The organism is Streptomyces ruber, assembly GCF_014648075.1.
GTDB lineage: Bacteria > Actinomycetota > Actinomycetes > Streptomycetales > Streptomycetaceae > Streptomyces > Streptomyces ruber.
This window is the reverse complement of sequence record NZ_BMQK01000009.1, coordinates 114151-171547: the sequence shown is the minus strand read 5'-3', so window position 1 is coordinate 171547 and position 57397 is coordinate 114151. Positions and strand designations below refer to the sequence as shown.

Here is a 57397-nt window from a genome sequence, read left to right as displayed (position 1 = left end):
CGACCTGTCGGCGCCGGGCGGCCGTACGACCCTGTTGCGGCTCGCCGGGACGGCCGACGTGATCGTCGAGAACTTCCGGCCCGGCACCCTGGAGAAATGGGGTCTGGGCTGGCCGGAGCTGTCCGCCGCCAACCCCCGTCTGGTCCTCGCCCGGATCACCGGCTTCGGCCAGTACGGCCCGCACGCGCACCGCCCCGGCTTCGGCACCCTCGCCGAGGCCCTGAGCGGCTTCGCCGCGATCACCGGGGAGCCGGACGGCCCGCCGGTCCTCCCGCCGTTCGGCCTCGCCGACGCGATCGCGGGCCTGACCACGGCGTACGCGGTGATGACGGCCCTCGCCGCCCGGGACCGCACGGGGCGGGGCCAGGTGATCGACACGGCGCTGATCGAGCCGATCCTCACCGCGCTGGGCCCGCAGCCCCTCTGGTACGACCAGCTGGAGTACGTCCAGCCGCGCACCGGCAACCGCTCCCCGAACATCGCGCCCCGCAACACCTACCGCACCGCGGACGGCTCCTGGGTGGCGGTCTCCACCTCCGCCCAGTCCGTCGCGGAACGGGTGATGCGGCTGGTGGGACGGCCCGAACTGATCGCCGAGCCCTGGTTCGCGACGGGCACGGGCCGCGCCCGCAACGCGGACGTGCTCGACGAGGCGGTGGGCGCGTGGATCGCCCGCCGCACCCGTGAGGAGGTGGTCGACGCGTTCGAGAAGGCCGAGGCCGCGGTGGCGCCCGTGCAGGACGTACGGGACGTGATGGCGGACCCGCAGTACCGGGCGCTCGACACGATCACCACCGTCGACGATCCCGAACTCGGCCCCCTGCGCATGCAGAACGTGCTCTTCCGGCTGTCCGCCACGCCCGGCGCGATCCGCTGGGCGGGCCGGCCGCACGGCGCGGACACGGACGCGGTGCTGGCCGAGCTGGGCCTGACGGAGGCGGAGATCGCGGACCTGCGCGCGGAGGGCGCCCTGTGACCTTCTTGACCTGGCTGTACGTCCCCGGGGACCGCCCGGAGGTGGTGGCCAAGGCCCTCGCCTGTGGTGCCGATGTGGTCATCGTGGACCTGGAGGACGCCGTGGCCCCGCACCGCAAGGAGTACGCCCGCGCGGCCACGGCGGAGCTCCTCGCCGAACCGCCCCCGGTCCCGGTCCACGTCCGGATGAACGCCCCGCGCACCCCGCTCGCGGACGCGGACCTCGCGGCGCTGGCCCCCCTGCCCGGCCTGTCGGCCCTGCGGCTGCCCAAGGTGACGTCCGCCGCGGAGGTCGTGGCCGTTGCGGAGCGGTCCGCGCCCGTTCACCTGTACGCGCTCCTGGAGACGGCCCTCGGTGTCGAGCGGGCCCACGCGATCGCCACCTCCCATCCGGCGCTGAGGGGCATCGCGCTCGGTGAGGCGGATCTCCGCGCGGACCTGGGCGTACGGGCCGACGCGGGCCTCGACTGGCCCCGTTCCCGTGTCGTCGTGGCCTCCCGCGCGGCGTCCCTGCCGCCGCCGGTCCAGTCGGTGCACCCCGACACCAGGGACCTGGACGGCCTGGCCCGTTCCTGCGTCCACGGCCGTGACCTGGGGTTCCTGGGCCGCGCCGCCCTCCATCCCCGGCAGCTTCCGGTGATCGAGGAGGCGTACCTGCCGACCGCTCGGGAGATCGACCGGGCGGAGGAGGTGGTGCGGGCCGCCGCCGTCGAACCGGGCGCCCAGGCCCTGGCGGACGGCCGGTTCGTCGACACGGCGGTGGTGGCCGCGGCCCACCGCACCCTGTCACTGGCCCGCCGCGGCAGGTGAACCGTACGCGCAAGGGCGCCGTGCACGAGGCACGGCGCCCTTTGGTGTCCCTGCGGACCGCCCGTCGGCTCAGCTCTTCTCGGCCGACTCGGACCTCGCTTCTCCGGGCTTCACGGGCTCCACTGGCTCCACGGGCTTTGCGTCGGCCGCCTTCTTCTCCGGGTTCGCCGGAGCCCCGTCCTTCCCGGCCTCGTCGTCGGCGGCGCCGTCGCCGGAGGCACCGGCGGCAGCCGGTTCGACGACCTCCTCGCGGCCGGGCCGCTTCCGTGCCGACAGCACGATGTAGAGCACGGCGAGCAGGAAGACGAAGATCGCCGTCCAGTTGTTCAGGCGGAGGCCGAGGATGTGGTGGGCGTCGTCGACGCGCATGTACTCGATCCAGAAGCGGCCCGCGCAGTAGGCCGCGACGTACAGGGCGAACGCCCGGCCGTGGCCCAGCCGGAAGCGGCGGTCCGCCCAGATGACGAGCAGCGCGACGCCGATGCACCACAGGGACTCGTACAGGAACGTCGGGTGGTACGTGCCCGGCACCCGGCCGCCCGTGGAGGAGGTGATCTCCACCGCCCACGGCAGATCGGTGGGCCGTCCGTACAGCTCCTGGTTGAACCAGTTGCCCCAGCGCCCGATCGCCTGGGCAAGGGCGATGCCGGGGGCGACGGCGTCGGCGTACGCGGGGAGCGGGATGCCGCGGCGGCGGGCGCCGATCCACGCGCCGACCGCCCCGAGCGCGATGGCGCCCCAGATGCCGAGGCCGCCCTCCCAGACCTTGAAGGCGTCCACCCAGTCACGGCCCTCGCTGAAGTACAGCTCGTAGTCCGTGACGACGTGGTACAGCCGGCCGCCGACGAGGCCGAACGGCACGGCCCAGACCGCGATGTCGGCCACCGTGCCGGACTGCCCGCCGCGGGCGATCCAGCGCTTGTTGCCGAGCCAGACGGCCACGAAGACGCCGATGATGATGCAGAACGCGTAGCCGCGCAGCGGAACGGGGCCCAGATTCAGCACACCGCTCGACGGGCTCGGGATGGAGGCAAGCTCAACAAGGTCCATGGCAAGGACGACGCTACCGTGCCGGGCGGGCACGGCGGCAATCCCCCCGGCTACGGCTCCATAACGCCACGTCCGGTGTCCCGCGGCCCGGGCGGCACACGGGTCTCAGGCCTTGTTCGCCGCCTCCACCATCCGCTTCAGCTTCGCCGGGCTCATCGACCGGTCCGCGGAGATGTTCGTCCCGCCGAGGAGGACCGTCGGGGTGCCGGGGAAGTCGCCCTTCTCGAAGGCCGCGTTCGACTTCGCGACCCAGCCCTCGCGCGCGCCGCTGCGGACGCAACGGCGGAAGGACTCGGTGTCCAGTCCGTCGACCCGGCCCGCCAGCTCGACGAGCCTGCTGGTCCTGGCGAAGGCGTCGTCCGCCTCCCTGGGCTGGTTGCGGTAGAGCACGTCGTGGTAGTCCCGGAACCTGCCCGCGTCCTGGGCGCACGCGGCGGCGCCCGCCGCCTTGCGGGAGCCGCTGCCGCCCATGTTGCCGTCGATGAGCGTCACCAGGCGGTACTCGACCTTGAGTTTCCCGGAGTCCGTCAGCTCGTGGATCGTCGGGCGGTAGACGTCCTCGAAGGACTTGCACGCCGGGCAGCGGAAGTCCTCCCACACCGTGAGGGTGGCCTTGGCGCCGTCCTCGCCGACGGGGATCGCGAGTCCGTCCGCGCCGCCGGTCCGGGCGGGGGCAGCGACCGGCCCGGACGCCGCGCCGCCGTCCTTGCCGGCGTTCGCCGCGATCACGCCGACCGCCGCGGTCAGCCCCAGGACGCCGAGCGCCGTCGCACCCACGATCAGGGCGCGCCGGCGCTTCTCCGCGGCCTGCTGCTTCGCTCGCTCCGCCGCCAGCCGCTCCCGGGCGGTGCGCTTCCTCTCAGGGTTCTTCTCGCTCACGTCCGGCAGAACGAACCGGGGAGGCGCAGCGCGCCTCCCCGGTGCCAGGTCCACCCGTTCGAGTGAGCGGGTGACCGGTGTCAGACCGTCCCGCGGACGCCCTTCGCGAGCTCGCCCGCCAGCGCCCGTACGGCCGCGAGGCCCGCCGCCTCGTCCGGCGCGTCCAGCATCCGCTTCACGAACGCCGAACCGACGATCACGCCGTCGGCGAACCCGGCGACCTCGGCGGCCTGGGCGGCGTTCGAGACGCCGAGGCCGACGCAGACGGGCAGGTCGGTGGTGGCGCGGGTGCGCCGCACCAGCTCCTTGGCCTGTCCGCCCACCGACTCGCGGGTGCCGGTGACGCCCATCAGGGAGGCCGCGTACACGAAGCCGGAGCCCGCCGCGGTGATCTCGGCGAGCCGGGCGTCCCTGCTGCTGGGCGCGACGACGAAGACGGTGGCGAGGCCCTGCTTGTCGGCGTGCTCCCGCCACAGCGCCGACTCCTGCACGGGCAGGTCGGGCAGGATGCAGCCCGCGCCGCCCGCCTCGGCCAGCTCGGCGGTGAAGCGCTCGACGCCGTAGCGGTCGATGGGGTTCCAGTACGTCATGACGAGGACGGGCTTGCCGGTGGCCTCGTGGGCCTCGCGGACCGTGCGCATCACGTCCGCGATCCTGACGCCGCCGCGCAGGGCGATGTCGTCGGCGGTCTGGATGACGGGCCCGTCGAGCACGGGGTCGCTGTGCGGCAGGCCGACCTCGACGACGTCGGCGCCGCCGTCGAAGACGGCCTTGATCGCGTCGATGCCGCCGTCGACGGTCGGGAACCCGGCGGGCAGGTAGGCGATGAGGGCGGACCGTCCCTCGGCCTTCGCGGCGGCCAGGGTGTCGTTCAACAGCTGCACGTTGCCGCTCACTTGGCGTCCCCCTCGATCTCCGCGGCCTCTCCGGCCTCGTCCGCCGCGACGGCGGCGTCGGTGTCGTACAGCCCGAAGTAGCGGGCCGCCGTGTCCATGTCCTTGTCGCCGCGCCCGGACAGGTTGACGACGATCAGGCCGTCCGGGCCCAGCTCCTTGCCGACCTCCAGGGCACCGGCGAGGGCGTGGGCGCTCTCGATGGCCGGGATGATGCCCTCGGTGCGCGACAGCAGGCGCAGTGCCTGCATCGCGGCGTCGTCGGTGACCGCGCGGTACTCGGCGCGGCCGCTGTCCTTGAGGTGGGCGTGCTCGGGGCCGATGCCCGGGTAGTCCAGGCCGGCCGAGATGGAGTACGGCTCGGTGATCTGCCCCTCGTCGTCCTGGAGGACGTACGACCGCGAGCCGTGCAGGATGCCGGGCTCGCCCGCGGTGAGGGTGGCCGCGTGCTCGCCGGTCTCCACGCCGTGCCCGGCGGGTTCGCAGCCGATGAGGCGTACGGAGGTGTCGGGGACGAACGCGTGGAAGAGACCGATCGCGTTGGAGCCGCCGCCCACGCAGGCGACGGCGGCGTCGGGCAGCCGTCCGGCGCGCTCCAGGAGCTGGCGGCGGGCCTCGACGCCGATGACGCGGTGGAAGTCGCGGACCATGGCGGGGAAGGGGTGCGGTCCGGCGACGGTGCCGAAGAGGTAGTGGGTGCGGTCCACGTTGGCGACCCAGTCGCGGAACGCCTCGTTGATGGCGTCCTTCAGGGTGCGGCTGCCGGACTTCACGGCGATGACCTCGGCGCCGAGCATGCGCATGCGCGCCACGTTGAGGGCCTGGCGCTGGGTGTCGATCTCGCCCATGTAGATGGTGCAGTCGAGGCCGAAGAGCGCGCAGGCGGTGGCGGTCGCGACGCCGTGCTGGCCGGCGCCGGTCTCCGCGATGACGCGGGTCTTGCCCATGCGCTTGGTGAGCAGGGCCTGGCCCAGCACGTTGTTGATCTTGTGGGATCCGGTGTGGTTGAGGTCCTCGCGCTTGAGGAACACCCGGGCGCCCCCGGCGTGCCCGGCGAACCGCGGCACCTCGGTGAGCGCGCTGGGCCGCCCGGTGTAGTTCACGAGCAGGTCGTCGAGCTCGCGGGCGAACTCCGGGTCGGCCTTGGCCTTGTCGTACTCCGCGGCGACCTCGTCCACGGCGGCGACGAGGGCCTCCGGGATGAACTTGCCGCCGTAGGCGCCGAAGTAGCCCTCGGCGCTGGGCACCCGGCCATCGGGGTCGGGAATGAAGAACTCGCTTGACATGCGGTTACCTCACAGGGGCGTGGGCCCCGGTCGAACGTCGGACAGGGACCGTCGGACGGTGTGCGTCGGACAGTAAGCACTGTGGTCACACGCGCGGGGTGGGCGACGGCGCCGCCGGGGCACGGAGCCCACGGGCACACGATCGCGGTCGGCGTACGGCGCCGCTTCGGCGAGGTGGCGCCGACGCCGGACCTGACCCGCTGGGCCGGGCCCCTGCCGGGCGGCGGCCCCGCCGGGTCGGCACCCACGCCGGGCCGTGGCCCGCCGGGACGGTACCCACGCCGGAACGCCGGTCTCCGTGGCCGCGGCAAGCATTCGGGCCCGCGGCCGGCCCCCGGACCCGCCATTGTCGTTCCGGCCGCCGGTTCGGTCGCGCCGCAACGGTGAGGAGCGCCGGCGGCCCGGACCGGCCGTGCGGAACGACCGGCACCGGTCCACCGCCCGGCGGTGCGGCCGTGCGGCCGCTCCGTCGGCTCAGCCCACCCGCGGAGTGATCGCGCGCGCGAGCCCGGGCCATCGCATCCCGTTCACCTGGCCCGGCTCGTCGCCGATGACGTAGCGCACGCGGCGTCCGTGCACGCGCCGCGCGGGCGCCCGGCAGCCGCGCGGACGGCAGCCGCGGGCGAGACGGGCGTACGGGTCCGCCGCGACGGTCCGCGCGCAGCCGGCGGCGCCGGAGGAGCGGCTGCTCACCCGGCGCCTGAGGCGGACGCGGCGGACCGTCATCGCGGGGTCAGTCCCTGCCCTGCCGCAGCGCGGGATGCTCCCCCGCGGCGACCAGGTCCGACACGGCCGTCCTCGGGTCGCGGCCGGTGACCAGGGACTCGCCGACGAGCACCGCGTCGGCGCCCGCGTTGGCGTACGCGATCAGGTCGTGCGGGCCGCGGACGCCGGACTCGGCGACCTTGACGAGGTGCGCGGGGATCTCGGGGGCGATCCGCTCGAACGTGGAGCGGTCGACCTCCAGGGTCTTCAGGTTGCGCGCGTTGACGCCGATGACCTTGGCGCCCGCGTCCACCGCCCGCTCGACCTCCTCCTCGTCGTGCACCTCGACGAGCGGGGTGAGCCCGATGGACTCGGCGCGCTCGATCAGCGACTCCAGCGCCGGCTGCTCCAGCGCCGCGACGATCAGCAGGGCGAGGTCGGCGCCGTGCGCCCGGGCCTCCCACAGCTGGTAGGAGGTGACGATGAAGTCCTTGCGCAGGACGGGGATGTCGACCCGGGCGCGGACGGCCTCCAGGTCGGCGAGGGAGCCGCCGAAGCGGCGCTGTTCGGTGAGGACGGAGATCACGGCGGCGCCGCCGGCCTCGTAGTCCGCCGCCAGTCCCGCCGGGTCGGCGATCGCGGCCAGCGCGCCCTTGGACGGGCTGGAGCGCTTGACCTCGCAGATCACCTTGACGCCGTCGCCGCGGAGCGCCGCGGCCCCGTCCTTGGCCGCCGGGGCCTTCGCCGCGCGCTCCTTGAGCTCGTCGAGGCCGACGCGCGCCTGCCGCTCGGCGAGGTCCGCGCGGACTCCGTCGATGATCTCGTCGAGCACACTCACGCGAGCGGCCCCCTTCCTGACGGTGGGCGTTTTTGACGGTGGTCACTGCGATGGTATCCGGAGGAGGGCGTAGGCCTCGCATCCGGTTGACGCCGGTCCCACTACCTGGACGTCCGTCATTCGATCAAGGATGGAGCCAGCCACCGAACGGCAGGTTCCGGACAACGGTGAAGACCGTCACCAGCGTACCCAGCGACCACAGCGTCACGGGCGCGAGCTCGACGCGCAGCGGCCGGCCGCGGACCCGGTGGGTCACCCAGACGGTCCACACCACGGCGAAGCCGAGGAAGGCGAGCACGGCCACCGCGTTGGCCGTCAGGGCGGTGGCGAGGTCGCCGTGCGCGAAGGCGTGGGCGGCGCGCAGTCCGCCGCAGCCCGGGCAGTACAGGCCGGTGAGGTTCAGCAGCGGGCAGACCGGGTAGTGGCCGGGTTCGTTCGGGTCCACGGCCGCGACGTACGCGAACGCCCCGGTCACGGCCGCGAGCACGCCCCCGGGCACGGCCAGCCTCCTGAGCCGGGCCCCGGCGCCGCCCGCTGTCGCCGTCCCCCGGCTGTCGTCGTTCACACCACGCATTGTGCCCGGCGCGGGGCGCAGGCGCGCGCGAGGGGCGGCCCGGCACCGCTGCCGGGACCCGCCCCTCGTGCGCGGCCGTACGGGGCCCCGTCCTCGCGAGGCCGCCGTACGGGTGTCAGCTCTTGGCGCCCGCCGGCTCGCCGTCGCCCGCCATCTTGTGCACCGGGTGGGCCTCCTTGGACTGTCCGAGGCCCATCAGGCGCATGATCCCGCCGACGACACCGCCGAGGAGGACGACGGCCATGCTGGCCCAGAAGCCCACCGGGTGGGCCGCCACCATGAAGGTGCCGGCGGCGCAGAAACCGATGAAGGCGATGATGACACCGGTCCAGGCGGCCGGGGTGTGACCGTGGCTGCTGCCGTGGCTGCTGCCCGCCATGACTTGCTCCTCGTGGGTGTGTGGTGCGATGCGTGTGAGTCGTACGCTCGCCGTCCATTGTCCCGTACGCGCGCGTGGGAGGCGCGGTCGGGGTCGTCCCCGCGGCCTACGTGCCCGTCGGGTCCTCGCCGCGGTCCAGTGCCTTCCACAGCTCCTCGGGTCGCTCGGGGTCCACCGCCCGGGCCTTGCGCGGGCGGGGCGTCCCGTCGCGCTCGTAGCGGCCGGACATCGCGGGCCACAGCCTGCCGTATCTCAGCGCGAGCAGCCCGGCCAGCAGGAGCAGTGCGCCGCCGGCGGCCGCCACGTACGGCCAGGCGGTGTGGCTGAGCGCGTGGACGGTGGCGGAGGCGTCGCCGGACGCCTGTGCGGCCTTCTCGTCGAGCGCGGCCCGGTCGGAGGCGCCGAGCAGCGCGGCGGCGATCGTCCCGGCGCCGGAGAGCGCGAGCAGCGCCGCCACCAGGACCCGTCCGGCTCTGCGGACGGCGAAGACGGCGACGAGCGCGGCCAGGCCGACTATGGCGAGGGCGGCGGGCACGCCGGTGACGTCGCTGCCCTGGGCCGTGAGCGGGAAGTCGCCGCCCGCGACCGTCGCGGTCGCCGCCGACCAGCGCTGCCGGGAGGCGAGCAGCGCGACGGCGGCGCCGAGCGCGCCGGCCAGCAGCGCGACGGCGAGGCTGCGCCGGCCGGGGCGGGGGGACGCGGTCTGGGAACGGGGGTGAGGTGCTGCGGTCACGTCTCCACTATCGCCTGAACCCCGGACGTTTCGTCACCCGGGGTTCACCGGCGGCTCGCCCCCGGTCCGTCCCCGATGGTCAGCCGCCCTGCGCGAGCCGGTTCGCGCTGTGGACCGCGCGGAGCACCGCCGCCGCCTTGTTGCGGCACTCGGTGTCCTCGGCCACGGGGTCGGAGTCGGCGACGACGCCCGCGCCCGCCTGCACGTACGCGGTGCCGTCGCGCAGCAGGGCGGTACGGATGGCGATGGCGGTGTCGGAGTCGCCCGCGAAGTCCAGGTAGCCGACGCAGCCGCCGTACAGGCCGCGGCGGGACGGCTCCAGCTCGTCGATGATCTGCATGGCGCGGGGCTTCGGCGCGCCGGAGAGCGTGCCGGCCGGGAAGCAGGCGGTCAGCACGTCGAAGGCGGTACGGCCCGCGCCGACCCGGCCGGTCACGGTGGACACGATGTGCATCACGTGCGAGTACCGCTCGATGGACATGAAGTCGACGACCTCGACGGAGCCGGGTTCGCAGACCCGTCCGAGGTCGTTGCGGCCGAGGTCGACGAGCATGAGGTGCTCGGCGCGCTCCTTGGGGTCGGCGAGCAGCTCGTCGGCGAGGGCCTGGTCCTCCTGCGGGGTCGCGCCGCGCGGCCGGGTGCCCGCGATGGGGTGCACCATCGCCCGTCCGTCCTCGACCTTGACCAGGGCCTCGGGGGACGAGCCGACGACGTCGAAGCCGTCGAAGCGGAGGAGGTACATGTACGGGGACGGGTTGGTGGCCCGCAGCACCCGGTAGACGTCGAGCGCGCTCGCGGTGCAGGGCGTCTCGAAGCGCTGGGAGGGCACGACCTGGAAGGCCTCGCCCGCGCGGATGCGCTCCTTGACGTCCTCGACGGCGGCCCGGAAGTCGGGGCCGCCCCAGCGGGCGGTGTACTCCGGCAGCTCGGAGGGCGGGAGGACGGCGGGGGGCTGGGCGACGGGGCGGGAGAGGTCGGTCTCCATGGCGTCGAGGCGGGCGACCGCGTCCGCGTACGCCTCGTCGACGCCGGTGTCGAGGTCGTTGTGGTTGATGGCGTTGGCGATGAGCAGCACCGTGCCGTCCCAGTGGTCCAGGACGGCGAGGTCGCTGGTGAGCAGCATGGTCAGCTCGGGGAGCCGCAGCTCGTCGTGGTCGCCGGGGCCGATGTTCTCCAGGCGGCGCACGATGTCGTAGCCGAGGTAGCCGACCATGCCGCCGGTGAAGGGCGGCAGGCCGGGGGCGAGGTCGCGGGGGGTGTGCAGGGCCTCGACGGTGGCGCGCAGCGCGGTGAGCGGGTCGCCGCCGGTGGGGACGCCGACGGGCGGGGTGCCGAGCCAGTGGGCCTGTCCGTCGCGCTCGGTGAGGGTGGCGGCGCTGCGGACGCCGACGAAGGAGTAGCGGGACCACGACCGGCCGTTCTCCGCGGACTCCAGCAGGAAGGTGCCGGGGCGTTCGGCGGCGAGCTTGCGGTACAGCCCGACCGGTGTGTCGCCGTCGGCGAGGAGCTTGCGGACGACGGGAATGACCCGTCGGTCGCCGGCCAGCTTGCGGAACGTCTCAAGGTCCATGGCGGTCATGGCGGTCGACCCTACTGATCGCACGCGGGTGCGGCGGAGGCGGCGTCCTGTCCGGGGGTCTCCTGGCCGCCGGCGGTGAACAGCACGTCGGCGTCGAAGCAGGTGCGGGCGCCGGTGTGGCAGGCGGCGCCCACCTGGTCGACCTTGACCAGGACGGTGTCGGCGTCGCAGTCCAGGGCGACGGACTTCACCCACTGGAAGTGGCCGGAGGTGTCGCCCTTCACCCAGTACTCCCGGCGGCTGCGCGACCAGTACGTGCAGCGGCCGGTGGTGAGCGTGCGGTGCAGTGCCTCGTCGTCCATCCAGCCGAGCATGAGCACCTCACCGGTGTCGTACTGCTGGGCGATGGCGGGGAGCAGCCCGTCGGCGCTGCGCTTGAGACGCGCGGCGATCGCGGGGTCCAGGCCGCTGGGGGTGCGGGGCGGGGGCGTGCTGGTCATGGGTGCCATTGTGCCGCGCCGTGCGGGCCGCGCCGCGCGCCTGTCCACGGGCCGGACCGCGCGCCGCACCGGCTGCGCGCCGTGGGCGGTTTCGCGCCGACGCGCGTACTGCGCTGGGCCCGCCCGCCGCCCGGTCGTAGGCTGGCTCCATGTCGACCCATGCCAAGCGTGAACGACTTCTCCTCGCCGACCTGTTGGAGGCCGTGGGCCCCGACGCGCCGACCCTGTGCGAGGGCTGGCGCACGCGTGATCTCGCCGCGCACGTGGCGGTCCGCGAGCGCCGCCCGGACGCCGCCGGGGGCGCCTTCGTCAAGCCGCTCGCGTCACGGCTGGAGAAGGTGATGGCGGAGTTCACCGCCAAGCCGTACGAGGAGCTGGTCCAGCTCGTCCGCACCGGTCCGCCGCGCTTCTCGCCGTTCTCCCTGAAGCAGATCGACGAGGCCGCGAACGTCGTCGAGTTCTACGTCCACACCGAGGACGTGCGCCGGGCCCAGCCCGACTTCACGCGGCGTGAGCTGGACCCGGTGTTCCAGGACGCGCTGTGGTCCCGGCTGGAGCGCATGGCCCGCCTGATGGGCCGCAGCGCCCCGACGGGCCTGGTGCTGCGCCGCCCGGACGGCCGCACGGTGGTCGCCCACAAGGGCACCCCGGTGGTCACGGTGACCGGCGAGCCGTCGGAACTGCTGCTGTTCCTGTACGGCCGCCAGCAGGCCGCCGACGTGGCGCTGGACGGCGACAAGGACGCGATCGCGAAGATCCACGAGAGCAAGCAGCTGGGCATCTGACCGACGCCGCCCGCCGGCACCGGACCGGGCCCCGGCCAGCCGAGGGGGGCTGCCCCGGGGTCCGGCCGCCGCTCCGGTGACCACGGCCCCCGACAGCCGGCAGGTCAGCGCGGCAGCTGTACCCGGCGCAGGTCCCGGACGCACAGGGGCAGTACGCCGCCCAGGGCGCACACCGCGGCGCTGACGGCGAAGACGGGGGCCGGGCCCCAGAGGCCGATCGCGGTGGCCGTCAGGGGGAGGCCGAGCGGGGCCAGGCCGAGGCTGACGATGCCGGCGACGGAGCTGACGCGGCCCAGGTAGGCGGGTGCGGACTGGGTCTGCAGCAGGGCGCCGCACAGGGCGCCGCTTAGGCCGGTGAGCAGTCCGACGAGCGCGGCCACGCCCGCGGCGGCCACCACGCCCGGCGCGTACGGGAGCGCGGCGATGGCGGCCGAGCCCAAGAGGACGGCCACCGGCATCACGATCCCGGCGTGCGGCAGGCTCCCGCGCACGGTCAGCAGCAGGGCCGCCACGCCCGCGCCGACGCCGAGCCCCGCGAGCACCCAGCCCATGCCGGACGCGCCCCAGCCCCGCTCCTGGGCGAGCAGGGTCACCCCGACGTTCATCGGGCCGACGAAGCCCAGGTCGCCGAGGGCGATGGCGGCCACCAGCGGGGCGAGGACACGGTGGCGCCGGATGTAGGTCAGGCCGTCCTTGAGGTCGCGCCACGCGGTGCCCCCGGCGCTCTGACCGTCGCCGGTCCGTTCGTCCCCGGGCAGGTCGGCGATGCGTACCCGGACGAGCAGCGGCACGGACACCGCTATCAGCAGCCCGGCCAGCCCGAACGCGGTGGCCGGTCCGCCCAGCGCCACGCCGAGACCGCCCAGCGGCGCGCCGACGACACTGGCGAAGCGGATCGCGAGGCCGCGCATCCCCTGTACCCGGGCGAGCTGTCCGGGCCCGGTGACACGTGCAGGCAGGGCGCCCACGGCCGGCATGAAGACGGCGTCGACCGTGCCGAAGACCAGGGAGAGCACCACCAGCGGCCACAGCCCGGGCTCGGTCGCGAACAGCAGGGCGGCCACCACCAGCACGGTCACGCAGCGCACCACGTCGCTGCCGATGACGACCCTGCGGGGGCCGAAGCGGTCGGCCAGCACTCCCCCGCCCAGCATCAGCAGGGCGCGCGGCAGGGCGCTCAGCGCCGTCACGACCCCTGCCTGCGCGGGCGTACCGGACTGGACGGCGGCCCAGGACAACGCGAGGTAGTAGATGTTGTCGCCGAGCATGGACGCGGTGTACGCGCCGAGCCAGCGCAGGACGTTGGGATCGCGGTGCGCGGGGCGCTCGGGGAGGACGGGGAACCCGGAGAGGACGGGGCGCTCCGTCGTGGCGGTTGTCGCCTCATGATCGGTCACCGGGCCTACGTTACGAGTCCGTGGCGGGCGCTCCCAACCGGCGCCGTCGGCACCGAAAAGCCCCGGCCGCGCGGCAACGGCCGGTGACACATGCCAGACGGAGCGTCACCGCACGGGGTGCCCCGCCGCCCGCAGCGTCCGCTTGACCTCGCCGATCCGCAGGTCGCCGAAGTGGAAGACCGACGCGGCCAGGACCGCGTCGGCCCCCGCGGCGACGGCCGGCGGGAAGTCGGTCAGCCTGCCCGCGCCGCCGGAGGCGATGACCGGAACGCGCACGTGCTTGCGGACGGCCTCGATCATCTCGATGTCGTAGCCGTCCTTGGTGCCGTCGGCGTCCATCGAGTTGAGCAGGATCTCGCCCGCGCCGAGCTCGGCGGCCCGGTGCGCCCACTCCACCGCGTCGATCCCGGTGCCCTTGCGGCCGCCGTGGGTGGTGACCTCGAAGGAGCCGGTCTCCGTGCGGCGGGCGTCGACGGAGAGCACGAGCACCTGGCGGCCGAAGCGTTCGGCGATCTCGCGGATCAGGTCGGGGCGGGCGATGGCGGCGGTGTTCACGCCGACCTTGTCCGCGCCGGCCCGCAGCAGCCTGTCCACGTCCTCGGCGGTGCGGACGCCGCCGCCGACGGTCAGCGGGATGAAGACCTGCTCGGCGGTGCGGCGCACCACGTCGTACGTGGTCTCGCGGTTGCCGGAGGACGCGGTGATGTCCAGGAACGTCAGCTCGTCGGCGCCCTCGGCGTCGTACACCTTGGCCATCTCGACGGGGTCGCCCGCGTCGCGGAGGTTCTGGAAGTTGACGCCCTTGACGACCCGGCCGTTGTCCACGTCCAGGCAGGGGATGACTCGGACCGCCAGGGTCATGGGTCCACGGCTCCTTACGAATACGGCTCTGCGGCCTTACGGCTCGGCTATGACTTGTCGGCTACGGCTTGTCCGGGGCCCGGTAGGCCTCCAGTTCCACTTCGACCAGGATGCGGGAGTCGATGAAGTTCTCCACGACCAGCAGGGTGGCCACCGGGCGCACCGCGTCGAAGAGCTCCTTGTGGGCCCGGCCCGCCTCGTCCACGTCCCTGAGGTGGGTCAGGTACATCCTCGTCCGCACCACCGACCGGGCGTCGAGCCCGAACTCCGCGATCGCCTCCAGCGCGTTGGTGAAGGCCACCTTGGCCTGTTCGTACGGGTCGCCCTCCCCGTACAGCACGTCGCCCTGGAGGGACGTCGTGCCCGCCACCAGCACGCGGTCGCCCGCCGCGACGGCGCGTGCGAAACCGAAGGACTCTTCCCAGGCACTACCGCTCTGCACGCGCCGTACGGCTTCGGAGGTCATGACACCGCATCCCTCTTCACAGTCTCACGCTTTCACGAGGTGGCCTCGAGGGCCTCTTCCAGGGTGAACGCCTTCGCGTACAGGGCCTTCCCGACGATGGCGCCCTCGACACCGTCGGGCACCAGGGAGGCGATGGCCCGCAGGTCGTCCAGCGAGGACACGCCGCCCGAGGCCACGACCGGACGGTCCGTCGCCGCGCAGACGTTCTTCAGGAGCTCCAGGTTGGGGCCCTGGAGCGTGCCGTCCTTGGCGATGTCCGTGACGACGTAGCGGGCGCAGCCCTCCTTGTTCAGGCGCTCCAGCGTCTCGTACAGGTCGCCGCCGTCGCGGGTCCAGCCGCGGCCGCGCAGGGTGGTGCCGCGGACGTCGAGGCCGACGGCGATCCTGTCGCCGTGCTCGGCGATGACCTTGGCGACCCACTCGGGGGTCTCCAGGGCGGCGGTGCCCAGGTTGACGCGGGTGCAGCCGGTGGCGAGGGCGGCGGCGAGGGTGTCGTCGTCGCGGATGCCGCCGGACAGCTCCACCTTGATGTCCATGGCCCCGGCGACCTCGGCGATCAGCTTCCGGTTGTCGCCGGTGCCGAACGCGGCGTCCAGGTCGACCAGGTGCAGCCACTCGGCGCCCGACCGCTGCCAGGCGAGGGCGGCCTCCAGCGGGGAGCCGTAGGAGGTCTCCGTGCCGGACTCGCCGTGCACGAGGCGGACGGCCTGGCCGTCACGGACGTCGACGGCGGGGAGGAGTTCGAGCTTGGCCATGGTCTACAGGGTTCCGATCCAGTTGGTGAGCAGCTGCGCTCCGGCGTCGCCGGACTTCTCGGGGTGGAACTGGGTGGCCCACAGGGCGCCGTTCTCGACGGCCGCCACGAACGGCTTGCCGTGCGTCGACCAGGTGACCTTGGGGGCGGTCAGGGCCGGGTTGTGCGACTCCAGCGTCCAGTCGTGGACGGCGTAGGAGTGCACGAAGTAGAAGCGTGCGTCCGGGTCGAGGCCCGCGAACAGCTCCGAACCGGCCGGGACGTCGACCGTGTTCCAGCCCATGTGGGGGACGACGTCGGCCTGGAGCGGGCCGACCGTGCCGGGCCACTCGTCGAGGCCCTCGGCCTCCTCGCCGTGCTCGATGCCGCGTGCGAAGAGGATCTGCATGCCGACGCAGATGCCCATCACGGGGCGTCCGCCGGCCAGCCGGCGCCCGACGACCCAGTCGCCGCGCGCCTCCTTCAGACCGCGCATGCAGGCGGCGAAGGCGCCGACGCCGGGCACCAGCAGGCCGTCGGCGTTCATGGCCTTGTCGTAGTCACGGGTGATCTCGACGTCGGCGCCGGCGCGCACGAGGGCGCGCTCGGCCGACCGGACGTTGCCGAAGCCGTAGTCGAAGACGACGACCTTCTTGCGAGTGCCACCAGCAGGTGTCGGGGTGCTCAATTCCACACCTCCAGCCTCAGGATGCCCGCGACCAGACACATCGCCGCGCCGATCGACAGCAGCACTATCAGGCTTGTGGGCATCTTCTGCTTGACGAACGAGATGATCCCGCCGATCAGGAACAGACCGACGACGATCAGGAGGGTCGACAGTCCGTTCACAGTGCGCCCTTCGTGGAGGGCAGGATGCCGGCCGCGCGCGGGTCGCGCTCGCTGGCGTACCGGAGCGCCCGGGCCAGCGCCTTGAACTGGCACTCCACGATGTGGTGGGCGTTGCGCCCGTACGGCACGTGGACGTGCAGCGCGATCTGGGCCTGGGCGACGAAGGACTCCAGTATGTGCCGGGTCATCGTCACGTCGTACTCGCCGATCATCGGCGCCATGTTCTCGGGCTCGGTGTGCACGAGGTAGGGGCGGCCGGAGAGGTCGACGGTGACCTGGGCGAGGGACTCGTCCAGCGGGACCGTGCAGTTGCCGAAGCGGTAGATGCCGACCTTGTCGCCGAGGGCCTGCCTGAAAGCGGCGCCGAGGGCGAGGGCGGTGTCCTCGATGGTGTGGTGCGAGTCGATGTGCAGGTCGCCCTCGGTCTTGACCGTGAGGTCGAAGAGGCCGTGACGGCCGAGCTGGTCGAGCATGTGGTCGTAGAAGCCGACGCCGGTGGCGATGTCGGTCCTGCCGGTGCCGTCGAGGTCGATCTCGACGAGCACCGAGGTCTCCTTGGTGGTGCGCTCCACGCGCCCTACGCGGCTCATGCCTGTCGCTCCTTCTTGAGTTCACGTACCGCGTCGAGGAACGCGTCGTTCTCGGCGGGGGTTCCGGCGGTGACCCGCAGCCACCCCGGCACCCCGTTGTCCCGGACCAGGACGCCCCGGTCGAGGATCGCGCGCCACGCCCGGTGGGCGCCGTCCGCGCCGTCGAACCGCCCGAACTGCACGAAGTTCGCGTCCGACTCGGTCACCTCGTAGCCGAGTCCGCGCAGCTCCGCGACCAGCCGGTCCCGCTCCGTCTTGAGCTGCTCGACGTAGCCGAGCAGCGTGTCGGTGTGCTCCAGGGCGGCCAGCGCGGTCGCCTGGGTGACGGCGGAGAGGTGGTACGGCAGCCGGACGAGCTGGACGGCGTCCACGACGGCCGGGTGCGCGGCGAGGTAGCCGAGACGCAGGCCCGCCGCGCCGAACGCCTTGGACATGGTCCGGGAGATCACGAGGTGCGGGCGGCCCGGCAGCAGCGGCAGCAGTGAGTCGCCGTGGCTGAACTCGACGTACGCCTCGTCCACGACCACCATCGACGGCTTCGCCGCCTGCGCGGCCTCGTACAGGGCGAGGATCGTCGCGCGCGGGACCGCGTTGCCGGTGGGGTTGTTCGGGGTGGTGATGAAGACGACGTCGGGGCGGTGCTCGGCGATCGCCTTCTCGGCCGCCTCGAGGTCGATGGTGAAGTCCTCGCCCCGCGGTCCGCTGATCCAGCCCGTGCCCGTGCCGCGCGCGATGAGCCCGTGCATCGAGTACGAGGGCTCGAAACCGATCGCGGTGCGGCCGGGTCCGCCGAAGGTCTGCAGCAGCTGCTGGATGACCTCGTTGGAGCCGTTGGCCGCCCAGACGTTCTCGGTGGCGACCGGGTGGCCGGCCGTCCGCGTCAGGTACTCGGCCAGCTTCGTGCGCAGCTCGACCGCGTCCCGGTCGGGGTAGCGGTTGAGGTCGCGGGCCGCCTCGCGCACCCGCTCGGCGATCCGTTCGACGAGCGGTTCGGGAAGCGGGTAGGGGTTCTCGTTGGTGTTCAGGCGTACGGGGACGTCCAGCTGCGGCGCGCCGTAGGGGGACTTGCCGCGCAGCTCGTCCCGTACGGGGAGGTCGTCGATGCGTACGTTCTTCACATCGGTCACGTCAGTCACGTTCGTCACTTGCCTTCCGGCACCTTCCACCCGAACCGTGCCTTGATCGCCGCCCCGTGCGCGGGCAGGTCCTCCGCCTCCGCCAGCGTGACCACGTGGTGCGCGACGTCCGCCAGCGCGTCCTTCGTGTAGTCGACGATGTGGATGCCGCGCAGGAAGGACTGGACGGACAGGCCGGAGGAGTGGCAGGCGCAGCCGCCGGTGGGCAGGACGTGGTTGGAGCCCGCCGCGTAGTCGCCGAGCGAGACCGGCGCCCAGGGGCCGACGAAGACCGCGCCCGCGTTGACGACGCGCTCGGCGAGCGCCGCCGCGTCGGCGGTCTGGATCTCCAGGTGCTCGGCGCCGTAGGCGTTGACGACCTTCAGGCCCTCCTCGACGCCGTCGACGAGGACGATCGCGGACTGCCGGCCGGCGAGGGCCGGGCGGATCCGGTCCTCGATGTGCTTGGTGGCCGCGACCTGCGGCTCCAGCTCCTTGGCGACCGCGTCGGCCAGGGTGACCGAGTCGGTGACGAGGACGGCGGCGGCGAGCGGGTCGTGCTCGGCCTGGCTGATCAGGTCGGAGGCGACGTGCGCCGGGTCGGCGGTGTCGTCGGCGAGGACCGCGATCTCGGTCGGGCCGGCCTCGGCGTCGATGCCGATGACGCCGGTGAAGTACCGCTTGGCGGCGGCGACCCAGATGTTGCCGGGGCCGGTGACCATGTTGGCGGGCGGGCAGGACTCGGTGCCGTACGCGAACATCGCGACCGCGGTCGCGCCGCCGGCCGCGTACACCTCGTCGACGCCGAGCAGCGCGCAGGCCGCGAGGATCGTCGGGTGCGGGAGGCCGTCGAACTCGGCCTGCGCGGGTGAGGCGAGCGCGATGGAGCCGACACCGGCCTCCTGCGCGGGCACCACGTTCATGATCACGGAGGACGGGTAGACCGACCGGCCGCCGGGCGCGTACAGCCCGACGCGCTCGACCGGCACCCACTTCTCGGTGACCGTGCCGCCGGGGACGACCTGCGTGGTGTGCGTGGAGCGGCGCTGCTCGCGGTGGACGGCGCGGGCGCGGCGGATCGACTCCTCCAGGGCCGCACGGACGGCCGGGTCGAGCTGCTCCAGCGCCTCGGTGAGGGCCTCGGCCGGGACCCGTACCGACGTGAGGCGGACGCCGTCGAACCGCTCGGCGTACTCGATCAGCGCCGCGTCGCCCCGATGATGCACGTCCTCGCAGATCGGGCGCACCTTGTCCAGGGCGGCCGCGACGTCGAAGTCGGCTCGGGGCAGCAGGTCGCGCAGGGCGGACCCCGACGGAAACTCCGTGAGGGCCTCGCCGCGCAGATCGATTCGGGAGATCACACGCCCAATTCTCTCAGACCCGTGCGGCGGGCCGTGCGCGCGTTCCAGTGGCTGATACACGACCGGCGGGGATCCGTGAAGATCGCCTTTACGTTTAGTGTTCAGGACGTCACTCAGCGGGCATGGGACGGGTGTGCGAACCCGCGGGTAGATGAGGCGGCCGGGCGGCGTGGGGAATCTGCGTCCGCCCGGGCGGCAGACGGGGTACGGGGCAGAAGGGACGCGAGCCGTGAGTGAAGGTGCAGACGTCCGGCCGGGGGATCCACCGGACGACCTGACCGCCGCCGAGATCGGGATGTGGCAGGCCTTCCGCAACGGCAGCGTGTACGACCTGCGCAGCGGCGACGCTGCGGTGGACGACCCGCACTCCGGGCACTTCTGGGGGCCGGAGCGCACCGTGCGGGCGCGCATCGTGTGCTGGCTGCTGCTGGACGGGCCGCCCGCCCTCGCGGGCCGGGTGTCGGCGCTGAAGCTGGTGGGCGTCCAGATCACGGGCCCCGTCGACCTGGCGGGCGGCACGGTCGTGCCGTACGTGGAGCTGAAGGGCTGCCGGTTCGAGCAGGAGGTGCGGCTGCCGGAGGCCCGGTTCACCACCGTGCGGCTGCTGGACTGCTCGCTGCCCCGGCTGGAGGCGGCCCGCGTGCACACCGAGGGCGACCTGCACCTGGCGCGCTGCCGGGTGCACAACGGGATACGGCTGACGGACGCGCACATCGGCACGGACCTGCTGCTCAACCAGGCCGTGGTCTACCGCGACCGGCGCGGCCGCTCGATCAACGGCGACGGTCTGACCGTCGGGCAGGACCTCCAGGCCGAGCTGCTGGAGTCGCACGGCGAGTTCAGTCTGCGCGGCGCCACGGTCGGCGTGTCGCTGAGCCTGCGCGGCTCCCGGCTGTCCAACCAGTACGGGCGCCTGGCGCTGAACGCCCCGCAGCTCACCGTGGAGCGCACGCTCTACCTCACCCCGGCGGCCCTCTCCACCCCGTACTACAGCGTCGGCATCACCCCGGCGCAGGGCACGCGCGTGCAGCGGTTCAGCTGCCAGGGCGGCATACGGCTCGACGACGGCCGGTTCGGCGACTCGGTCGACCTGGAACACGCCCGGTTCCTGCTCGCCGAGGACCAGGAGCTGTCGCTGCGCCGGGTGCAGGTGCCCGAGCTGCGTTTCCTGTGCGAGAGACCGGAGCGCGGCAGGGTCGTCCTGTCGGGCGCGCGGATCGTCAACCTGATGGACAGGGCCGACAGCTGGCCGGGCCCGGGCCGCATCCAGATGGGCGGCTTCACGTACGAGAACCTGGTGCCGCGCGGCCCGTTCCCGCTGGCCAGACGGCTGAACTGGGTGGCGGCCGCGACCGCCGAGTACAACCCGGAGCCGTACGAGCGGCTGGCCGCCGTGCTCCGCGCGGGCGGGGAGGACGAGGACGCTCGCGAGGTGCTCCTCACCAAGCAGCGCCACCGCCGCGAGAACCTGCCGCTCGCGGGCAAGCTGTGGGGCTACACCCAGGACTGGACGGTCGGGTACGGGTACCGGCCGGGCCGGGCCGCGGTGTGGATGGCGGTGCTGTGGGCGGCGACCTCGATCGCCTTCTCGCGCGCCGACCACCCGCCCATCAAGGGCGGCGAGCACCCGCCGTGGAACGCGTCCCTGTTCGCGCTGGACCTGCTGCTGCCGGTCGTGGACCTCGGGCAGGTGGGCTACTGGCAGCTGCACGGGGTGTGGCAGTGGCTGGCCGCCGTGGTGATCATGGTGGGCTGGATCCTGGCGACGGCGGTGGCGGCGGGGGCGACGAGGCTGCTGACCCGGAACTGACGGACGGGTGCGACCGTGACGACGGGCGGCGAGACCGTACCGAAGGACGGGTGCGACCGTGGTTGACCAGGGAGTTCCCGTGCGTCGCGGTGTCCCCTCCCGTCCACTCGGCGGGCGCGCCGGACGAACGTGTCCCGGTGACCATTAGGCTCTTGCGTCGTGACCACCGTCCGGCTGCCGCTCTTTCCCCTCGACTCGGTGCTGTTCCCGGGACTCGTGCTCCCGCTGAACGTCTTCGAGGAGCGCTATCGCGCCATGATGCGCGAGCTGCTGAAGACCCCCGAGTCCGCTCCCCGCCGGTTCGCCGTCGTCGCGATCCGCGACGGCCACGAGGTCGCGCCCAGCGCCCCCGGCATGCCGGACCCGACGGCCCTGCCCGAGCGCGGTCCGGCGGCGGGCTTCGGCGAGAACCCGCTGAAGGCGTTCCACGGGGTGGGCTGCGTCGCGGACGCGGCGACCGTCCGGGAGCGCGACAACGGGACGTTCGAGGTGCTGGCGACCGGCACGACCCGGGTGCGCCTGAAGTCGGTGGACGCGTCGGGTCCGTTCCTGACGGCCGAGCTGGAGGAACTCCCGGAGCAGCCGGGCGACGAGGCGGGGGCGCTGGCCGAGGGGGTGCTGCGCGCCTTCCGCCAGTACCAGAAGCGGCTGGCGGGCGCCCGGGAGCGGTCGCTGTCCACGGGGGCGGAGCTGCCGGACGAGCCGTCCGTGGTCTCGTACCTGGTGGCGGCGGCGATGATGCTCGACACCCCGACCAAGCAGCGCCTCCTCCAGGCCCCGGACACGGCCTCGCGCCTGCGCGACGAGCTGAGACTGCTGCGGGCGGAGGCAGCCATCATCCGCGGCCTGCCGTCGCTGCCGGCGGTGGAGCTGACCCGTGGTCCGACGAGCCTGAACTGAAGCGCGAACAGGGAGCCGATGGCCGGTGCCGAAGAAGCCGAAGAAGCAGCAGGAAGAAGGGGCGCGCGCAGCGCATGCGAAGAAGGGCGGTGGTGGGCGACGGGCGGGCGGCACGCCCGCGACGGTGGCCCTGACGGCCGCGGGCGTGACCTACCGGGTGCACTCCTACGACCACGACCCCGCCCACCCCTCGTACGGGGAGGAGGCGGCCGAGGCGCTCGGGGTGGCGCCGGAGCGGGTGTTCAAGACCCTCGTGGCGGACGTGGACGGCACGCTGACCGTGGCCGTGGTCCCGGTCACCCGCTCTCTCGACCTCAAGGCGTTGGCGTCGGCGGTCGGCCGCAAGCGCGCGGCGATGGCGGACCCGGCGCTCGCGGAACGCACCACCGGCTACGTCGTCGGCGGCATCTCACCGCTGGGCCAGCGCAAGAAGCTCCCCACGGTCGTGGACGTCTCGGCCGCGGAGCACCCGACGGTCTACGTCTCGGCCGGCCGCCGCGGCCTGGAGGTGGAGCTGTCCCCGGACGACCTCCTGAGGGCCGCGGACGCCCGCTCGGCGCCGATCGCCCGTGCGTGACCCCTCGACGGGCGCCCTGTCCTCGGTTATGTACACAGGACATGTCGAAGAGGACACGGAAACGCAAATGGCGCGTGCGGAAGAACCGCTCCAACCACGGCCGCCGGCCGGCGTGAGCCGGGTGCGGACCGCCGTGCGGCGCCGGTCGTGCCGTCAGGCGTCCCGGGCCGGCGGCGGTCCGTAGGGGCCGAGCTGGTGCTGCTGCCCGTACGGGTCGGGGTCCCGGGGGGCGAACAGCGCCGTCAGTCCCAGGTGGACCAGCAGCGTGGCGACCGGCCAGGCGAGCAGCGCGCCCTTCGCGCCCAGCTTGAGCGGCGCCGGGAAGGTCCTGCCCTCGCCGACCTGCCGGGCGTGGGCGACGACGTCCTGGGCGGGCCCGAGCCAGACGCCGAGCCGCCACGCGAGCAGCGAGCCCAGCAGCCCGCCGACGGTGAGCGCCAGCACCAACGGCACTCCCCCGCGCTTGCGCACCAGGAACACCACCAGCGCGCTCAGGGCTCCGAAGCCCAGCGCCAGCAGTGTGAACGTCCCGTCGACCCCGATGGCCTGCTCGCCCTCGGTGTCCCGCAGGTAGACCGCCGTACCGTCCGAGATCAGCGGGACGTTCGGCGCCAGCCACCACCACAGCAGGCCGAGCAGCGCTCCGACGACCGCCGTCGCGACCGTGACGACCGCGGCTTCCCTCAGCTCGGTCCTCATCCCGGGACCGTCCTGCCCGTCCTGACCGTCTTCGGCGTCCTTCCCGCCGTGTCCGTGCGCGACGTCGTGGCCGGCCGGACCCGCGGCCGGGGAACCCGGTGCGGCGTGCCAGGCGTGGGCGCGGCGGGAGGAGGGATCGTGCGGGGGCGGAGTCAGCGGTGCGGTCACCCTGACATCGTGCCAGGCCCGGCCGTGCGCCGCGTCATCGGACGGCGGCCCGGCGGTAGGCCCAGGTGGCGACCGCCAGTGAGATGACCCCGACGCCCGCGCACACCGCCAGGTCGCCGAGGACGAGCGCCCAGTCGGGGCCGGGCCCGAAGGTCCGCGCGAAGGCCTCGACCCCGTACGTGGAGGGCAGCAGGTCGCGGGCGAGCTGCACCACGGCGGGCATCCGCTCGGCGGGCAGCACCCCGAGGAGCAGCGCCGCCGACATGCCGAGCTGTCCGAGGAGGGTGGCGAGTTCGGGCCGGGGCGCGAGCAGCCCGAGGGCGGCCCCGAGTCCGGCGAGCGCGGCTCCGGCGAGCGGGATCACCGCGGCGAGCACCCACAGGTGGGTGAGCGGCAGCCCGAAGAGCACGCAGCCGAAGACGGCGGTCACGATCGTGCCGGGCACGGTGAAGGAGGCGTACGCGCCCGCCGCGCCCAGCACCACGGCGGCCGGCGGCACCGGCAGCGTGGCGTAGTGGTCGAGCCCGCCGCTCGACCGCAGCTGCCCGAAGTACTGGGCGAGCAGGTTGAGCGCGACGAAGGCCACCACGAGCACGGACGAGCCGGCGACGACGGCCTGCGCCTCGCTGCCGCCGTCCACGACGCCCCGCATCAGGATCATGATGCCGACCGACTGGAACGTGGCCACGAACAGGAGCGGGATCCGCGCGACCCGCGCGCGGGAGAGCTGGGCCCGGTAGACGGCGGCGAGCGACGGCCACAGCCGCGCCCGCGGCCCGAGCGCGGCCGGGGCCGCCGGGTCGCGCTCCGGCACGGCCAGGGTCTCGCCCGGCAGGAACTCCGCGGGTACGACACTCACGTCGAGCTGCTCCTTCTCGCTCCGGCCGTCGCACGGTCCCGTACGGCCGCGGCCGTCCGTGCGTTCACGCCGATCACGCCTTCACCAGTCCCTGCTGTGCGCCGCCGCCCAGCGCCAGGTACACGTCCTCCAGGCTCGGCGTGGCGAGCGTGAAGTCGTCGAGGGCCACGAAGGCGGCGCCGCCGGTGACGGTGGCGACCACGGCGCGGGCCTCCTCGGGGGCGAGCCGCAGCGTCCACCGGCGCCCGGACTCGTCGGCCCGCGAGCGCAGCGCGGCGACCTCGGGCACCTCCAGCGGTGCCCGCTCGCGCCACACCAGGTCCACGCGGACCTCGCCCGCCACCTTCTCCTTGAGTCCGGCCGGGGTGTCGCAGGCGATGACCCGTCCCTTGTCGAGCACGGCGACGCGGTCGAGCACGGTCTCCGCCTCGATGACGTTGTGGGTGACGAGCAGGACGGTCGTGCCGCGCTCGGCACGGCGCCGGTCGACGGCGGCCCAGACGGCCCGCCGGGCGACGGGGTCCATGCCGGTGGTCGGCTCGTCCAGCACCAGCAGGGGCCGCTCGCCCACCAGGGCGGCGGCGAAACAGGCCAGCCGCCGCTGCCCGCCGGACAGCTTCCGGATCGGCCGCGCGGCGAGCGGGGTCAGCCCCAGCTCGTCCAGTACGGCGTCCCGCTCCTCGCGCGCCCGGGTCACGTCGAGGCCGCGCAGCCGCCCGGTGGTCTCCGCGGCGAGCGACACGGTGAGGTCGTCCAGCGCGGTGGACTCCTGACCCAGGTAGGCGAGGATGCGCGCGGCCCGCTCGGGATGGCGCACGATGTCGTGGCCGAGGATGTCCACGGTGCCCTCGTCCGGGCGCATGAGCCCGGTGAGCTGCCGTACGAGTGTGGACTTCCCGGCGCCGTTGGGGCCGAGCAGCCCGAAGATCTCCCCGCGCCGGACCTGGAGCTCCACCGCGTCGTTGGCCTTGATCTCGGGCGTTGCCGGTGTTCCGCGCCGCCCTCGCGCCGCGGGGTAGGTCTTCGTCAGACCGCGCACCGCGCACACGACATCGCCGTGCCGGCTTCCCTGTCCCGCGCGCGTACTCACGAGGCACGAGACTACGGGGTGCCGGGCCCGGCCTCGCGTCCGGGTCGCCGTCCGGGGCCGGACGGGTCGTGGCACGGGACCGTGACGCGCCGGCCGGGACGGCCCCGGCCGACTCCGGGACGGCCGCGCTCACTCCCCGGCGGGGACGTTCTCCGGGGTGGTCCGTACGTCGATCTCGCGCCAGAAACCGGCCCGGATGGCGTAGCGGTCGTGCTCGTCGATCTGGTCGTCCTTGTGGGCCAGCAGTCCGAACCGGGCCGCGTACCGCAGCAGTTCGCCGTCGACCCGGTGCGGGATGCGCGGGTACATGCCGGAGAGCTTCTGCAGCTGCGCCCGGTCCGCGAGGCGTTCCACCCAGCGGCGCGCGAACACCTGGCCGACCTCGTACGGGTCGCCGCCGACCGTGGTGATGTCCTCCTCCCGGTCGGCCCAGCGCTGTTCGGCCGTGGTGAGCTGGGCCAGCGTCGGCATGGCGGCCGCGTCCGGCGTCTCGCCGACGACGCCGGGCCGGTCCACCCACCCCTTGTCGGAGGACCAGCGCAGCGTGGCGCTCGCCGGGGCCTGCGCGGCGGGGGCGGCGGGCGACCGCAGCGCGGCGAGGTCCTTCGGGGTGGGGACGCCGCCCTTGGCGGCGGGGACGCGTTCCTCGCTGCCGTTGCGCGAGGGCGCCGACGTCACGGGCCGCGGCCGCTCACCGTCCCGGTCCGTGGTGGCGAGCGCCGACTCGGGCAGCGGTGCGGAGAGGATGGCGGCGATCTCGGGCCGGGGCACGGGCGGTGGCGCGCACACCCCGCCGAACTCCTTGGGCCGTACGGCCTTGGTGATCCAGACCCGGTCCAGGACGCGCCGTTCGTCGGCCTCGGCGACGAGGTCCTCGGACTGGTTGTAGTCGCCGTCCGCGGCCTGCACGGCCCACAGGTGCACGGCCACCCCGTGCTCCTTGGCCGCCATCATGCCGGGCAGCAGGTCCCCGTCCCCGGTCACGAGGACCACGTCCGAGCAGGCCCGGTTGCGGGCGAGTTCGGTGAGTTCGGCGTGCATGGCCGCGTCCACGCCCTTCTGCGCCCACCGTCCGTCGCTGCGGGTCAGGGCACCCAGGCGGACGGTGACCCGGGGCATCACCCGCAGCCTGCGGTGCTCGGGCTGGGGCACGCGGTCGGGGGCGCCGTCGAACCAGTAGATGCGCAACAGGGGCTGCTGGGTGTCCGATTCGGCGCGCTCGCGGAGCCCTTGGATGAGGGCGGAGTGGTCCACGGTGATGCGGGAGCGCGAGGGTTCCCCGGCGAGGAGGCTGGCGGCGGCACCGAGCAGATATCCGGCGTCCACCAGGACGATGCAGCGGTCCACGCGATCCACCCTCTTTCCGGGAGGTTTGCTTCGGGCTTCCTTCGAGTCTGCCCGACCTCGCGAAGGTTAACGGCCGGAACTGGATCATCGGCGTGGCGCATCCGGAGCAGTCCACTCTCATCCATCCGGTAACGCACCGTATTTTTACGACATGCGAGGAGTGTCCGCCTATGTGAATCTGGTCGCGGCTTTGGCCCCTAGATCACCCACAGGAGGCGGATCACCATGGCCAAGAACAAGAACCGGAAACAGGGCAGCCCGCAGAGCCGGGCGGCCCGGTCCGAGCAGGCTCAGGAGCAGGTGGAGCGGATTCCGGGTGAGTCGGCGGAGTCGCCGCTGACACAGCCGCAGGGCAGCCCGGCGGAGGTCGCCCGCAAGCAGCAGAGGCGCTTCGGTCACAATTGAGGACCCCGCCGCGCAGGTTCTCCGCGTGCGCCTCCGTACCGCGCAAGCCTTTGCCGCGCCTTTGCGCGCGGGAGCCGGTGTCGGAATCCGGACGGACCGAACCCGGCCCGCCCCGGGCCCCCCGACACCGGCGTAACCCTCGGAACGCACAGTCGTCGTGACCGCCGGGCTCAGCCCGCCAGGCAGGACGGACCCAGCAGCACCTTCAGGTCACCGAAGAGCGCCGGGTCCGGCTTCACCCGGTGCCGGTCCAGACGCAGCACCGTCGTCTTGCGCGGGCCCTGGAGCCTGATCCGCACCTCGCTGTCGCCCCGGTGGTTGCCGAGGATCTCCCCGAGCCGGCTGACCATGGGCGGGGTGACCCGGGTCGCCGGGATGGTGAGCACGACCGGCGCGTTCGTCCCCGCGTTCGACAGGTCGGGGACCATCAGTTCCATCGCGACCAGCCGCGGCACGTCCTCGCGCTTGTCGAGGCGGCCCTTGACGAACACCACCGCGTCCTCGACGAGCTGGGTCGAGACGAGCTGGTACGTCGCGGGGAAGAACATGCACTCGAGGGAGCCGGCGAGATCCTCCACCGTGGCGATGGCCCAGGCGTTGCCCTGCTTGGTCATCTTGCGCTGCAGGCCGGAGATGATGCCGCCGATGGTCACCACCGCGCCGTCGCCGAAGTCCCCGCCGGTGAGCTGGGCGATGCCCGCGTCCGCCTTGTCGGACAGCACGTGCTCCAGGCCGAAGAGCGGGTGGTCGGAGACGTACAGACCGAGCATCTCGCGCTCCTGGGCGAGCAGGTAGGTCTTGTCCCACTCGTCGTCCGTGAACGTGACGTCCAGCCCGAAGCCGGGCTCGCTGCTCTCCTCCTCGCCCATGCCGCCGAAGAGGTCGAACTGGCCCTCGGCCTCCTTGCGCTTGACCGCGACCACGTTGTCGATCATCGGCTCGTACTGCGCCATCAGGCCCTTGCGGGTGTGCCCCATGGAGTCGAAGGCGCCGGCCTTGATCAGTGACTCCGTGGTGCGCTTGTTGCAGACGACCGCCTCGACCTTGTCCAGGTAGTCGGGGAAGGAGCTGTACTTCCCCTTGGCCTTGCGGCTGCGGATGATCGACTCGACGACGTTGGTGCCGACGTTGCGGACGGCGGAGAGGCCGAAGAGGATCACGTCGTCGCCCTGGGCGGCGAAGTTCGACTCGGACTCGTTGACGTTCGGCGGGAGCACCTTGATGCCCATGCGGCGGCACTCGTTGAGGTAGACGGCCGACTTGTCCTTGTCGTCCTTGACGGAGGTGAGGAGCGCGGCCATGTACTCGGCGGGGTAGTTCGCCTTCAGGTACGCGGTCCAGTACGAGACCAGGCCGTACGCGGCGGAGTGCGCCTTGTTGAAGGCGTAGCCGGCGAACGGGACCAGCACGTCCCACAGCGCCTGGATCGCCTCGTCGCTGTAGCCGTTCTTCTGGGCGCCCGCCTGGAAGATGGTGAAGTTCTTCGCCAGCTCCTCGGGCTTCTTCTTGCCCATCACGCGGCGGAGGATGTCGGCCTCGCCGAGCGAGTAGCCGGCGATGATCTGGGCGGCCTTCTGCACCTGCTCCTGGTAGACGATCAGGCCGTAGGTGACGTCCAGGACCTCCTTGAGGGGCTCCTCCAGCTCCGGGTGGATCGGGGTGATCTCCTGGCGGCCGTTCTTCCGCTCCGCGTAGTTGATGTGCGAGTTCATGCCCATCGGGCCCGGCCGGTACAGGGCCGAGACGGCGGAGATGTCCTCGAAGTTGTCGGGCTGCATCTGGCGGAGCAGCGAGCGCATCGGGCCGCCGTCGAACTGGAAGACACCGAGGGTGTCACCGCGGCAGAGCAGTTCGAAGGTCTTGGGGTCGTCCAGCGGGAGCGAGAGCATCTCCAGGTCGATGCCCTTGTTGGCCTTCACCATCTTGATGGCGTCGTCCATGATCGTGAGGTTGCGCAGGCCCAGGAAGTCCATCTTGAGCAGGCCGAGCGACTCGCACTGCGGGTAGTCCCACTGGGTGATCGTCACGCCGTCCGTGTGCCGCACCCAGATCGGGGCGTGGTCGACGATGGGCTCACTGGACATGATCACGCCGGCCGCGTGCACACCCATCTGGCGGACCAGGCCCTCGACGCCCTTGGCGGTGTCGATGACCTTCTTCACGTCCGGCTCGTTCTCGTACATCGAGCGGATCTCGCCGGCCTCGTTGTACCGGGGGTGCGAGGGGTTGGTGATGCCGTCGAGGTCGATGCCCTTGCCGAGGACGTCGGCGGGCATGGCCTTGGTGAGCCGGTCGCCCATCGCGTACGGGTAGCCGAGGACGCGCGCGGAGTCCTTGATCGCGTTCTTGGCCTTGATCTTGCCGTAGGTGCCGATCATGGCGACCTTGTCGGCGCCGTACTTCTCCGTCACGTACCGGATCACCTCGACGCGCCGGCGCTCGTCGAAGTCGATGTCGACGTCGGGCATGGAGACGCGCTCGGGGTTGAGGAACCGCTCGAAGATCAGACCGTGCGGGATCGGGTCGAGGTCGGTGATGCCCATGGCGTACGCGACGATCGAACCGGCCGCGGAGCCTCGCCCCGGACCCACCGCGATGCCGTTGTTCTTGGCCCACATGATGAAGTCGGCGACGACGAGGAAGTACCCCGGGAACCCCATCTGGATGATGACGTCCATCTCGTACTCGACCTGCTTCTGCCGGTCCTCGGGGATGCCGCCGGGGAAGCGGCGCTCCATGCCGCGGCGGACCTCCTCCTTGAACCAGGTGACCTCGGTGTAGCCCTCCGGGATGTCGAACTTCGGCATCAGGTCGCGCTTCTCGAACATCCCGGTGGTGTCGATCTGCTCGGCCACCAGGAGCGTGTTGCGGCAGCCCTCCTGCCAGGCGTCCGAGGAGTCGATGGCGTACATCTCGTCCGTGGACTTCAGGTAGTAGCCGGTGCCGTCGAACTTGAAGCGGTCGGGGTCGGAGAGGTTCTTGCCGGTCTGGATGCACAGCAGGGCGTCGTGGGCCGCGGCCTCGTGCGCGTACGTGTAGTGCGAGTCGTTCGTCACCAGCGGCGGGATGCCGAGCTTCTTGCCGATCTCCAGCAGGCCGTCGCGGACCCGGCGCTCGATCTCGATGCCGTGGTCCATCAGCTCCAGGAAGTAGCGGTCCTTGCCGAAGATGTCCTGGTACTCGGCGGCCGACTTCAGGGCCTCGTCGAACTGGCCGAGGCGCAGCCGGGTCTGGAGCTCGCCGGAGGGGCAGCCGGTGGAGGCGATGAGCCCCTCGGACCACTGGGAGATGGTCTCCTTGTCCATCCGGGGCCACTTCTGCAGCCAGCCCTCGGCGTACGCGTCGGAGGAGAGCTTGAAGAGGTTGTGCAGTCCCGTCTTGTTCGCCGCCCAGATCGTCTTGTGGGTGTAACCACCCGAACCGGAGACGTCGTCCCGCTTCTGGTGCGGCTGGCCCCACTGGATCTTGCGCTTGTTCCGCCGGGACTCGGGGGCGACGTACGCCTCGATGCCGATGATCGGGGTGACCCCGGCCTTCTTCGCGGAGTGGAAGAAGTCGTACGCCCCGTGGAGGTTGCCGTGGTCGGACATGGCGATGTGCGTCATGCCCATGTCGTTGCAGGCGTTGAACATGTCCTTCAGCCGCGCGGCACCGTCCAGCAGCGAGTACTGGGTGTGGACGTGCAGGTGCGTGAACGGCGGCTTCGACACGGCTTGGGCCTCCTGGTCAGCGGGTCGGCGGGCGCACCGCGGCGGGGCGCGCCGTGGTGCGGGGCGGGGGGTCCGGCGGGCTGCGGGCAGTCCGGGGGACAGCGAAGAAGTCTATGCCTCCCGGCAGGCACCCGACGGGGTCTCCCCGACACCGCGAGTCCCGCGCACGGCGTGTCCCGGCGTCGTCCGCGGATTCCTCCCGGGCGGAGTACGGTCCCGTCCGGGACCGCCGTCGGCGTGGCGCGGGCACTCGCGGGCGTCGCCGGTCGTTGGAGGCTGCGAAGGACTCGTCGCCCTCGGACGGCATCCCTGTTCCCCACGTCACACACCACCCGTACCAGGAGGCACCCAGCGATGCCGGTTCCGCAGCTCGACGCCGAGCGACGCGGCGAGCAGATCCTCGACGTGATCCACACCGCCTTCGGTGAGCTCCTGGCCGCCGATCCGGCCGCCTTCCGGGTGAAGTTCCGGAAGATGGCGGCCTCCGCGTTCGCCTTCTACCGCGGCACGGCGAGCCTCTTCTACCGAGACCTCGCAGACGGGGCGGACGGGGCGGACCGCGCCGGCGGACCGTACCTGGACGACCGCACCTCGCGCGTGTGGATCCACGGCGATCTCCACGCGGAGAACTTCGGCACCTACATGAACTCCCAGGGCCGGCTGGTCTTCAACGTCAACGACTTCGACGAGGCCTACGTCGGCCCCTTCACCTGGGACCTCAAGCGGTTCGCGGCCTCGGTCGCGCTGATCGGCTACGCCAAGGCGCTCAGTGACGAGCAGATCACCCGACTGGTACGGGTGTACGCGGAGGCGTACCGGGAGCGGATCCGCGCCCTCGCGACGGGCGCCAAGCACGACGAGGTCCCGCCGTTCACGCTCGACACCGCCGAGGGCCCGCTGCTGGAGGCGCTGCGCGTGGCCCGTTCGCTCACCCGCTTCGGGCTGCTGGAGACGATGACCGAGATCCGCGACTTCGAGCGCCGCTTCGCGCCCGGCGGCGGCTCCGTCGAGCTGGACGCGGCCACCCGCTACAAGGTGCTCGCGGCCTTCGACGGCTATCTGGAGACGCTGCCGGAGTCCTCGCTCGCCCGCCCGGACTCGTACCGGGTGAAGGACGTGGTCGGCCGCCGCGGCATCGGCATCGGGTCCGCGGGCCTGCCGTCGTACAACATCCTCCTGGAGGGCAACAGCGACGCCCTGGAGAACGACGTGGTGATCTACGTCAAGCAGGCCCAGACCCCGGCGGTCTCCCGCCACGTCACGGACCCCGCGATCCGGGAGTACTTCCTGCACGAGGGCCACCGCACGGTGATCTCGCAGCGCGCCCTCCAGGCGCACGCCGACCCGTGGCTCGGCTGGACCGAGCTGGACGGCGCCGGCCAGCTCGTCGCCGAGGTGTCGCCGTACGCGGTCGACCTGGACTGGAGCGACATCGACGACCCGGAGGAGATCGCGCTCGTCGTCGCCGATCTGGGCCGGGCCACCGCCGCGATGCACGCGGCGGCGGACGACCAGTCCGGCGAGTCCCTGGTGCCGTTCTCCACCGAACGGGCGATCGACGCGGCGATCGCGGCCGACGAGGACGGCTTCGCGCCCCTGCTGGTGGACTTCGCGCACGCCTACGGCGCACGCGCGCGCATGGACCACCAGATCTTCGTGGACCTGTTCCGCAACGGCCGGATCCCCGGTCTGTGACCGTCCGCGTCCCCCGTCCCACGGACCCCGCACCGGGACCCCGGCCCCTTTAGGGGTCTTTTACGCGGGCCCGTGGGACACTCGACAGCGTTATGGACATGTCCGGGACCCCAGTCAGAGCCGTGCGCGCGGCGCTGTTCACGGCGCTGGTCGTGACGCTCAGCACCGCGTCGCACGTCCTGCTGTCCGGGGTGCCGCTGCCGCTGCCCACGGTGGCCGCCATAGCCGCCGCCGTCTTCCTGATCGCGTACGCCCTGGCGGGCCGCGAGCGCGGCTTCGGACGGATCGCCGCCCTGCTGATCCCGCTGGAGCTGGCCGCCGACACCCTGTTCACCGCGGGCCAGCACGCCTGCTACGGCGCCACGGGCGGCCCCGTCGCGGGCCCGCTGCGCTCGATCGGGCTCGACGTGCTGTGCGCCGGTGACGTCGGCGCCCCGCTGGCCCGGATGACCGGCGACCCCTCCCCCGCGGCGGTGCTGCTCGCCGACGCCGACCCCGCCGCCGCCTGGCTGCTGCTCGCCACGCACGTCGGCGTGGGGCTGCTGGCGGCAGCCTGGCTGCGCCGCGGCGAGCGGGCGCTGGCCCAGCTGCTGGGCGCGACGGTCGCGGCGGGTTTCCGGCCGCTGCTGCTCGCGGTCGCCGCGGTCACGGTACGGCCGGCCCCGGCGCGCCGCCGGATGCCGCGCCCCGTGCGCCGCCCCGCCGCCGCGCGCACGCTGCTCCTCACGTACTCCCTGGGACGGCGCGGGCCGCCGTGCCCGGCCGCCGCTGCCGCCTGACCGGCGGGCACGGCGACCGAGCGCAGTTCCCCCCGACAAGCACCCCGCGCACGCCCTGTGCGCGTCCCCAGGGAGACCAGCATCATGAGCAAGAGGAACAGCCAGGCGGCGAAGACGGCGGCCCGGGAGCGGCTGCGCCAGGAGCGCGAGCGGCAGGCCAAGCGCGACAAGGCGAAGCGGCAGGCGATCGTCGCCGGCTCGATCGTCGCCGTCCTCGCGATAGCCGGCGGCATCGGCTACGCCGTCGTGCAGGGCAACCAGCCCACGAAGTGGGAGGCGGCGGCCGACGCCAAGGTGGTCGCCCCGGCCAACACCTCGGGCAAGGACGGCACCACCGTGGTGGTCGGCGACTCGGAGACCGACAACGTGGTCCACCTCTACGAGGACCCGCGCTGCCCGGGCTGCGCCAACTTCGAGCAGACCCTCGGCGAGGCCGTCAACAAGGGCATGGAGGACGGCAGCTACAAGCTCCAGTTCACCCTCGGCACCTTCCTCGACGGCAACCTCGGCGGCGAGGGCTCCAAGAACGCGCTGAGCGCGCTCGGCGCCGCCCTGAACGTCAGCCCCGAGGCGTTCATCGACTACAAGACCGCGCTGTACTCGGCGGAGTACCACCCCGAGGAGTCCACGGACGAGTTCGCCAAGAACGACTACCTGATCAAGGTGGCCGACACGGTGGACGAGCTGAAGGGCAACACCAAGTTCCAGGACGCGGTCGAGAAGGGCACGTACGACGCCTGGGCGATGCGGATGAGCAAGGCCTTCGACGACGCCGAGGGCGTCGACTCGACGCCCACCGTCAAGATCAACGACAAGAAGATCGAGATCCCGTCCGACGCCGCGGGCTGGGCGACGGCCCTGAAGGACGCGGGCGTCACCAAGTAGGCGCCGGTCCCGGTCGGGCGACGCGCGGCGGACGTGCGGGCGAACTCTTCGCGGTTCGCCCGCACGCGCCGTACGCAGCGCGCTCTCCGGCTGCCCGGAGAGCGGGACGATCAGTAGTGCGATCGGCCGTGACCCGTCGCATCGGACGCCTCACCGACTCCGCCGGCCACCCGGACGTCCCGGACGCCCCCGGCCCGGTCCTCCCCGCGCCGCGCCGCGCCGCCGTACGGTCGTCAAGGCGGCCGTGGCCGGAGCCGTCCTCGCGGCCCCGCCGGCCGCCGCGGTCCCGGCACAGGCCGCACCCGCCCACGCACCCGCCTTCCTGCACGGCGTCGCCTCCACCTACCGCCGGCCGCGCTTCGGGAAGCCGGCCGGCCTCTCCCTGCTCGACCTGCGTCGTTCCGCTCCCAGCAGGTGCCGGCCGGCGACGACCCCGACCGTACGGTGACGGGGCGGGCCCAGCTGGACCGGCTGAAGGCGGGCCCGTCGTCCGCGGACACGACCTGGCGGCTGGTCGGCAACCCGGTGATGATCCCGCCCTCTTCCCCCGCCGGTGGGACGACTACACCGACGACCGCCGCGAGATCCTCGTACGGCACCGTCACGGCCGCGGCCGCCGCGCTGATCCGCGCCACCAACCGGCACGTCCAGCGGGTCGGCACCGACCGGCACGGCTACGGCGTCCTGGACGTCACCGCCGAGCGCGCGCAGATGGCCCACTACGTGCTCTCCGACCGCACGCGGGCCGGCGCGACCTCGTCCCGGGCGCGCCCGTACCGTACGCGCAGCGGCACGCGGAAGGTGGAGCGGGTGTACGACCCGGTGGGCTGACCGGATCCTGTCCCACGGACTGTCACAGACTGCCGAGGAAGCCGAGCGCCACCTTCCAGGTGGCCTCGGCCGCCTCCTCGTCGTAGTCCGGCAGCTCCGGGTCGGTGTAGAGGTGCCCGGCGCCGCGGTAGCGGTGGACCTCCACGTCCGCGCCCGTCCGCCGCATCCGCAGGTACCACGCGCTCAGCCAGTCGTCCGGCTCGAACGGATCGGGCTCGGCGACGTGCAGCTGGACGGGCAGCTCGTCCACCGAGGCGTTCTCCGCGATGTCGGACGTGCCGTGCAGGAGCAGCAGCCCGCGGGCCTTGTCGTCGCCGAGCGCCAGCGTCTGCGCGACGGCCGCGCCGAGCGAGAACCCGGCATAGACCAGGCCCCGCTCCGAGTAGGGGGCCGCGGCCAGCACCGCCCGCCTGAGCAGCTCGTCCTTGCCGATGCCGTCGTTGAAGGCCTTGGCCTCCTCCATGTCATCGAAGGTGTGGCCCTCGAACAGGTCGGGCGTCCACACCTCGTGTCCCGCCGCGCGCAGCCGGTCGGCGGCGGTCCGCACGGCCGGGCGGGGGCCGTAGACCGAGTGGAAGAGCATGATGTTCATGGAGCCATGGTGCCAGCAGGCACCGGCATCCCGGCCGACGCCCGGACCTGATACCCGGACCTGACACCCGGACCCGACGCCCGGACCTGGCGCCTGTACCCACGTTCTCGCCGAGAACACAGGTTCATGACCGCCTGTGCCGGTTACGTTCGATGGCATGGAGAACGTACTGCGCCCACTGGTGGTGGTGGGCGGCGCGGTGCTGCTCACCCTGCTCATAGGGTGGGTCACCGACCGCCTGCTGCGCAAAGCGGACGAACGGCATCACGAGACCCCGCTGTGGGGTCTGCTGCGCCGCGCCCGCATCCCCTACCAGCTCGTCCTGTGCGTGGGCCTGCTCAGAGGCGCGTACGACCAGGTGATCAGGGACCCGAGGATCGAGGCCGCCGTCGGCCGGATCCTGACGCTGGTGCTGATCGGGTCCGTCGCCTGGCTGATGATCCGGATCGCGGCCGCGGTGGTCGAGACGTCCTACAGCCACTACGCGCGGGCCCACCGCGACCCCGCGCGGGTCCGCCGGGTGCGCACCCAGGTCTCGCTGATCATGCGGGTCGTCTCCGCGATCGTCGGCGTGGTGGCGGTGGCGGCCATGCTGCTGACGTTCCCCGCGATGCGCGCGGCCGGCGCCTCGCTGCTCGCCTCGGCGGGCATCATCGGCATCGTCGCCGGTGTGGCCGCGCAGTCGACGCTCGGCAACATGTTCGCCGGGTTCCAGATCGCCTTCGGCGACATGGTGCGCATCGGCGACACCGTGGTGGTGGACGGCGAGTGGGGCACGGTCGAGGAGGTCACGCTGACGTTCCTGACGGTGCGGACCTGGGACGAGCGCCGGCTCACCATGCCCGTCTCGTACTTCGTGTCCAAGCCCTTCGAGAACTGGTCGCGCGGCACCCCGCAGATGACCGGCATCGTCTTCTGGCACCTCGACCACTCGGCCCCCCTGGACGCGATGCGCGACAAGCTCCGCGACATCCTGCGCGCGTGTCCGGCCTGGGACGGCCGCGCCTACAACCTGGTCGTCACGGACACCACACCGAGCACCATGGAGGTGCGGGCCCTGATGACCGCGAAGGACGCGGACGACGTCTGGACGGTGCGGGTGGAGGTCCGCGAGCAGATGATCCGCTGGCTGGCCGACGAGCACCCGTACGCCCTGCCCCGCGTCAGCACGGCCGAGGCGGAGCTGCCGCCGGCGCGCTCGCCCGTCCGGCTCGACGGCAGGACCACCGGCCAGGACGGCCGGAACGGCGACGGCCCCGTCCGCTCCTACGGCCACGGGCGCGGCGCCGCCGCCCGCACCGCGTCCCGCGACCGCGCGTACGACTCCCCGCACGCGGGACCGGGCCGGAGCTGATGGAGCTCAGGCGAGAGCCGCGCGGGGGCCGCGCTGACCTGCCCCGGCCTCCCGCGCGGACCGCCCGCAGCGGGACGCTCGCCCCCGTTCCACGGCCGCGGACGTGACCCTCGCGGGCCGACCGCCCCACCGACACGCGCATAGCACCACGGACGGGACCGACGCCCCGCCGTGCCCCGGACGGGCACGACAGGCCGGCCGCACAGCACCGCGCATACGGACGCACCACGCCGCGGCAGGCACCGGGACCCCGAACGGGCCGACGGCCGCCCGCGCACGGCACCACAGGCACACGGCCACCCGCCGCCCCGGCGGACAGGCACGACACGTATCGCCCCCACACCCCCGCGCACGCGCGACGCACCGCGTCGCAGCGGTCAGCGCTGCCGGGCACCCGCCGTAGGGGCGGGGCCGGACCGCCGGGACCGGCCCGAGAGTTCCGTCAGCGCAGACTCCGTACATCCAGGTGCCGCAGCACCCGGTCCACGATCTCGGGGTCCGAGCCCGGTTCGCTGCGGGCCGACAGCACCTCGTGGCGGGCCGCGCTCAGCATCTCGCCCCGGATGCGCCGTGCCTTCTTCATCCGGCGGTCCCGCTCCTCGTGTCCCTCCTTGCGCACGTCCTGCCCGATGTCCGGACTGATCCGCGCGCCGATGTCGTAGGCCCGCTGGAGCAGTTTCTCGGAGAGCTCCTCGGGCAGGTCCTCCGCCGACCTCAGCTCCGCGAGCCGCCGTTTCGCGGCCCGGGCGGCCCGGATCGCGAGCTGCTTCTCGAACTCCTTCTCGGCCTCGGTGTCGGCCCGTACCCCCAGCCGCCCGACCAGCCACGGCAGTGTGAGCCCCTGGATCAGCAGCGTTCCCATGACGACCCCGAAGGCGATGAAGATCATCTCCTCCCGGCCCGGGAACGGCTCCCCGTTCTCCAGCTCCAGCGGAATCGCCAGCACCAGCGCCGCGGAGGCCACCCCCCGCATCCCGGACCACCACATCACCACGGTCTCCCGCCAGGTCAGCGGGATGTCCTCGTCGTGGTCCTCGTCCAGCCGGGCGTGCAGCCACCGGGTGAGCCAGGTCGCCGGCAGCAGCCACAGCAGCCGTACGAGGACGACGACGGCCAGGATCGCCAGGGCCCAGCCGGTCATCTCCTCCCACCGCCCCGACGCCGTCCTGATCGCGTTGTGCAGCTCCAGGCCGATCAGCCCGAACGCGACCCCGGTCACCAGCGTGTCCACCACGTCCCAGAACGTGTGCCCGGCGAGCCGGGTCATGACGTCGTCCGCGTCGGTGGCGTACTCGGAGAGGAACAGCGCCGTGGTGAGCACCGCGAGCACCCCGGACCCGTGCAGCTCCTCGGCCAGCACGTAGGAGACGTACGGCACGAGCAGGGTGAGCCCGACCTGGAGGGTGGCGTCGCCGAGGATGTTCAGCAGCCTGTTCGCGGCCCAGCCCAGGGCCAGGCCGAGGGCGACCGCGACGACGGCCGACAGCACCAGCTCGAGACCGGCCTCCGAGAGGGAGAACGTCCCGCTGACGGCGGCCGCGATCGCGACGTGGTACAGCACGATGGCCGTCACGTCGTTGAACAGCCCCTCGCCCTCCAGGATCGACACCAGCCGCCGCGGCAGCCCCAGCTTCGCCGCCACGGCCGTGGCGGCCACCGGGTCGGGCGGCGCGACGAGCGCGCCGAGCGCCACGGCGGCGGCGATCGGCAGCCACGGCACGATCGCGTGGGCGACGGCGGCCACGGCCGCCGTCGTCACGAAGACCAGCGCCACCGCCAGCAGGAAGATCGGCCGTTTGTTGGCCGCGAACTGCCGCCACGAGGTGCGGCGCACCGCCGCGTACAGCAGGGGCGGCAGCAGCGCGGGCAGGATGAGGTCGGGGGTGATGTCGACGTTGGGGACGAAGTCCGGCAGGGCGAGAACGATTCCGAGGATCGTCATCAGCACCGGCGCGGGCAGCCCCCACCGCTCTCCCAGCGGGACGCTCACCAGGGCCCCGAGCAGCAGGGCGAACAGCAGGGCCAACTGATCCACGGTCGTGCTCCGCAGGTCTAGACGATCAAGGACACCCCGAAGCCAGGGTGTCACGCGTCACCCCGTACGGCCCGGTCGTGCCCTCCGTGTGCCGCACACTCCGGCACCAACGGGGACCATCCTGCGGACCGCACTGCCCCGCATGCCCCGGTGAGCCCGCCTCACACCCGGCGTGTCCGGCCCCGCACCCGTTTCACCTGCGGGCCCGGCGGCCCGCAGGACCTCACAGGGAGCGCCGCATCGCCCGGTGCGGTATCCCGGCGTCGGGGAACTCCGGCCCGTACGCCACGTAGCCCAGCCGCTCGTAGAAACCCATCGCGTGCGTCTGCGCGTGCAGGTCGACCGCGGCCAGCCCCCGGGCCCGCGCCGCCTCCTCGACGGCCCGCACCAGAGCCGCGCCGACGCCCAGCCCGCGCGCCTCCCTGGTCACGGCGAGCCGCCCGAGCGACCCCACGGTCGCGTCGCCGCCCGTCTTCCCCGCGGCCGCCGCGCCGGACAGCAGCCGCCCGGCACCGAGGGGCGTCCCGTCGTCGCGGACGGCCAGTACGTGGACCGTGTCGGCGTCGGTGTCGTACGCGTCGTACTCCAGGTCCTCCGGGACGCCCTGCTCGGCGACGAAGACCTCCTTGCGCACCGCGAAGCACGCCTCGCGGTCGGCGATGTCCTCGGCCACACGCACCAGATAGGGGGTGCTCATCCGTACGTCTCCTCCCGCACCTGGTTCAGGGCCTTGCGCAGGTCCTCGGGGTAGTCGCTCCCGAACTCGACCCACCGCCCGTCCCCGGGGTGCTCGAAGCCGAGCCGCACGGCGTGCAGCCACTGGCGGGTGAGGCCGAGCCGCTTGGCGAGCGTGGGGTCCGCGCCGTACGTCAGGTCGCCCACGCACGGGTGCCGGTGGGCCGACATGTGGACGCGGATCTGGTGGGTGCGCCCGGTCTCCAGCTTCACGTCGAGCAGCGAGGCCGCGCGGAACGCCTCGATGAGGTCGTAGTGCGTGACGGACGGTTTGCCGTCGGCCGTGACCGCCCACTTGTAGTCGTGGTTCGGGTGCCGGCCGATGGGCGCGTCGATCGTGCCGCTCGTGGGGTCGGGGTGGCCCTGGACCAGTGTGTGGTAGCGCTTGTCGACCGTGCGCTCCTTGAACTGGCGCTTGAGGGACGTGTACGCGCGCTCCGACTTGGCCACGGCCATCAGCCCCGACGTGCCCACGTCGAGCCGGTGCACGATGCCCTGGCGCTCGGCGGCGCCCGAGGTGGAGATCCGGTAGCCCGCCGCGGCCAGCCCGCCGATCACGGTCGGTCCGGTCCAGCCGGGGCTCGGGTGGGCGGCCACGCCGACCGGCTTCATGATCACGACCACGTCGTCGTCGTCGTGCACGATCTCCATGCCTTCGACCGGCTCGGCGACGACCTGCACGGGCGCGGGCGCCTGCGGCATCTCGACCTCGAGCCAGGCCCCGCCGCTCACCCGCTCGGACTTGCCGACCACCGTGCCGTCGACCTGCACCTTGCCTGCCGCGGCCAGCTCCGCCGCCTTGGTGCGGGAGAACCCGAACATGCGGGAGATGGCGGCGTCGACGCGCTCGCCCTCCAGGCCGTCGGGCACGGGCAGGGTACGGATCTCGGGAGTTACGCTCACCCGTCGAGTATGCAGGACGGGTACGACAACGCCGTACGCGCGCCCCTGAGCAGGGCCTACGTCCGCTTCAGTCCTTGTGGACGGTGCCGTCCGGGTCGAGCCCGCGGAAGGACAGGAGCACGATGAGGACGCCTCCGCAGACGATCGCGGAGTCGGCGAGGTTGAATACCGCGAAGCCCTTGGGCGCGATGAAGTCCACCACCGCGCCCTGGAAGACGCCGGGCGCGCGGAAGATCCGGTCCGTCAGGTTGCCCAGCGCGCCGCCGAGCAGCAGCCCGAGCGCGACGGCCCAGGGCAGGCTGTACAGCTTGCGCGCGAGGCGGATGATCACCACGATCACGGACGCCGCGATCACCGTGAAGATGACGGTGAAGGCCTCGCCGAAGCCGAAGGCCGCGCCCGCGTTGCGGATCGCCACGAACCGCAGCCACTCCCCGACGATCTCGATCGGCGCGTGGTGCTCCAGCTTCGCGACCACGATCATCTTGCTGACCAGGTCCAGGGCGTACGCCAGTGCGGCGACCGCGAACAGCACGGCGATCCGCCGCTTGCCGCGGGGCCGCTCGGTCCCGTTCTCCGTGTCCGTACCGCCGTCCACGTCGGGCACCACTCCCGGAACCTGCGCCTGCGCGGACGCGGGCGCCTCACCCGCGTCCGCGGCCGGGGAGCCGTCGGAGCCGGTCGACCGCTCGCCGGCGGCCGGCCGTCCCCCGGACCGCTCCGCCCCGGCTCCCGCCGCGCCGGGGGTGTCCGGCGTACCGATGATGCGCTCCGCCTCTGCCACGTGAGTCCTTCGACTAGGTGCCTGACTGAGGACGAGAGTACGTCACGGTTCCCGCCGGGCACGTGCTCAGGAGGACTTCAGTAGCGGCGTTCCTGCTTCTGCTTGCACTCGACGCACAGGGTGGCCCGCGGGAAGGCCTGCATGCGCGCCTTCCCGATCGGTTCGCCGCAGTTCTCGCAGAGCCCGTAGGTGCCCGCGTCCAGCCGCTCCAGGGCCCGCTCGGTCTGTTCGAGCATCTCGCGCGAGTTCTGTGCCAGCGACATCTCGTGCTCGCGGGTGATGTTCTTGGCGCCGGTGTCGGCCTGGTCGTCGCCCGCGCCGTCGCCCGAGTCGCGCATCAGGCCCGCGAGGGCCCGTTCGGACGCGTCGAGCTCGGACCGCAGGCGCATCGCCTCGGACTGGAGTTCCGTGCGCGCCTCGACGACCTCCTCCGGGGTCCAGGGGTCCTCGCCGGGACGCACCGCGAGCTCGTCGGGTGCCGCCGCGCCGGCCCGTGCCTTGGGGACTGCCGTGGACTCGTTCGCCGCCGTGGCCGTACCGGGGCTCTTCTTCGCAACCACTGTGGTGGCTCCCGTCGTCTCCGCGGCCTGCGCCGCACCCGCCTTCTTGGCCGTGCTCTTCCGGTCCGCGCCCGCCGCCGGGGAGACCGTCCCGCCGGTGCCCTTCCGGGCGGCTCCCCTCCTGACGGCGGGTTTCCCCGCGGCGGTCTTCCGTGCCGCCGCGTTCCCACCGGCCGCCTCCTCGGCCGCCGGTCTTCCGGAGCCCTCCTCCCCGGCCGCCCTCCCCGAGGAGGCGCCGCGCGGAACCGTGCCCTTCGCGACCGGCCCCTTCCCGCCGCCGGCCTTCCGCGCACCCCCACCGGAGGTGCCGCCCCGCATGGCCGTCCCGGGCCTCCTCCCGGTGCTCGCCGCGCCTTCGTCCGCGGCCCCGCCGGAGGCTCCCGCGGCCGTGGAACCGCTCGACGCCGGCTGCTGTCCGGCGGTCTTCCTCGCCACCATGGCCGCGACCCCTTCACATATTGTGATCTTGTTCGCGAATCGTGCTGGGACGATAAATCGACTTGAGTGCCACGGCAACGGGGCGCACCGCCCCGATCCGCCCGCCCCCTCGAATGCGCCCGCGTGGTCCGTCGGCGTTGTGCCCAGCTTCCCGCCGGGTAATCCGCCGCACCGGGCGTCCCGGCATCCGGGCCGCGGCCGCCGGTCCATTCGGGTCACACGGCGGTGCACCCGGGAGACCGCGGCGGACGGCGCCGGCGGGTGCGCCCGCGGTCCGTCCGGACGCGGCCCGCCCGGGCGGCGCAAAACCGGTCGGCCGCTGCCCCCGGGGCGCCGTACACTGGGCGGAGCGAGAAGCGTGGATGGGGACGAGTAGCGCCGTGAGCGGCCATGAGCGACCCGGGGACGGTGGAAGCCCGGGGGCGAGCGCGACGTGAAGATCACCCCGGAGCCGCCGGAAGAAAGCCGGAGCGGGCCGAGCACGGGATGCCGGGCCGCCGCTCGGGTGAGTAGAACCGGTTTCGCGACCTCAATGAGGGGGCTCGTCGGTGTGTACGACGCACCGGGGAGCCAAGGAGGGTGGTACCGCGGGAGCGCGCCGGTCACGGCGCAGGCAGCAAGCAGGCTCTCGTCCCTCCGACGGAAGGCAGAAAGTCCGTTGGAGGAAGCCCGCCGATGACAGCGCCGACGTACCGCCAGGTACCCGCCCAGGTCGACCTGCCCGCCCTCGAGCACGCCGTGCTCGACTTCTGGCGCGAGCAGAAGATCTTCGCCAAGAGCCTCGAGCAGTCCGAGGGACGCCCCGAATGGGTGTTCTACGAGGGCCCGCCCACGGCCAACGGCATGCCCGGTGCCCACCACATCGAGGCCCGCGTCTTCAAGGACGTCTTCCCCCGCTTCCGCACCATGCGCGGCTACCACGTGGCCCGCAAGGCCGGCTGGGACTGCCACGGCCTCCCCGTCGAGCTGGCGGTCGAGAAGGAGCTCGGCTTCTCCGGCAAGCAGGACATCGAGCGGTACGGCATCGCCGAGTTCAACGCGAAGTGCCGCGAGTCCGTGACCCGCCACACCGACGCCTTCACCGAGCTCACGACCCGCATGGGTTACTGGGTCGACCTGGACGACGCCTACCGGACGATGGACCCCGAGTACGTGGAGTCCGTCTGGTGGTCGCTCAAGGAGATCTTCAACAAGGGACTGCTCGTCCAGGACCACCGCGTCGCCCCCTGGTGCCCGCGCTGCGGCACCGGCCTGTCCGACCACGAGCTGGCGCAGGGGTACGAGACCGTCGTCGACCCCTCGGTGTACGTCCGTTTCCCGCTCACCTCCGGTCCGCTCGCGGGCGAGGCCGCGCTCCTGGTGTGGACGACGACCCCGTGGACCCTGGTGTCCAACACCGCGGTCGCCGCGCACCCCGACGTCACCTACGTCGTCGCCACGGACGGCACGGAGAAGCTGGTCGTCGCCGAGCCGCTCGTGGCGAAGGCCCTCGGCGAGGGCTGGGAGCCCACCGGTCAGCGGTTCACCGGTGCCGAGATGGAGCGCTGGACGTATCAACGTCCGTTCGAGCTCGTGGAGTTCCCGGAGCCCGCCCACTACGTGGTGAACGCCGAGTACGTCACCACCGAGGACGGCACGGGTCTGGTCCACCAGTCCCCGGCCTTCGGTGAGGACGACCTCAAGGTCTGCCGCGCCTACGGCCTGCCCCTGGTGAACCCGGTCCGCCAGGACGGCACCTTCGCCGAGGACGTGCCCCTGGTCGGCGGCGTCTTCTTCAAGAAGGCGGACGAGAAGCTCACCGAGGACCTCGCGGACCGCGGCCTGCTCTTCAAGCACCTCCCGTACGAGCACAGCTACCCGCACTGCTGGCGCTGCCACACGGCCCTCCTGTACTACGCGCAGCCGTCCTGGTACATCCGCACCACGGCCGTCAAGGACCGTCTCCTCCAGGAGAACGAGAAGACCAACTGGTTCCCGGACTCGGTCAAGCACGGCCGCTTCGGCGACTGGCTGAACAACAACATCGACTGGGCCCTGTCCCGCAACCGCTACTGGGGCACCCCGCTGCCCGTCTGGCGCTGCGCGGAGGACCACCTCACCGTCATCGGCTCCCGCGCGGAGCTCACCGAGCTGACCGGCACCGACCAGTCGGGCCTCGACCCGCACCGCCCGTACATCGACGAGGTCACCTTCGCGTGCCCCGAGGACGGCTGCGGGCGGACGGCCACGCGCGTGCCGGAAGTGATCGACGCCTGGTACGACTCGGGCTCGATGCCGTTCGCGCAGTGGGGCTATCCGTACAAGAACAAGGAGCTCTTCGAGTCGCGCTACCCGGCGCAGTTCATCTCGGAGGCCATCGACCAGACCCGTGGCTGGTTCTACACGCTGATGGCGATCGGCACGCTCGTCTTCGACAAGTCGAGTTACGAGAACGTCGTCTGCCTCGGCCACATCCTCGCCGAGGACGGCCGCAAGATGTCCAAGCACCTGGGCAACATCCTGCAGCCGATCCCGCTCATGGACCAGCACGGCGCGGACGCGGTGCGCTGGTTCATGGCGGCCGGCGGCTCCCCCTGGGCGGCCCGCCGCGTCGGCCACGGCACGATCCAGGAGGTCGTCCGCAAGACGCTGCTGACCTACTGGAACACGGTCGCCTTCCAGGCCCTGTACGCGCGCACGTCCGGCTGGGCGCCCACCGAGGCGGACCCGGCCCCGGCCGACCGACCGCTGCTGGACCGCTGGCTGCTGTCCGAGCTGCACGCGCTCACCGACCAGGTCACGCAGGCCCTGGAGGCGTACGACACCCAGCGCGCCGGCAAGCTGCTGTCGGCGTTCGTCGACGACCTGTCCAACTGGTACGTGCGCCGCTCCCGCCGTCGCTTCTGGCAGGGCGACAAGGCCGCGCTGCGCACCCTGCACGAGGTCGTCACGACGGTCACCCAGCTGATGGCCCCGCTGACCCCGTTCATCACCGAGCGGGTCTGGCAGGACCTGATCGTGCCGGTCACCCCGGACGCGCCCGAGTCGGTGCACCTGTCCTCCTGGCCGGAGGCGGACCTCACCGCCGTCGACCCGGAGCTGTCGAAGCAGATGGTGCTGGTGCGCCGGCTGGTGGAGCTGGGCCGGGCCACGCGCGCGGAGTCCGGGGTCAAGACGCGTCAGCCGCTCTCGCGGGCGCTGATCGCGGCCACCGGCTTCGAGGCGCTCGACCCCGAGCTGCACACGCAGATCACGGAAGAGCTGAACGTCAGCTCGCTGGCGTCGCTGAGCGAGGTCGGCGGTTCGCTCGTCGACACCACGGCCAAGGCGAACTTCCGCGCGCTGGGCAAGCGGTTCGGCAAGCGCGTCCAGGACGTGGCCAAGGCCGTCTCGAACGCCGACGCGGCCGCGCTGTCCCTGGCCCTGCGCGAGGGCACGGCCTCGGTCGAGGTCGACGGCGAGACCATCACCCTCGCCCCGGACGAGGTGATCATCACGGAGACCCCGCGCGAGGGCTGGTCCGTGGCGTCCGACTCGGGCGCGACGGTCGCCCTGGACCTGGAGATCACCGAGGAGCTGCGCCGCGCGGGCCTCGCCCGGGACGCGATCCGGCTCATCCAGGAGGCCCGCAAGAACAGCGGCCTGGACGTGGCCGACCGGATCGCGCTGCGCTGGACCGCCACCGACCCGGCGGTGCTCGCCGCGCTGAGCGAGCACGCGGAACTCATCGCCGACGAGGTCCTCGCCACGGACTTCGCACAGGGCGAGGCGGACGGGACGTACGGGGAGCCGTTCACGGACGAGTCCCTGTCCCTGACCTTCCGGCTGCGCAAGGCGCTCCCGTAGGACGATCCGATTCCGGTGGTCACCGTACGCACGGGCGTGCGGTGACCACCGGCCGTCAGCAGCCGGTCGCGCGGTTCCCCGTTCTCTTTCGGGGCACCCGGCGCGATGCGAGGGCCCGGTCCCCCGAAAAGGGGACCGGGCCCTCGCATCGCCCGGCCGGTCCGCCGCTCCGGTCAACCCGCGTAAAAAGGGCGGGACCCCCGGATGATTCCGGGGGTCCCGCCCTGAGACTGCCGACGTGTGAGCCTCTACGGGAGGCGGGCCGTCAGTTGTCGTCCTCGTCGATGAGGAAGCCGCGCATCGGCGACGGAGCCTGGCCCATCGGGGACGGACCCTGCGGACGGACCGGCGCCATCGGCTGCGTCATCGCGGGCGACATCTGCTGCTGGCCACCGTAGGAGGGCGCGGCCGGGGACGGCGCGCCGCCCATCGACTGGTTGCCGCCGCCGTACGACGGGGCGCTCGCGCCGGCCGGAGCCATGGAGGGCGCCGGGGACGGCGGCAGGGAGGCCGTGGCCGGGGTGCGCGGCGGGGCGAGCGAGTCGTCCGACTGGGTCTCCAGCTGGCGCAGCTGGCTCTCCAGGTAGGACTTCAGCCGCGTACGGTACTCGCGCTCGAAGCCGCGCAGGTCCTCGACCTTGCGCTCCAGCGTGGCGCGGGCGGACTCCAGGGAGCCCATCGCGACGCGGTGCTTCTCCTGCGCGTCCCGCTCCAGGGCGTCGGCCTTGGCACGGGCGTCGCGCTCCAGGCCCTCGGCGCGGCTGCGGGCCTCACCGACGATCTTGTTGGCCTCGGAACGGGCCTCGGCGATCGCCTGGTCGGCGGTCTGCTGGGCCAGCGAGAGCACACGCGCGGCGCTGTCGCCGCCGGGGCCCTGACCGGGCTGCGGGAGACCGCCGCCCATCGGGCCGGGACCACCCATGGGACCGCCCATGGGGCCGCCCATCTGCTGCTGCATCGGGCCGCCCTGTCCCATCGGGCCACCCTGTCCCATCGGACCGCCCTGCCCCATCGGGCCGGGGCCCTGCGGGCCGCCCTGGCCGCCGGGGCCCGCGGGCAGCTGCGGCGCACCGCTCGGCAGCTGGGGCGGGCCACCCATGGGGCCGCCCATCTGCTGCTGCGGCGGGCCCGATATGCCGGCGGGGACGGGAGCACCCGGACCGCGCATGCCCTGCTGCTGGTCCTGGGGACCGCCGGGGCCCTGGGGGCCACCGGGGCCCTCCGGGGGCTTGCGCATGTTCTGCTGGTTCTGCGCGGCGGCACGCGTGGCGGCGGCCAGCTTGGCGCGCAGGTCCTCGTTCTCGCGCAGCAGTCGGGTCAGTTCGGCTTCGACCTCGTCGAGGAAGGCATCGACCTCGTCCTCGTCATAGCCTTCTCGGAGGCGGACGGTCGTGAACTGCTTGTTCCGCACGTCCTCGGGGGTCAACGGCATCTCTTCACCTCAACGTAGTCATCGGCAGTCGGCAAGACCGTACCGTCCACATTCACCTCGCGAGATTGCTCACGATGGAGATCAGGATGTAGACGATGATCATCAGTACGAAGAAGGACAGGTCAAGTGCCACGCCCCCGAGACGCAGCGGCGGGATGAACCGCCGCAAGAGCTTGAGCGGTGGATCCGTGACAGTGTAGGTGGCCTCCAGAACGACGACCATCGCCTTGCCGGGTTGCCATGAGCGGGCGAACTGGAAGACGTAGTCCATGACCAGCCGGAAGATCAGCACGATCAGGAAACACATCAGCGCGACGTACAGCACTTGCCAAACCACGCTCATGATCCGTGCTTCCCTCTCCCCTGTTTCCTACTGCTTGTCCTGTTGTGCGTCTCAGCTCTGGTTGAAGAACCCGCCCTCTGCGATGCGGGCCTTGTCCTCCGCCGTGACATCGACGTTAGCAGGCGACAACAGGAACACCTTCTGCGTCACCCGCTCGATGCTTCCGTGCAGACCGAAGACCAAACCGGCGGCAAAGTCGACAAGTCGCTTCGCGTCGGTGTCGTCCATCTCGGTCAGATTCATGATCACCGGGGTGCCCTCACGGAAGTGTTCCCCGATGGTACGGGCCTCGTTGTAGGTCCGCGGGTGCAGCGTGGTGATCCGGTAAGGCTCTCGTTCGGACACGACCTTGGGCATGATCACCGGTGCGTTCTTCTCCAGGCTCTGACGTTCTTGTGTGATGGACGCCACGGGCGCGATCCGGGCGGGTCGTGCCGGTTCCGCGGGCAGTGCGGCGGAATGCGCCACCGGCTCACGCTGCACGGTGGGTTGCACGACTCGTACCGATTCGTCCCGTGGAGGCTCGTGCGCCGGGTGCGACGCCTCGTGCCGCCTGCGGTCGCGCTCGGGCTCCGGATCGAGTTCGGGTTCGAAGTCGTCGTCGGGGTCGAATCCGCGGCCGTCGTACCCATCGTCCTCCACGAGGCCGAGGTAGACCGCCATCTTGCGCATCGCGCCGGCCATGCTCTGAGTCCTCCGCTCTGTGGTGGATCGACTGACGACTTGCCAAGTGCCCGCGATCCACGTGGTCGTATCCCCGCCTACCAGCGGTAATGACCATATTTTCTGCTGTGGTCCGACTTCTTGGCGACGTTACCCGAGCCTGGGGCGGACTCCGAGTACCGCGGTACCGACGCGCACATGTGTCGCCCCGGCGGCCACGGCCTCCTCGAGGTCCGCGCTCATCCCTGCCGAGACCATGTTCGCAGCCGGACGGCCGCTGCGCAGGGCAGTCGACAAATCCACCAACCGCTCGAACGCCGCGCGTTCGCGTCCGGCGTACTCACCGGTCAGCGGCGCCACGGTCATCAGACCGTCGAGCCGCAGTCCGGGCGAGTCCGTCACGAGAGACGCCAACTCCTCGATCCCGCCGGGCCCGACGCCCCCTCGGTCCCCCCGGCCGTCGGCCCCCGCGTCGAGCGCGACCTGGACGAGGCAGCCGATCTCGCGCCCGGCCCGGACCGCCTCCCTGGAGAGGGCCGTGACCAGCTTCGGCCGGTCCACGGACTGCACGACATCGGCGTACCGGACCACGGAGCGGACCTTGTTGGTCTGCAGCTGGCCCACGAAGTGCCAGGTGAGCGGCAGGTCCGCACACTCGGCGGCCTTCGGCGACGCGTCCTGGTCCTTGTTCTCGGCGACGTGCCGCACCCCGAGCTCCGAGAGGATGCGCACATCGCTCGCGGGGTAGGTCTTGGTGACCACGATCAGGGTCACCTCCTCGCGCCCCCGGCCCGCCGCCGCGCACGCCGCCGCGATGCGGTCCTCCACCTTCGCCAGGTTCTCGGCGAGTTCGGTCTTACGGTCCGTCATGCCCCATCAGTCCAGCCAGACATATCCCGCGAGTCGCCCGGTGGTGCGGTCGCGGCGGTACGAGAAGTGGTCGCCCGACTCGAACGTACACACCGGCGACTGCTCCCGGTCACGCACCCCGAGCCGGCTCAGCTGTGCGTGCACGCCGGCGCCCACGTCCACGGCCGGCGTACCCCAACTCGTCGTGGCGTGCGCCGCGGGCTCGACGGCGGACACCTCGGCGCGCATCGCCTCGGGCACCTCGTAGCAGCGGCCGCAGACGGCGGGGCCGGTGCGGGCCACGATGCGGGACGGCTCGGCGCCCAGTCCGATCATGGCACGGACGGCGGCGGGGACCACCCCGGCGACCATGCCGGGCCGCCCCGCGTGCACCGCTGCCACGACCCCGGCGACGGGGTCGGCGAGCAGCACGGGGACGCAGTCGGCGGTGAGCACGGCGAGGGCGAGGCCGCGCCGCGCGGTGACGAGCGCGTCGACGGACGGAACGGCTCCGGTTCCCCGGGAGCGCCACGGTCCGTCGACCACCGCGACGTCCGGTCCGTGCACCTGGTTCATCCAGACGACGTCGGCCGGGTCGAGGCCGAGCGACTTCGCGGCCAGCTCACGGTTGGTGCGGACGGCCTCCGGATCGTCCCCGACCGCCCCGCCGAGATTGAGCTGCTCGTACGGAGCGGCGCTCACCCCGCCCCACCGGTCGGTGAAGGCGAAGTGCGCGCCGCTCACGGAGGTCACCGCGTCGAGTGGCTGCCGCGTCACTTCAGGAAGTCCGGCACGTCCAGTTCCTCGGCCGCGCTGTCGGCGTACGTCCGCGACGGCGGGACCGGCGGGGAGACCGGGACCTCGTGGTGCTGCACCGGCTCCGGGGCGGGCTCCGGCTCCTCCTTCGGCGTCACGCTGCCGAGCGCGCCGAAGGCCGGGCGGCTCTCCCGTTCCACCCGCTCCACGGCGGGCCGTGCGGGGGGAGCGGGCTCCTCGCGCTTGACGGCGGCGGAGCCGAGGATGTTCTCCCGCTTCGCCGGGGGCTGGCCGCCGTCGAAGCCGGCGGCGATCACGGTGACCCGTACCTCGTCGCCGAGGGCGTCGTCGATGACGGCACCGAAGATGATGTTGGCCTCGGGGTGAGCGGCCTCGCTCACCAGCTGGGCGGCCTCGTTGATCTCGAAGAGACCGAGGTCGGAGCCGCCGGAGATGGAGAGCAGCACGCCCCGGGCGCCGTCGATGGACGCCTCCAGGAGCGGCGAGGAGATCGCCATCTCGGCGGCGGCCACCGCGCGGTCGTCGCCGCGGGCCGAGCCGATGCCCATCAGGGCCGATCCGGCCTCGGACATGACGGACTTCACGTCGGCGAAGTCGAGGTTGATGAGACCGGGCGTGGTGATGAGGTCGGTGATGCCCTGGACACCGGAGAGCAGAACCTGGTCGGCCGACTTGAAGGCGTCGAGGACCGACACCTGGCGGTCCGAGATGGACAGCAGCCGGTCGTTCGGGATGACGATGAGGGTGTCGACCTCTTCGCGGAGCTCGGCGATGCCGTCCTCGGCCTGGTTGGCGCGGCGCCGTCCCTCGAAGGTGAAGGGGCGCGTGACCACGCCGATGGTGAGGGCACCCAGCGAGCGGGCGATGTTGGCCACGACGGGCGCGCCGCCGGTGCCGGTGCCGCCGCCCTCACCCGCCGTCACGAAGACCATGTCGGCCCCCTTGAGGACCTCCTCGATCTCCTCGCGGTGGTCCTCGGCGGCCTTGCGCCCGACGGCCGGGTTGGCGCCGGCGCCGAGTCCGCGGGTGAGTTCACGGCCGACGTCGAGCTTGACGTCGGCGTCGCTCATCAACAGCGCCTGGGCGTCGGTGTTGATCGCGATGAACTCGACACCCTTGAGACCGACCTCGATCATTCGGTTGATGGCATTGACACCACCGCCGCCGACACCGATGACCTTGATGACTGCGAGGTAGTTCTGCGGTGCTGCCACGTCGAAGGCCTCTCGCCTCGATTTACGGGTCGTCACTTCGCGGTGGAGCGAGGTGACGACGGATGCCGATTGGGACGGTCCGTATCGCCGACCCGAACCCTAACGCTGAAGTTTAGGGTTACCAGTGTGCGTGCTCCTGGGACTCTTCCGAACAGGACACTAAGTCGACAAGTGGCGCACGTTCAACGAACACGCCGAACCTCCCGTTTTTCTTTTCACCCTATGTGATCAGCCATAGCGCTGCCCAACCAGGGTGCTGGCCTGCGCGGATGTGCGTCAACTCCCCGATGACGCAGGGGCGGTGGGAACACTCACGTCGAAGTGCCGCGCACGGGGCGCGGCTTTCATCAGCGCGGTCAGTGTGCGTGCCTTCGCGCGGCCCTTCTCACCGCTGCCCCACGCGACGGTCCGGCCGTCGGCGAGTTCCAGCGAGATGGAGTCGTAGGAACGGACCTTGACGACCTGCGTCTGCCCAGCCACCGCGTCCGGCATGTCCCCGGCGACACGGACGGCTTCCCGGACCAGCCGGTCGCTGTCGAAGCGGCGAGTGGCCGACGGCTGGGACGGCCGGGAAACGGCCAATTCCAGCGTCGGGACACCCTTGGGAGCACGCGGGACCGTGGCGTATCGCACGCCCTTCGCGTCCACTTCGACGTACTTGCCCGCATTCTCCGGCTCCTCGACAATCAGAACCGCCGTACGCTCGGTCACTTTCAGGTCGATTCCGTGGGGCCAGGAGCGGTCGACCGACACCGCGTCAATTCGCGGCAATTTCTGGCGCAAACGCGCCTCGATCGTATCGGTGTCGACGGAAATCAGCGGGGCGCCGAGCGGCACGTCCGCCGCCTCGCGGACCTGCTCCGGGGTCAGAACCCGTGTACCCGACACCGACACTGTCTCCGCGCGCAGCCACTGCGAGCCGTACAGCACCCAGAGGCAGCCCACCGCGACCAGCGCGAGGGCCAGGGCCGCGACGATGAGCGTGCCCGGGCGGGGCAGCCGCCTGCCGGGCGGGCCGGTCCCGAGCTCCTCGTCCGCCTCGTGCTCGGTGGTCGCCGTCGGTCCGGCCACGCGCCTTCCTTTCAGGGCTCGGTTCTCCCCCGGGGCACCCCGCCGGGGCGCCCCCGGCCGGTGTCGAGAGGCCGGCCGCGCTCAGCGCCGCGCGCCTCCGCGCGGCCGGCCTCTCGACACCGTCGCGCCCCTTCGGCTCACTCGCCGATGCTATTGGCGGCGGGAGGCGATCGCCTCGTACACCATGCCGACGAGCAGGTCGTCGGCGTCCCGGCGGCCGAACTCGCTGGCGGCGCGGGACATCTCGAACAGGCGGTGCGGGTCGGCGAGCACGGGCAGGACGTTGCCCTGCACCCATTCGGGCGTCAGTTCCGCGTCGTCGACCAGCAGTCCGCCGCCGGCCTTGACCACCGGCTGGGCGTTCAGCCGCTGTTCGCCGTTGCCGATGGGCAGCGGGACGTAGGCGGCCGGCAGCCCGACGGCGGAGAGTTCGGCGACGGTCATCGCGCCCGCGCGGCAGAGCATCATGTCGGCCGCGGCGTACGCGAGGTCCATCCGGTCCACGTACGGTACCGGGATGTAGGGCGGCATCCCGGGCATCTGGTGCACCTGCGGCAGTTCGTTCTTCGGGCCCACCGCGTGCAGGATCTGGATTCCGGCCTGCTGGAGGTACGGCGCGACCTGCTGGACCACCTCGTTGAGGCGGCGGGCGCCCTGCGAGCCGCCGGAGACGAGCAGGGTCGGGAGCTGGGGGTCGAGACCGAAGGCGGCCCGTGCCTCGGGGCGGACGGCGGCCCGGTCGAGGGTGGCGATGGAGCGGCGCAGCGGGATGCCGATGTAGCGGGCGTCGCGCAGCTTGCTGTCCGGGGTGGAGACGGCGACCCGGGCCGCGTACCGCGAGCCGATCTTGTTGGCCAGGCCCGGCCGGGCGTTCGCCTCGTGGATCACGATCGGCACGCCGAGGCGCTTGGCCGCGAGGTAGCCGGGGAGCGCCACGTAACCGCCGAAGCCGACGACCGCGTCCGCCTTGGTGCGCTCCAGGATCTGCTCGGTCGCCTTGATCGTGCCGCGCAGCCGTCCGGGCACGGTGATCAGCTCGGGCGTGGGCTTGCGCGGCAGGGGCACGGCGGGGATCAGCGCGAGTTCGTAGCCGCGCTCGGGGACGAGCCGGGTCTCCAGGCCGCGCTCCGTGCCCAGGGCCGTGATCCCCACGGTCGGGTCCTGCCTGCGCAGGGCGTCCGCGAGGGCGAGCGCGGGCTCGATGTGGCCGGCGGTTCCGCCACCGGCGAGGACGACATGCACCGAAATTCACCGCTCTCCGGACGAGCGCGCCGCCGAGGCACGCCGTCGCATCGTGTTCCATCTCCCGGGCCCCTGAGGGCCTCCAGCCCGCTTTTTACCAAAGCGAGGTTGACGCATCGCAAGCGCCGCCCGCGCAGCGGGCTCCTCGCGCGCGAACGCGATCAACAGCCCGATGGCGAACATGGTCGGCAGCAGGGCGGACCCCCCGTAGGAGAACAGCGGGAGCGGGACCCCGGCGATCGGCAGCAGACCGAGCACCGCACCGATGTTGATCACTGCCTGAGCGGTGATCCACGTGGTCACGCCTCCCGCGGCATACCTGACGAAGGGATCCTCCGTACGTCCGGCCACGCGGATACCCGCATAGCCTAGAGCCGCGAAGAGGGCGAGCACCGACAGCGTCCCCGCGAGGCCCAGTTCCTCACCGGTGACGGCGAAGATGAAGTCGGTGTGCGCTTCCGGGAGTTGACCCCATTTTTCCACACTCGCGCCGAGACCGGAGCCGAAGAGTCCGCCGGACGCGAGCGCGTAGATGCCGTGCACGGCCTGCCAGCAGGCGTCGTCCGGGCCGGGGTCCGTGGCGCCCAGGCAGGCGAGCCGGGACATGCGGTTGGGGCTGGTCCAGATGAGGACGGCGCCGATGACCACGGCGGCGGCCAGCACCCCGGCGAACAGCCGGGTCGGGGCGCCCGCCAGCCACAGCAGGCCGAACAGGATGGCCGTGAGGATGATGGCGGTGCCCATGTCGCCGCCGAGCATGATGAGCCCGAGCAGCATGAAGGCCACCGGGACCAGCGGCACGAGCATGTGCTTCCACTGGGTCAGCAGCCGCTTGTCCTGTTTGCGCGCGAGCAGGTCGGCGCCCCACAGCACCAGCGCGAGCTTGCCGAACTCGCTCGGCTGCAACTGGAACGGGCCGCCGAGGGAGAGCCAGTTCTGGTTGCCGTTGACCGCCATCCCTATCCCTGGCACCTGCACCAGCGCCATCAGGACGACCGAGACGGCCAGGATCGGGTAGGCCAGCGCCCGGTGCAGCCGTACCGGCATCCGGGAGGCGGCGAACAGCAGCGCGGTTCCTATCACCGCGGCCAGGAACTGCTTCTGGAAGAAGTACGACCCCGGCAGCGACAGCTGGAGCGCCTTGATCTGGGAGGCCGAGTAGACCATCACGAGGCCCAGCACGGTGATCAGCGCACTGCCGCCGAGGAGCACGTAGTAGGCGGTCAGCGGCCGGTCCCAGGTCTTCCGCGCGCGCGTGTGCAGCCGCCGCAGGGGGTTGTCGCGCGGGGGGCGCGGGACGGGGGGCCGCCGGGTGACGCGCTGGAGGGGCGGACGGCCGGCCCGGGTACGGGTGGTACGCGTCGTGCGGCTAGCGGCCATCGTGCGCCCTCCCCTCGCGGCGGGGTCCGTACGGTGCCGACACGCGTCCCTCCCGAAGGTCCCGTGCGCGCCCGGAGCGGCCCGGACCCGCCGCTCAGGCGCCCGCGGCGGCGAGTCCGCGGACGGCCTCCGCGAACGCGTCCCCGCGCTGGTTGTAGTTGACGAACATGTCCATGGAGGCGCAGGCCGGGGCCAGCAGCACCGTGTCGCCGGCGCCGGCGAGCCGCCGCGCCTCCCCGACCGCCGCGGACATCGCCCCAGTGTCGGTCCGGTCGAGGTCCACGACGGGCACCTCGGGCGCGTGTCGCGCCAGCGCCTCCCGGATCAGGCCACGATCGGCGCCGATCAGGACGACCCCCTTGAGCCGCTTCGCCGACCTCGTCACCAGTTCGTCGAAGGTCGCGCCCTTGGCGAGCCCGCCCGCGATCCACACGATCGACTCGTACGCCGCCAACGACGCCTCGGCCGCGTGGGGGTTGGTCGCCTTGGAGTCGTCGACGTAGGCGACCCCGTCCACGTCCGCCACGTGCGCGATGCGGTGGGCGTCCGGGGTGAAGGCCCGCAGGCCGTCCCGTACGGCCGTGGCGGGCACCCCGAAGGCGCGGGCCAGGGCGGCGGCCGCGAGGGCGTTGGCGATGTTGTGCGGGGCCGGCGGGTTCACGTCCGCGACCTCGGCGAGTTCCTGGGCGTTCTTGTGCCGGTTCTCGACGAAGGCGCGGTCGACCAGGATGCCGTCGACCACGCCGAGTTGGGACGGGCCGGGCGTGCCCAGGGTGAAGCCGATCGCCCGGCAGCCCTCCTCGACGTCCGCCTCGCGCACCAGGTCCTCGGTGGCCCTGTCGGCGGCGTTGTAGACGCAGGCGACCCGGTTGCCCTCGTAGATCCGGCCCTTGTCGGCGGCGTACGCCTCCATGGAGCCGTGCCAGTCGAGGTGGTCGGGGGCGAGGTTCAGGACGGCGGCGGAGTGGGCGCGCAGGGACGGCGTCCAGTGCAGCTGGTAGCTGGAGAGCTCGACGGCCAGGACGTCGTGCTCCTCCTCGCCGAGCACCACGTCGACGATCGGCGTGCCGATGTTGCCGACGGCCGCCGTGCGCAGGCCTGCGGCCCGCAGGATCGACGCGAGCATCCGCGTGGTCGTGGTCTTGCCGTTGGTGCCGGTGACCGCGAGCCAGGGCGCGGCGTCCGGGCCGCGCAGCCGCCAGGCGATCTCCACGTCCCCGACGACGTCCACGCCCGCCTCGGCGGCGGCGGCGAACAGCGGTGCCGTGGGCTTCCAGCCCGGCGAGGTGACGACCAGTTCGGTGCCCTCGGGCAGCGTGTCGGCGTCGCCGAGCCGTACGGCGATGCCCTCGGCGGTCTCCAGCGAGGCCGCGCGCTCGCGCAGGGCCTCCGAGTCGCCGCCGTCCACGACGGTGACCCGCGCGCCGAGGCCGGCCAGGGCGCGGGCGGCGCTGACGCCGCTCACGCCGAGGCCGGCGACGGTGATGCTCATGCCGTCCCAGGACGTCACTTCCCGGCCGCCCATCCCGCGTAGAAGATACCGAGACCGACGATCACACAGATGCCCTGGATGATCCAGAACCGGACCACCACAAGGACCTCGGACCACCCCTTGAGCTCGAAGTGGTGCTGGAGCGGTGCCATCCGGAACACGCGTTTGCCGGTCAGGCGGAACGAGCCGACCTGGATGACGACCGACATGGTGATCAGGACGAAGAGGCCGCCGAGGAGCGCGAGCAGCAGCTCGGTGCGGGAGCAGATCGCGAGACCCGCGAGCGCGCCGCCGAGGGCCAGCGAACCGGTGTCGCCCATGAAGATCTTGGCGGGCGACGTGTTCCACCACAGGAAGCCGAGGCAGGCACCCATCAGCGCGGAGGCGACGATCGCGAGGTCGAGGGGGTCTCGTACCTCGTAACAGGCGTCCGGGTTGATGAGCGTCTCCGCGTTGGCGCAGGACTCCTGGAACTGCCAGACGCCGATGAAGGTGTACGCGCCGAAGACGAGCACGGAGGCACCGGTGGCGAGACCGTCCAGACCGTCGGTCAGGTTCACGCCGTTCGACATGGCGAGAATCATGAACAGCGCCCAGACGACGAACAGCACCGGGCCGATGGACCAGCCGAAGTCCTGCACGAAGGAGAGCTTCG

Annotated in this window: 54 protein-coding genes and 1 pseudogene (2 of these 55 running past the window's edge); 13 read left to right on the top strand and 42 right to left on the bottom strand. The window is 72.5% G+C overall.

Features of this window, described 5'->3' with window-relative positions:
* Both IEZ04_RS20530 and IEZ04_RS20525 read left to right on the top strand, forming a co-directional pair.
* Positions 1-976, top strand: the 3' portion of a protein-coding gene (locus IEZ04_RS20530; RefSeq protein WP_189218380.1) for a CaiB/BaiF CoA transferase family protein. The gene continues 230 nt to the left of window position 1, outside the view; 976 of the gene's 1206 nt are visible here — the last part of the coding sequence; its start codon lies beyond the left edge, outside the window; it ends in the stop codon at positions 974-976.
* Positions 973-1785 (top strand): HpcH/HpaI aldolase/citrate lyase family protein, encoded by an 813-nt coding sequence (locus IEZ04_RS20525; protein ID WP_189218379.1) that lies wholly within the window; start codon positions 973-975, stop codon positions 1783-1785. The genes IEZ04_RS20530 and IEZ04_RS20525 overlap by 4 nt, the downstream gene beginning before the upstream one ends.
* Before the next feature lie 69 nt (positions 1786-1854).
* Here the strand turns inward: IEZ04_RS20525 and lgt are convergent, their stop codons facing one another.
* The 11 genes from lgt to hisI all read right to left on the bottom strand — a co-directional run bounded on the left by lgt (position 1855) and on the right by hisI (position 11150).
* On the bottom strand, positions 1855-2835 hold the full coding sequence (lgt, locus tag IEZ04_RS20520) for a prolipoprotein diacylglyceryl transferase (protein ID WP_189218378.1): 981 nt from the start codon (positions 2833-2835) through the stop codon (positions 1855-1857).
* A 105-nt stretch (positions 2836-2940) separates the two neighbouring features.
* Positions 2941-3714 carry a DsbA family protein gene (locus tag IEZ04_RS20515; RefSeq protein WP_189218377.1) on the bottom strand — a complete coding sequence of 258 codons (774 nt, stop codon included), beginning with the start codon at positions 3712-3714 and terminating at the stop codon, positions 2941-2943.
* An 80-nt stretch (positions 3715-3794) separates the two neighbouring features.
* Entirely contained in the window at positions 3795-4610 is an 816-nt protein-coding gene (gene trpA / locus IEZ04_RS20510) for a tryptophan synthase subunit alpha (RefSeq protein WP_189218376.1), read from the bottom strand.
* Positions 4607-5893: a tryptophan synthase subunit beta gene (gene trpB / locus IEZ04_RS20505; RefSeq protein ID WP_189218375.1), complete on the bottom strand. Its 1287-nt coding sequence runs from the start codon at positions 5891-5893 to the stop codon at positions 4607-4609. Before trpB ends, trpA begins: the two co-directional genes overlap by 4 nt.
* Before the next feature lie 474 nt (positions 5894-6367).
* Positions 6368-6619 carry a tryptophan biosynthesis modulator TrpM gene (trpM, locus tag IEZ04_RS20500; protein ID WP_229821141.1) on the bottom strand — a complete coding sequence of 84 codons (252 nt, stop codon included), beginning with the start codon at positions 6617-6619 and terminating at the stop codon, positions 6368-6370.
* A gap of 7 nt (positions 6620-6626) precedes the next feature.
* Entirely contained in the window at positions 6627-7436 is an 810-nt protein-coding gene (gene trpC, locus IEZ04_RS20495; protein ID WP_189218374.1) for an indole-3-glycerol phosphate synthase TrpC, read from the bottom strand.
* Between the two features lie 124 nt (positions 7437-7560).
* Entirely contained in the window at positions 7561-8010 is a 450-nt protein-coding gene (locus IEZ04_RS20490; protein WP_189218373.1) for a DUF2752 domain-containing protein, read from the bottom strand.
* A gap of 115 nt (positions 8011-8125) precedes the next feature.
* A complete protein-coding gene (locus IEZ04_RS20485) occupies positions 8126-8389 on the bottom strand; it encodes an HGxxPAAW family protein (protein ID WP_189218372.1) in 264 nt (87 codons plus the stop codon).
* 106 nt (positions 8390-8495) lie between these two features.
* Positions 8496-9122 carry a TIGR02234 family membrane protein gene (locus tag IEZ04_RS20480; RefSeq protein WP_189218371.1) on the bottom strand — a complete coding sequence of 209 codons (627 nt, stop codon included), beginning with the start codon at positions 9120-9122 and terminating at the stop codon, positions 8496-8498.
* 79 nt (positions 9123-9201) lie between these two features.
* Complete coding sequence (locus tag IEZ04_RS20475) at positions 9202-10692, bottom strand: anthranilate synthase component I (RefSeq protein WP_189218476.1); 1491 nt, start codon at positions 10690-10692, stop codon at positions 9202-9204.
* 20 nt (positions 10693-10712) lie between these two features.
* Positions 10713-11150, bottom strand: a complete 438-nt coding sequence (gene hisI, locus IEZ04_RS20470) for a phosphoribosyl-AMP cyclohydrolase (protein ID WP_189218370.1) — start codon at positions 11148-11150, stop codon at positions 10713-10715.
* 140 nt (positions 11151-11290) lie between these two features.
* On the opposite strand from hisI, the gene IEZ04_RS20465 reads away from it, so the two are divergent.
* The gene (locus IEZ04_RS20465) at positions 11291-11926 is read left to right on the top strand and encodes a TIGR03085 family metal-binding protein (protein ID WP_189218369.1); all 636 of its coding nucleotides are present in this window, start codon (positions 11291-11293) and stop codon (positions 11924-11926) included.
* Between the two features lie 104 nt (positions 11927-12030).
* Here IEZ04_RS20465 and IEZ04_RS20460 read toward each other — a convergent pair whose 3' ends face one another.
* The 9 genes from IEZ04_RS20460 to hisD all read right to left on the bottom strand — a co-directional run bounded on the left by IEZ04_RS20460 (position 12031) and on the right by hisD (position 19298).
* Entirely contained in the window at positions 12031-13323 is a 1293-nt protein-coding gene (locus IEZ04_RS20460) for an MFS transporter (RefSeq protein ID WP_229821140.1), read from the bottom strand.
* Between the two features lie 105 nt (positions 13324-13428).
* A complete protein-coding gene (hisF, locus tag IEZ04_RS20455) occupies positions 13429-14184 on the bottom strand; it encodes an imidazole glycerol phosphate synthase subunit HisF (protein ID WP_189218368.1) in 756 nt (251 codons plus the stop codon).
* A gap of 61 nt (positions 14185-14245) precedes the next feature.
* Positions 14246-14650, bottom strand: a complete 405-nt coding sequence (locus IEZ04_RS20450) for a RidA family protein (RefSeq protein WP_189218367.1) — start codon at positions 14648-14650, stop codon at positions 14246-14248.
* Between the two features lie 32 nt (positions 14651-14682).
* Positions 14683-15405 carry a bifunctional 1-(5-phosphoribosyl)-5-((5-phosphoribosylamino)methylideneamino)imidazole-4-carboxamide isomerase/phosphoribosylanthranilate isomerase PriA gene (gene priA / locus IEZ04_RS20445; RefSeq protein ID WP_189218366.1) on the bottom strand — a complete coding sequence of 241 codons (723 nt, stop codon included), beginning with the start codon at positions 15403-15405 and terminating at the stop codon, positions 14683-14685.
* A 3-nt stretch (positions 15406-15408) separates the two neighbouring features.
* Positions 15409-16071, bottom strand: a complete 663-nt coding sequence (gene hisH, locus IEZ04_RS20440; RefSeq protein WP_229821139.1) for an imidazole glycerol phosphate synthase subunit HisH — start codon at positions 16069-16071, stop codon at positions 15409-15411.
* Positions 16068-16232, bottom strand: coding sequence for a CG2302 family histidine operon protein (locus tag IEZ04_RS20435; RefSeq protein WP_189218364.1), 165 nt, complete (start codon positions 16230-16232; stop codon positions 16068-16070). Before IEZ04_RS20435 ends, hisH begins: the two co-directional genes overlap by 4 nt.
* Entirely contained in the window at positions 16229-16822 is a 594-nt protein-coding gene (hisB, locus tag IEZ04_RS20430; RefSeq protein ID WP_189218363.1) for an imidazoleglycerol-phosphate dehydratase HisB, read from the bottom strand. The genes IEZ04_RS20435 and hisB overlap by 4 nt, the downstream gene beginning before the upstream one ends.
* The gene (locus IEZ04_RS20425; RefSeq protein WP_189218474.1) at positions 16819-17940 is read right to left on the bottom strand and encodes a histidinol-phosphate transaminase; all 1122 of its coding nucleotides are present in this window, start codon (positions 17938-17940) and stop codon (positions 16819-16821) included. The genes hisB and IEZ04_RS20425 overlap by 4 nt, the downstream gene beginning before the upstream one ends.
* Positions 17941-17963: 23 nt before the next feature.
* Entirely contained in the window at positions 17964-19298 is a 1335-nt protein-coding gene (hisD, locus tag IEZ04_RS20420; RefSeq protein ID WP_189218362.1) for a histidinol dehydrogenase, read from the bottom strand.
* Positions 19299-19527: 229 nt separating this feature from the next.
* On the opposite strand from hisD, the gene IEZ04_RS20415 reads away from it, so the two are divergent.
* From IEZ04_RS20415 to ybaK, 3 genes are all read left to right on the top strand, one after another.
* Positions 19528-21108 carry an oxidoreductase gene (locus IEZ04_RS20415; protein WP_189218361.1) on the top strand — a complete coding sequence of 527 codons (1581 nt, stop codon included), beginning with the start codon at positions 19528-19530 and terminating at the stop codon, positions 21106-21108.
* Positions 21109-21267: 159 nt separating this feature from the next.
* Entirely contained in the window at positions 21268-22008 is a 741-nt protein-coding gene (locus tag IEZ04_RS20410) for an LON peptidase substrate-binding domain-containing protein (RefSeq protein WP_189218360.1), read from the top strand.
* Positions 22009-22132: 124 nt separating this feature from the next.
* Entirely contained in the window at positions 22133-22585 is a 453-nt protein-coding gene (ybaK, locus tag IEZ04_RS20405) for a Cys-tRNA(Pro) deacylase (protein ID WP_229821148.1), read from the top strand.
* Between the two features lie 153 nt (positions 22586-22738).
* Here the strand turns inward: ybaK and IEZ04_RS20400 are convergent, their stop codons facing one another.
* The 4 genes from IEZ04_RS20400 to IEZ04_RS20385 all read right to left on the bottom strand — a co-directional run bounded on the left by IEZ04_RS20400 (position 22739) and on the right by IEZ04_RS20385 (position 26748).
* Entirely contained in the window at positions 22739-23452 is a 714-nt protein-coding gene (locus tag IEZ04_RS20400; protein WP_189218358.1) for an AAA family ATPase, read from the bottom strand.
* A 34-nt stretch (positions 23453-23486) separates the two neighbouring features.
* Entirely contained in the window at positions 23487-24311 is an 825-nt protein-coding gene (locus IEZ04_RS20395; protein ID WP_189218357.1) for an ABC transporter permease, read from the bottom strand.
* Between the two features lie 73 nt (positions 24312-24384).
* Complete coding sequence (locus IEZ04_RS20390; protein ID WP_189218356.1) at positions 24385-25401, bottom strand: ABC transporter ATP-binding protein; 1017 nt, start codon at positions 25399-25401, stop codon at positions 24385-24387.
* A 129-nt stretch (positions 25402-25530) separates the two neighbouring features.
* On the bottom strand, positions 25531-26748 hold the full coding sequence (locus IEZ04_RS20385; RefSeq protein WP_189218355.1) for an NYN domain-containing protein: 1218 nt from the start codon (positions 26746-26748) through the stop codon (positions 25531-25533).
* A gap of 225 nt (positions 26749-26973) precedes the next feature.
* Between IEZ04_RS20385 and IEZ04_RS20380 the strand changes: the two genes are divergently transcribed.
* Positions 26974-27153 (top strand): hypothetical protein, encoded by a 180-nt coding sequence (locus IEZ04_RS20380; protein WP_189218354.1) that lies wholly within the window; start codon positions 26974-26976, stop codon positions 27151-27153.
* A 170-nt stretch (positions 27154-27323) separates the two neighbouring features.
* Here the strand turns inward: IEZ04_RS20380 and dnaE are convergent, their stop codons facing one another.
* Positions 27324-30863: a DNA polymerase III subunit alpha gene (gene dnaE, locus IEZ04_RS20375; RefSeq protein ID WP_189218353.1), complete on the bottom strand. Its 3540-nt coding sequence runs from the start codon at positions 30861-30863 to the stop codon at positions 27324-27326.
* Between the two features lie 354 nt (positions 30864-31217).
* Here dnaE and IEZ04_RS20370 point away from each other — a divergent pair, with 354 nt between their 5' ends.
* The 4 genes and pseudogenes from IEZ04_RS20370 to IEZ04_RS20355 form a co-directional block, all read left to right on the top strand.
* Complete coding sequence (locus tag IEZ04_RS20370; RefSeq protein ID WP_189218352.1) at positions 31218-32558, top strand: DUF2252 domain-containing protein; 1341 nt, start codon at positions 31218-31220, stop codon at positions 32556-32558.
* A gap of 92 nt (positions 32559-32650) precedes the next feature.
* Positions 32651-33337 (top strand): hypothetical protein, encoded by a 687-nt coding sequence (locus IEZ04_RS20365; RefSeq protein ID WP_189218351.1) that lies wholly within the window; start codon positions 32651-32653, stop codon positions 33335-33337.
* An 84-nt stretch (positions 33338-33421) separates the two neighbouring features.
* Positions 33422-34222 carry a DsbA family protein gene (locus IEZ04_RS20360; protein ID WP_189218350.1) on the top strand — a complete coding sequence of 267 codons (801 nt, stop codon included), beginning with the start codon at positions 33422-33424 and terminating at the stop codon, positions 34220-34222.
* Positions 34223-34559: 337 nt separating this feature from the next.
* A pseudogene (locus IEZ04_RS20355) lies at positions 34560-35053 on the top strand (alkaline phosphatase D family protein); the annotation flags it as partial.
* A gap of 22 nt (positions 35054-35075) precedes the next feature.
* Here IEZ04_RS20355 and IEZ04_RS20350 read toward each other — a convergent pair.
* Positions 35076-35645, bottom strand: coding sequence for a dienelactone hydrolase family protein (locus IEZ04_RS20350; RefSeq protein ID WP_189218349.1), 570 nt, complete (start codon positions 35643-35645; stop codon positions 35076-35078).
* A gap of 157 nt (positions 35646-35802) precedes the next feature.
* On the opposite strand from IEZ04_RS20350, the gene IEZ04_RS20345 reads away from it, so the two are divergent.
* A complete protein-coding gene (locus IEZ04_RS20345) occupies positions 35803-36999 on the top strand; it encodes a mechanosensitive ion channel family protein (protein ID WP_189218348.1) in 1197 nt (398 codons plus the stop codon).
* 442 nt (positions 37000-37441) lie between these two features.
* Here IEZ04_RS20345 and IEZ04_RS20340 read toward each other — a convergent pair whose 3' ends face one another.
* The 5 genes from IEZ04_RS20340 to IEZ04_RS20320 form a co-directional block, all read right to left on the bottom strand.
* The gene (locus IEZ04_RS20340) at positions 37442-39034 is read right to left on the bottom strand and encodes a Na+/H+ antiporter (protein ID WP_189218347.1); all 1593 of its coding nucleotides are present in this window, start codon (positions 39032-39034) and stop codon (positions 37442-37444) included.
* A gap of 223 nt (positions 39035-39257) precedes the next feature.
* Positions 39258-39731 (bottom strand): GNAT family N-acetyltransferase, encoded by a 474-nt coding sequence (locus tag IEZ04_RS20335; RefSeq protein WP_189218346.1) that lies wholly within the window; start codon positions 39729-39731, stop codon positions 39258-39260.
* The gene (locus IEZ04_RS20330; protein WP_189218345.1) at positions 39728-40672 is read right to left on the bottom strand and encodes an RluA family pseudouridine synthase; all 945 of its coding nucleotides are present in this window, start codon (positions 40670-40672) and stop codon (positions 39728-39730) included. Before IEZ04_RS20330 ends, IEZ04_RS20335 begins: the two co-directional genes overlap by 4 nt.
* Before the next feature lie 67 nt (positions 40673-40739).
* A complete protein-coding gene (gene lspA / locus IEZ04_RS20325) occupies positions 40740-41456 on the bottom strand; it encodes a signal peptidase II (protein WP_189218344.1) in 717 nt (238 codons plus the stop codon).
* Between the two features lie 77 nt (positions 41457-41533).
* Complete coding sequence (locus IEZ04_RS20320; protein WP_189218343.1) at positions 41534-42454, bottom strand: TraR/DksA family transcriptional regulator; 921 nt, start codon at positions 42452-42454, stop codon at positions 41534-41536.
* Between the two features lie 675 nt (positions 42455-43129).
* Between IEZ04_RS20320 and ileS the strand changes: the two genes are divergently transcribed.
* Entirely contained in the window at positions 43130-46279 is a 3150-nt protein-coding gene (gene ileS, locus IEZ04_RS20315; RefSeq protein WP_189218342.1) for an isoleucine--tRNA ligase, read from the top strand.
* 265 nt (positions 46280-46544) lie between these two features.
* Here the strand turns inward: ileS and IEZ04_RS20310 are convergent, their stop codons facing one another.
* From IEZ04_RS20310 to mraY, 11 genes are all read right to left on the bottom strand, one after another.
* Entirely contained in the window at positions 46545-47711 is a 1167-nt protein-coding gene (locus IEZ04_RS20310; RefSeq protein WP_189218341.1) for a DivIVA domain-containing protein, read from the bottom strand.
* A gap of 52 nt (positions 47712-47763) precedes the next feature.
* Positions 47764-48054: a YggT family protein gene (locus tag IEZ04_RS20305; protein WP_189218340.1), complete on the bottom strand. Its 291-nt coding sequence runs from the start codon at positions 48052-48054 to the stop codon at positions 47764-47766.
* 51 nt (positions 48055-48105) lie between these two features.
* Entirely contained in the window at positions 48106-48738 is a 633-nt protein-coding gene (locus IEZ04_RS20300; protein ID WP_189218339.1) for a cell division protein SepF, read from the bottom strand.
* A 129-nt stretch (positions 48739-48867) separates the two neighbouring features.
* Positions 48868-49587, bottom strand: coding sequence for a YggS family pyridoxal phosphate-dependent enzyme (locus IEZ04_RS20295; protein ID WP_189218338.1), 720 nt, complete (start codon positions 49585-49587; stop codon positions 48868-48870).
* Positions 49588-49593: 6 nt separating this feature from the next.
* Positions 49594-50310 carry a peptidoglycan editing factor PgeF gene (gene pgeF, locus IEZ04_RS20290; RefSeq protein WP_189218473.1) on the bottom strand — a complete coding sequence of 239 codons (717 nt, stop codon included), beginning with the start codon at positions 50308-50310 and terminating at the stop codon, positions 49594-49596.
* A gap of 29 nt (positions 50311-50339) precedes the next feature.
* On the bottom strand, positions 50340-51557 hold the full coding sequence (gene ftsZ, locus IEZ04_RS20285) for a cell division protein FtsZ (RefSeq protein WP_189218337.1): 1218 nt from the start codon (positions 51555-51557) through the stop codon (positions 50340-50342).
* A 276-nt stretch (positions 51558-51833) separates the two neighbouring features.
* Positions 51834-52628 carry a cell division protein FtsQ/DivIB gene (locus IEZ04_RS20280; protein WP_189218336.1) on the bottom strand — a complete coding sequence of 265 codons (795 nt, stop codon included), beginning with the start codon at positions 52626-52628 and terminating at the stop codon, positions 51834-51836.
* Between the two features lie 150 nt (positions 52629-52778).
* The gene (murG, locus tag IEZ04_RS20275; protein WP_189218335.1) at positions 52779-53870 is read right to left on the bottom strand and encodes an undecaprenyldiphospho-muramoylpentapeptide beta-N-acetylglucosaminyltransferase; all 1092 of its coding nucleotides are present in this window, start codon (positions 53868-53870) and stop codon (positions 52779-52781) included.
* Between the two features lie 6 nt (positions 53871-53876).
* Positions 53877-55250 carry a putative lipid II flippase FtsW gene (gene ftsW, locus IEZ04_RS20270; RefSeq protein WP_189218334.1) on the bottom strand — a complete coding sequence of 458 codons (1374 nt, stop codon included), beginning with the start codon at positions 55248-55250 and terminating at the stop codon, positions 53877-53879.
* 94 nt (positions 55251-55344) lie between these two features.
* A complete protein-coding gene (gene murD, locus IEZ04_RS20265) occupies positions 55345-56775 on the bottom strand; it encodes a UDP-N-acetylmuramoyl-L-alanine--D-glutamate ligase (protein ID WP_189218333.1) in 1431 nt (476 codons plus the stop codon).
* Positions 56757-57397, bottom strand: the 3' portion of a protein-coding gene (gene mraY / locus IEZ04_RS20260) for a phospho-N-acetylmuramoyl-pentapeptide-transferase (protein WP_189218472.1). The gene runs 451 nt beyond the window's last position; 641 of the gene's 1092 nt are visible here — the last part of the coding sequence; the start codon falls outside the window, past its right edge; the stop codon is at positions 56757-56759. Before mraY ends, murD begins: the two co-directional genes overlap by 19 nt.

Bases quoted from the DNA above. Each gene is read 5' to 3' on its own strand.
- IEZ04_RS20350 (WP_189218349.1), bottom strand. From the start codon at position 35,645: ATGAACATCATGCTCTTCCACTCGGTCTACGGCCCCCGCCCGGCCGTG.
- murD (WP_189218333.1), bottom strand. From the start codon at position 56,775: ATGGGCGGCCGGGAAGTGACGTCCTGGGACGGCATGAGCATCACCGTC.
- IEZ04_RS20490 (WP_189218373.1), bottom strand. From the start codon at position 8,010: ATGCGTGGTGTGAACGACGACAGCCGGGGGACGGCGACAGCGGGCGGC.
- IEZ04_RS20380 (WP_189218354.1), top strand. From the start codon at position 26,974: ATGGCCAAGAACAAGAACCGGAAACAGGGCAGCCCGCAGAGCCGGGCG.
- IEZ04_RS20295 (WP_189218338.1), bottom strand. From the start codon at position 49,587: ATGACGGACCGTAAGACCGAACTCGCCGAGAACCTGGCGAAGGTGGAG.
- IEZ04_RS20360 (WP_189218350.1), top strand. From the start codon at position 33,422: ATGAGCAAGAGGAACAGCCAGGCGGCGAAGACGGCGGCCCGGGAGCGG.
- trpM (WP_229821141.1), bottom strand. From the start codon at position 6,619: ATGACGGTCCGCCGCGTCCGCCTCAGGCGCCGGGTGAGCAGCCGCTCC.
- IEZ04_RS20310 (WP_189218341.1), bottom strand. From the start codon at position 47,711: ATGCCGTTGACCCCCGAGGACGTGCGGAACAAGCAGTTCACGACCGTC.
- IEZ04_RS20370 (WP_189218352.1), top strand. From the start codon at position 31,218: ATGCCGGTTCCGCAGCTCGACGCCGAGCGACGCGGCGAGCAGATCCTC.
- IEZ04_RS20305 (WP_189218340.1), bottom strand. From the start codon at position 48,054: ATGAGCGTGGTTTGGCAAGTGCTGTACGTCGCGCTGATGTGTTTCCTG.
- IEZ04_RS20320 (WP_189218343.1), bottom strand. From the start codon at position 42,454: ATGGTGGCGAGGAAGACCGCCGGACAGCAGCCGGCGTCGAGCGGTTCC.
- hisI (WP_189218370.1), bottom strand. From the start codon at position 11,150: ATGGCACCCATGACCAGCACGCCCCCGCCCCGCACCCCCAGCGGCCTG.
- IEZ04_RS20475 (WP_189218476.1), bottom strand. From the start codon at position 10,692: ATGGACCTTGAGACGTTCCGCAAGCTGGCCGGCGACCGACGGGTCATT.
- lgt (WP_189218378.1), bottom strand. From the start codon at position 2,835: ATGGACCTTGTTGAGCTTGCCTCCATCCCGAGCCCGTCGAGCGGTGTG.
- IEZ04_RS20485 (WP_189218372.1), bottom strand. From the start codon at position 8,389: ATGGCGGGCAGCAGCCACGGCAGCAGCCACGGTCACACCCCGGCCGCC.
- ftsW (WP_189218334.1), bottom strand. From the start codon at position 55,250: ATGGCCGCTAGCCGCACGACGCGTACCACCCGTACCCGGGCCGGCCGT.
- IEZ04_RS20345 (WP_189218348.1), top strand. From the start codon at position 35,803: ATGGAGAACGTACTGCGCCCACTGGTGGTGGTGGGCGGCGCGGTGCTG.
- IEZ04_RS20365 (WP_189218351.1), top strand. From the start codon at position 32,651: ATGGACATGTCCGGGACCCCAGTCAGAGCCGTGCGCGCGGCGCTGTTC.
- IEZ04_RS20335 (WP_189218346.1), bottom strand. From the start codon at position 39,731: ATGAGCACCCCCTATCTGGTGCGTGTGGCCGAGGACATCGCCGACCGC.
- IEZ04_RS20300 (WP_189218339.1), bottom strand. From the start codon at position 48,738: ATGGCCGGCGCGATGCGCAAGATGGCGGTCTACCTCGGCCTCGTGGAG.
- IEZ04_RS20450 (WP_189218367.1), bottom strand. From the start codon at position 14,650: ATGACCTCCGAAGCCGTACGGCGCGTGCAGAGCGGTAGTGCCTGGGAA.
- trpB (WP_189218375.1), bottom strand. From the start codon at position 5,893: ATGTCAAGCGAGTTCTTCATTCCCGACCCCGATGGCCGGGTGCCCAGC.
- priA (WP_189218366.1), bottom strand. From the start codon at position 15,405: ATGGCCAAGCTCGAACTCCTCCCCGCCGTCGACGTCCGTGACGGCCAG.
- IEZ04_RS20465 (WP_189218369.1), top strand. From the start codon at position 11,291: ATGTCGACCCATGCCAAGCGTGAACGACTTCTCCTCGCCGACCTGTTG.
- hisF (WP_189218368.1), bottom strand. From the start codon at position 14,184: ATGACCCTGGCGGTCCGAGTCATCCCCTGCCTGGACGTGGACAACGGC.
- ileS (WP_189218342.1), top strand. From the start codon at position 43,130: ATGACAGCGCCGACGTACCGCCAGGTACCCGCCCAGGTCGACCTGCCC.
- hisB (WP_189218363.1), bottom strand. From the start codon at position 16,822: ATGAGCCGCGTAGGGCGCGTGGAGCGCACCACCAAGGAGACCTCGGTG.